This is a genomic window from Negadavirga shengliensis (genome assembly GCF_042652345.1).
Taxonomy (GTDB): Bacteria; Bacteroidota; Bacteroidia; order Cytophagales; family Cyclobacteriaceae; genus Negadavirga; species Negadavirga shengliensis.
Genome location: NZ_JBHSJJ010000003.1, coordinates 519042 through 573894 on the forward strand (window position 1 = coordinate 519042; position 54853 = coordinate 573894).

Consider the following 54853-nt stretch of genomic DNA (forward strand, 5'->3'; position numbering starts at 1 on the left):
TTACCCAAGAAACCAGTCCAATAGTGAAGTTCTTATCACGGATAACCATCATGATTCCATCGATATCGTAAACAGTTGGCAAAACAGTGTGAACTGGCTTTTCAACAAGGGTGGCGTCAACAATCCGGTTTGTATGGAAATCATCGTTAGGGCAGGAGGCATGGAGTCCGCCTTTAAGCTGGTATTGGCCCAGTTTAATGATTTAAAATACATGAACAAAAACAGGGAAATTGTCTCCATCTATTTAGTAGGAAGTGGGGCGCGACAGGACCATGTTTTCCCGTGCAGGGGCGGGCAAAATCCTTTTTCCATGAGGCTGTATGGTCATCCGAAGAGTAACCTTTGTTCAATATTTATAGAGGGCTTAGGCGGCTATAAACAGGTTGAATTTTATGTAAATGTTATTAAAGAACGGAATGTGGATGTTGGCACGTTTTATGATAAGTATTTACAGGCTGGGATGGATGGATAAAGTGCTATCCTGAATCAGTCTTTATCACGTAACCCAAGTGGGTTCATCACAGCTACCTGTCACAAAGCGCTTTCAGTTTGCCCTTGTAAAACGGGACGGGTTTTTAAAAACTTCATACTTGGACATGAAAAGGGAATCGGGATATCATACTCATTTTCAGCGCACTTGATCATCCAATAATATTTGTCAATGGACATATATAATATAATAAAATAAAGAAAATAATAAATTATTAAAATATTGTTAGGATAAAAATATTGAGTAAGCTTTTTTAAATTTCTGATTTGAATATCTTTGGAAGAGGGTTAAAATTCAATTATTTATATACTTAAAACAATTCATGTCGTATTTTATGAGATTACTTTTATTACTGCTTATCATCACCTTGGGGGCATCATGTGTTTCCAACGAGAGAATTATTTATATGCAGGACCAGGGTGAAGAAAGACCGCTGTTTGAGATTGGGGAACTGGTTCCAAGCCAAACTGAGGACTACTTTCTACAATATAACGATGTGGTGGATATTCAGATCCGAACAACGTCACCGGAACTCAACGAGATTTTCCTGCCCCCTACGGCCCCGGGTCAACGGATGAATATGGGCATGGGGATGCAGAATGGCGGGGACATCTTCTTTATGAATGGATATACCATTGACCAACACGGAAACGTGGAATTGCCCTTGCTGGGAGAGGTGAATTTAATGGGATTGACTACCCGGGAAGCCAAAGAGAAAATTGAACAAAAGCTTACTTCATATGTATATCAGGATGATTTTTTTGTAAGGGTTCGATTAGGGGGAGTGCGTTTTTCTGCCCTGGGAGAATTTCGCCAAAACGGTAACTTTACCATCCTGCAGAATCAGATTACAATTTTTCAGGCCATTGCGCATGCAGGGGATATGACAGAGATTGCGAAGCGTGATGAGGTGGTATTGATAAGACAATACCCCGAAGGGTCCCGAACCTACCGGGTGAACCTCAACGATAAAAGGATAGTGGGGTCGGAATTTTACTTCATCCGCCCCAATGATATGTTATATGCCGAACCCATGCGGATCAGGGAACTGGGAAGCGGCATCAATTTTGTACAGACCTTTCAGTTGGCTATAACCACCCTTTCGGCAGTACTATTGGTACTTAATGCCATTCAATAATCAGTGAGAATGAACAATAACCATATTATTCCTTCGCAGACTCCCCAGGAGTCTCCGTTTTCTTCTCAGCAGGACAGTGCGGTGGACGCCAGGCATATTGTCCTTCAGATTTTAAGCATTTGGCCGTACATATTGGTATCCGTGATGCTGGCTCTGGCCATCGCTTATATCAAAATCAGGTACACCGTACCGTTATATGAGGTGAAAAGTAAATTTTTTATCAAGGAAAAAGAGGCGACATTTGGGATTTTCGAGGATGTTGCCGGTTTGGACAGAAATGAAATGGGCCTTGTCAACCAGATAATCATTTTAAAATCCCGCCCCATTGCAGAAGCCACCTTATCCAAGTTGGATTTTGACGTGGAATATTACTCTCAGGGAATTTTTATCAAAAAGGAGATTTACAGAAATACTCCTATAGCTGTGGATCCGGATTGGTCCCATTCGCAGGCATGTAATGGAGATATCCGCATCAGTTGGAAAGGCCCGGACACCTTTACTCTTGAGTTTATCGAAGATAATTATACACAGGTATTCCCAGGGGAGGGAAGAGCCAGACTGGATAAGCCTGTGCTGGATAACAATGAATTCCGGTTTGGGGAATATGTGCAATTGCCTTTCGCCCGGTTCAGGGTTGGGCTTACCAGTGCAGAACAGGAAGGTGAGATGATCGTGCGCCTTCGGGACCGGGTCAGCCTGGTGAATCAATTCACAGGAGGCAATCTGATCATCGAACCGGCGGAAAAACAATCCACCATTTTGGAACTTACCCTAAGAACACCCACCCCAACCAAAGGCCGGGAGTATTTGAACAGGCTTCAGGAAGTATATCTGGAAAATGAACTGGAGGAGAAAAACACCATGGCCACCAACACCATTGATTTTATAGATGCCCAGCTCGTCGTGCTTTCCGATTCCCTGATGTATATTGAGAACCGGCTTGAAAACTTCCGCTCAAACAACAGCATTTACAATCTGACCGCCGAAGGGTCTACCATCTTCACCCAGCTTACTGAGATGGAAAGGGAGTTGGCACAGGAGCGCTTCAAAAGGGAATATTACCGGCAGCTTTCCTCATATCTTGTACGGGAGGATTACAGCGAAATCGTGGTGCCGTCGGGTCTGGGTATTCAGGATCCCATTTTGAATTCCCTGATCATGAACCTGCTGGAACTCCAGTCCGAGAAATCCATGCACCAGGCCAGATTGACTGAAAATGCCCCGATGGTCCGCGAAGTCAACCGGAAAATTTCAGATATGAACAGGGCTATCCGGGAGGTATTGATCAACGTGGATCAAAATTCCCAGATGACCATAGAAGATCTGGAAAGCAGAATCAGTCAGATTGAACGGGATTTTAACCGGTTGCCACAAACCGAACAGAACCTGCTGAGAATTCAGCGGGAGTTTTCTCTTAATGAAGGCTTGTATACTTATCTTTTGCAGAAAAGGGCAGAATCCGCCATTACGAGGGCTTCCAATACCGCGAGCAATAAGATCATCGAAAATGCGCTGATCAACTCCAGGCCCATCAGCCCTCAAAATATGCGTATTTACGCCATTGCTTTGATGTTGGGATTTATTCTGCCCGTAGGATTCGTGGTGGGCAAGACTTATCTGGATACAAAAGTGAAAGATGTGGCCGAGGTGGAAAGGCTTTCTGAGGTAACCCTTATTTCCCAAATTGCCCAGAGCCGGGACAAGCAGAGTTTAGTGGTATTGAGACATCCCAGGTCCGGAGTTACAGAAGCTTTCCGGTCTTTAAGGGCCAATATCAATTTTATTTTGCCCAAAAACCAAAAAGCAGTGATCATGGTTACTTCGAGCATTTCAGGGGAAGGTAAGACTTTCTGCTCCATCAATTTATCTTCAGTGTACTCATTGAGCGGCAAGAAGGTCATATTGGTGGGTTGCGATCTTCGCAAACCGAAGATTTTTGAGGATTTCGGATTGGAAAACAGGGTAGGATTGGCGACTTATCTGAGTGGAAATATAGATGAGCTGAACAAGATCATCCAACCCACTTCTTTTAACAATCTCCATATAATCTCCTCCGGACCAATTCCCCCTAACCCGGCGGAATTGCTTATCACGGATAGGTTCAAAGCCATGCTTCAGGAACTGAAAGAGCTGTATGACGTGGTTATTTTGGACACCCCTCCTGTGGGTTTGGTTTCGGAGTCTTTGGATTTGATGCAGTTGTCGGATTTATGCCTGTTTATTGTCCGGTATAACTATAGCCGAAAGCCATTTATTGAGCACATCAACAACCTAAAAAAGCAGAAAATCCTTAAGAATGCTTATCTCATCCTCAATGGTATTGAGAAAGGGGCGCATCAATATGGTTATGGCTATGGCTATGGTTATGGCTACGGTTACTATTCCGATGATCGCCCCTCAAAAAAATCCTGGAAAGAATGGGTGGGCTATAAATAAATAATTATTTTCGCGTCTAATATTATTTAAAATGTTATTCTTTTTCAACGTTAGTTCACATTTGTGACTGAAGTGGCGGAGCTGTATATTTTTGGATCTGTCTTTAATCCCATTTCTGGGAAATCGAAAATCAGTCAATGTCGCTGCCACCGTGCTTTGATACCGTTCACAATGATTTTTTGTGTCCGTATGCCCGCCTTCTTTCATCAATATTCAGATTTAATTGATAACTTTCGGCTTTTATAATCCGAAAATGAAATCATATTTTATGCATCATCATTTAACACCCTTATCAGAAGTAAGGATAGCAGTAGTAGGTCTCGGCTATGTGGGGCTACCCCTGGCCGTGGAGTTTGCCAAAAAATTTCCGGTCATCGGTTTTGATATTTCCACCAAACGCGTACAGGAACTGGCTGAAGGCAAAGACCTGACGCTGGAGGTGGAAGACAAGGATTTACAAAAGGTGCTGGCAAAAGACAGTAACACTTTGTGGCAACAAGGAATGGGTTTTTTACCTACCACTAAGTCCAGCGAGATGGGCTCATGCCAGGTTTACATTGTGACCGTCCCCACGCCTACCGACCGTCATAACCGGCCAGTGCTTACTCCTATGCTCAGGGCTTCTGAGGAAATCGGAAAATACTTGAAAAAAGGCGATGTTGTGATTTATGAATCTACCGTATACCCCGGAGTAACTGAGGAAGAATGTGTTCCTATTCTGGAAAAAGTGTCAGGTTTGAAATACAATGAGGATTTTTACGCAGGCTATTCCCCCGAGCGGATCAACCCGGGAGATAAGGAGCATACGGTGGCCAAAATCTTGAAGGTGACTTCCGGTAGCACGCCCGAAGTGGCGGACTATGTGGATGCGCTCTATCGTGAGGTGATCACTGCAGGGACACATAAAGCCTCCTGCATCAAGGTGGCCGAAGCGGCCAAAGTGATCGAAAACTCCCAACGGGATATCAATATCGCGTTTGTCAATGAACTTTCCAAAATCTTTTGCCTGTTGGGAATTGATACCCATGAAGTATTGCGGGCAGCGTCCACAAAATGGAATTTCCTGCCGTTCAAACCCGGTTTGGTGGGGGGACATTGTATTGGCGTAGACCCTTTTTATCTCGCTCAAAAAGCCCAGGAAGTGGGTTACCACCCTGAAATCATCCTCGCGGGCCGGAGACTGAATGACAGCATGGGCAAACATGTGGCTACGGAGGTGATCAAATTGATGATGCGAAAAGACCTTAAAGTCATTGATTCCAAAGTATTGATTTTAGGTTTCACTTTTAAGGAGGATTGTCCGGATGTAAGGAATACCCGGGTAATTGATATATACAGGGAGTTACGGACTTTTGACATGGAAGTGGATGTATACGATCCCTGGGCAAGCCCCGAGGAAGTGGCCCATGAATATGGCATCCATATACAAAACGGAAAGCAGCACCCTGATCTACAGGACTATTCTGCCATTGTTCTGGCCGTTGCCCATAAGGAATTCATGTCCATGCCCCTTGAAAAAAATGACCAGCAGGTGATTTATGATGTAAAGGCGATTTTGGATAAAGAGAAGGTGGATGCGAGGCTGTAAGAAATTGGTGGTCCGAAGTTATTGCCGTTAACACAGGAAAAAGGGAATAGGGAACAGGAAATCGGCCGGAAACCATCCATTCACTCAGTATTCAGGAAATAGAGAACCGGGAACCGGGAACAGGAAATCGGTCGAGAACCACCCAATAACTTTTCCCTATTCCCTAATCACGCAGTATTCAGGAAATAGGGAACAGGGAACAGGGAATAGGAAATCAGACGGAAACTCCTGTTCTCTTTTCCCTATTCCCTATTCACGCAGTATTCAGGAAATAGAGAACCGGGAACAGGGAACGGGAAATCGGCCGGAAATCCCCCATTCACTTTTCCCTATTCCCTATTCACGCAGTATTGAGGGAACAGAGAACAGGGGAACAGTCCAACACTTCCCCGCCCTACGCTTAGGGATTTTTATAAATTAAGCTTACATTTGCCCCGTATTAGGTAGGGGTACCTATGTTTCATTCATTTGAAATCCATCGATATGTCAGATACTCACATTCACCCCCACCGCTTTAAAGTCGGTAAAAAAGACAGGATAGAACTCCTCGGTCAGCAGCCTAAGTTGCTGTGGTTTACCGGCTTATCAGGAAGTGGAAAATCCACTTTGGCCAATGGCACCGAAAGCAAGCTACACCGGCTTGGTTTTAAAACTTACCTGCTGGATGGAGACAATGTCCGTTCGGGCTTGAATCAGGATCTGGGCTTTACCGATCTTGACCGTATCGAAAACATGCGTAGGATCGGTGAAGTGGCCAAGCTGATGCTGGATGCGGGGCTGGTAGTGGTATCGGCATTTATATCACCTTTTCAAAAGGACAGGGAAATGATCGCCGAATTGGTAGGCAGGCATAATTTTCTTGAAATATATGTCAATTGTCCTTTGGAGGTCTGTGAAAAAAGGGATGTGAAGGGCCTTTATAAAATGGCCCGTGAAGGTCAGATCAAGAACTTTACAGGAATTGATTCCCCTTACGAAATTCCTGAAGATCCCTATATGACCATCTGCTCGGCGGATCTGAATATCGATGCTGCTTTGGATGAAATTGTGGAAAAAGTACTCCCGGAAATACAGATCATAAAATAATTGTCAACAAAAGAATCTCAACAATGCAATATTACCTGTCTCATTTGAGAGAACTAGAAGCGGAGGCCATTTTTGTTATCAGAGAGGTGGTTTCCCAGTTTGAAAAGCCCGCTCTGTTGTTTTCGGGCGGAAAGGACAGTATTGTACTTACCCATCTGGCGAAAAAAGCCTTTTTCCCCGCAAAAATACCTTTTCCCCTGATCCATATAGACACAGGGCATAACTTTCCGGAAACCCTTGCTTTCAGGGACCAACTCGTAGAGCGGTTGGGCACACAGTTGATCGTAGGTTCTGTACAGGAAAGCATTGATAAAGGCAGGGTACAGGAAGAGGTCGGTGCCAATGCCAGCAGGAATGCCCTGCAGACCATTACCTTGTTGGACACCTTGGAAGATCACAAAATAGATGCAGCCATGGGCGGAGCCAGGCGGGACGAAGAAAAAGCCAGAGCCAAGGAACGGTTTTTTTCCCACAGGGACGAATTCGGACAGTGGGACCCCAAAAACCAACGCCCGGAACTCTGGAACCTTTTCAATGGCAGAAAGCATCATGGTGAGCATTTCCGGGTATTTCCTATATCCAATTGGACGGAGATGGATGTGTGGCAATATATACAAAATGAAAATATTGCCTTGCCCAGCCTTTATTTCTCCCATCAGCGTGAATGCGTGCTGAGAGACGGCGTGATTCTGGCCAATTCTGAATTCATCAAACCTCAGCCCAAGGATGTCGTGAAGACCCTTTCCGTAAGGTTTAGGACCTGTGGGGATTTGCCGATTACCGGAGCGGTGGAATCCGATGCGGATACATTGGAAAAAATCATCATGGAGGTAGCCACTACGCGGACTACAGAAAGAGGCACCCGTGCAGATGACAAAAGGGGCGAGACGGCCATGGAGGATAGAAAGAAAGCGGGGTATTTCTAGAAAAACCCCGTCATCGGTAGGAGGCACAGCCTGTCCCGGTTCATCGGGAACAAAGCAGTCTCCTAGTTTACGTTATCGTCCAGAGATCGCTTCGTCACGGAGAATTTACATAAGAGGGATGAATTACGGATTCGCTCCTCGTGACGATGTGGGAAATAAGCATAAGAATAACGAAGAAATCCATAAAAGTTAAAATGAGTATACAGGAAAGTAACCAATTGTTAAGGTTCACGACAGCCGGATCGGTGGATGATGGAAAGAGTACGCTGATCGGCAGGTTGTTGTACGATTCAAAATCTATTTTTGAGGATCAGATAGCGGCAGTTAAAGCTTCAAGTGAAAAAAAAGGATTTGACTATGTGGACCTGTCCCTGCTGACAGACGGCCTGAAATCCGAGCGGGAGCAGGGCATCACCATTGATGTGGCCTACCGTTACTTTGCCACCCCCAAACGTAAATTCATCATCGCCGACACGCCTGGCCATATCCAATATACCCGCAACATGGTGACGGGAGCTTCCACAGCCAATCTGGCCATTATTTTGGTGGATGCCCGCAAAGGACTTTTAGAGCAGACCCACAGGCACTCGTTCATTGCTTCCCTGCTGCGGATACCCCATGTAGTGGTCTGCATCAACAAGATGGACCTGGTGGATTACAGCCAGGGAGTATATGACAGAATTGTGGAGGATTATAAAGCCTTTGCCAGCAAGCTGCAGGTAAGGGACGTGCATTTTGTGCCTATTTCCGCTCTGAAAGGGGACAATGTGGTGGAGCGATCCAAGAACATGACCTGGTATGAAGGCCCCACGCTGCTGTACCTATTAGAATCCGTACATATTGCCAGCGATTATAACCACGTGGACTGCAGGTTTCCGGTGCAGATGGTGATACGTCCGCATACGCTGGAATACCAGGACTTCCGGGGCTATGCAGGGAGAATTGAAGGCGGTATTTTCAAACCCGGAGATGAAGTGAAAATCCTTCCTTCCGGCTTCACTTCCCGGGTAAAGGACATCAGCTTAAATGGAGAATCCATTCAGGAGGCCCATGCCCCTATGTCAGTGGTGATGACACTGGAAGATGATATCGACATCAGCAGGGGAGATATGATCGTGCGGCCCAACAACCAGCCTCAGACGGGACAGGACCTGGAAGTGATGGTCAGCTGGATGAACCAGCGCCCCCTTATACCCCGCACCAAATACATCGTGCGCCATACCACCAAGGAATGCCAGGCCATGGTGAAAGATATCCAATATAAAGTCAATGTAAACACCCTGCACCGTGAAGAAGGTATAGACAGGATAGAGATGAACGATATATGCAGGATCTCGCTGCGTACGGCTCAGCCTTTGTTTTTCGACAGTTATGCCAAGAACCGACAGACCGGTGCCCTGATTTTGATCGATCCCAATACCAATGAGACAATGGGAGCCGGAATGGTGATTTGAAGCTGAAAATCGAACGAAAAACTTCCCATTTACTTTTCTCTATTCACTTAATATTCAGGAAATAGGGAACGGGGAACAGGGAATAGGAAATCGGACGAAAACTCCTGTTCTCTTTTCCCTATTCACTATTAACTCAGTATTCAGGAAATAGGGAACAGGGAACCGGGAATAGGAAATCCCTATTCGCTTTTCTCTATTCACCGTTCACGGAGTATTCGGAAAACAGGGAATAGGGAACGGGGAACAGAGAATCGGGCGAAATCCTCCTATTCACTTTTCCCTGTTCACCATTCACTAAGTATTCAAACGCAGAGAATAGGGAGCAGCGAATAGAGAATCGAACGAAAACACTTTTCAAAATGCCAACAACCATCCCGATCAAAGAATTGACCCGATTGGCAAAAGCCGCGGCGCTGGAAGCCGGGCAAGCGATCATGGAAGTTTATCAGTCAGAGGATTTTGGGGTGGAGCGGAAGGGTGATGCTTCTCCGCTCACCAAAGCCGACAAAGCGGCCCATCTGGCCATCCTCAAATACCTTGAACCCTCCGGGCTGCCGGTGCTGTCCGAAGAGGGCAAGGATATCCCTTACGAAAAGCGCAAAGACTGGGATTATTTTTGGATGGTGGACCCCCTGGACGGAACGAAGGAATTTATCAAAAAAAATGGCGAGTTTACCGTCAACATCGCCTTGATCCACAAGCGGCAACCCATCATGGGGGTGGTATACGCCCCGGTACTGGATTGGCTGTATTGGGGCAACAGGGAGGATGGCGCCTGGAAACAGGAGACTGGCGGGCAACCTTTGTCACTGGAAAAACAGGATGGAAGGGAAGTATCCACCATTGTGGCCAGCCGCTCCCACCTAAGTGCCGAAACACAAGCTTTTATCGGCCAATATCCGGGAGTGCAAATTGTCAGCATGGGCTCTTCACTGAAATTCATGCTGGTGGCTGAAGGTAAGGCCCAGCTTTATCCCCGCTTTGCACCTACTATGGAGTGGGACACTGCTGCGGCACAGGCGGTGCTGGAAGCCGCCGGCGGTCAGGTACTGAAATACCCCGAAGACGAACCGATGGATTATAACCGCGAAGACATGCTGAACGGCTGGTTTGTGGCAAAGGGAGGCTGATTCGAAAAGCTTAAATCTGGCAATGACGGAGGCATACGAATCCGTCAAGGGATCGCTTCGTCGCGGGTAGCGATGCAGTAAAAATGGACGATTAAATTACCGCTCCTCGCGGCGACGGTTGCCCGGTCACTGTAATTATGTTGACGTTTTATTTTCCCTAAAGTATTTTAAGCATGAAAAGGAGATTAGTCCATATGTACATTCTGCTTTTGAAACTTTTTGGGATGAAAATGGTACATTTTATACATATTGGAAAAACCGGGGGGTCAGCCGTGAGGAATGCATTTGAGGAGAGTTCAATTGTAAATGGCAGATATTTATTGAGTTACCCCTATTTGTTTCATATGCATGGTCATGAATTTACGTTGGAGGATTGTCCCAGTGGGGAATTTGTTTTTTTTACTATCCGTGAGCCTGTTTCCAGATTTGTTTCAAGTTTTTATTCCCGGAAGCGTGAAGGCAGGCCAAAAAATTACAATCCCTGGACCGAAGATGAAAGAACAGCGTTTACTTTCTTTGGAACAGCCAACGAACTTGGTGAAGCGATAGGCTCTGCTGAGGACAAAATAAGAAAAAAAGCCATACGGGCCATGAAGAGTATCGGCCATGTAAAAAGTTCTTATTGGGACTGGTTCAAAAATGATGCATTCCTAATATCAAATAAATCAAAAATATTTCATGTGCTAAGGCAGGAACGGCTCTCGGATGATTTTGATGCATTTAAAAGAAAATATAATATTGAGGTAAAAAGCTTGACAAATGACCCGATTAAGAGTCATAAGAATGTTGTAGAATTGGATACGAAACTTTCAAGTTTAGCCATTCAAAATATCAGTAACTGGTATAAGGAAGATTTTTATTTCTTAGAACTTATGCAGGAATTGGGGCTGGTCGAAAAATGCCATATGAATTACGAATGACTATCCAATCCGATAGGGAAGCATTGAAGGCAGGTATCAAGTTAATCGTTTTATTGCGCCCCAAAACATACTTGCTGCGGGCAGGAATATCCCAACCATAATGATACGAAAATGCTGTTTCTCATAAAGAGCTGCTTTCAGAACACCTCATTGGATTGCTGCAGGTCAACATCATTCAGAGAAACTGAATTTTTGTTTCCCCTCGGGAATGACCCCGAATACCCCTCCTATCAACGATGTCCAGTTTAGGAACGTATCTCTAATGGGGGAATGGGTTAGCATGGATTTTGATTTCAAGAGCAGCCGGGAAATGGAAACAAAATCGAAAACGGAAGAGGCATCTTAAAAGAAAGATGAAATCGAGTATGACGCAAACGTCACAGAGGGATGACTATAAGACATGCGAGATTCCATGTGGCCATTAAGAAACAATTATGAACACATGAAACACATCAAGAAACTTATCGCCAGAAATTTCACCAGCTTTGCCTATTTCTACCGCTACCTGAGGTACAGGATCTTTATTGCGGTATTTTTAAGCATCGCCGTAGGGATGCTGGATGGTTTCGGCCTGTCCATGTTTTTGCCATTGTTGCAAATGGTGAACGACGCCGATGCGGTGGATGCCGAGAGTTTGGGCAACCTTTCTTTTTTGGTGGAAGGGATGGAGCATATAGGGATTTCACTGACCCTTTTTTCCGTTTTGACAGTGATGACCCTCTTCTTCGTGTTTAAGGGGATCGCGCAGTTCAGCAGCAAGTCCTACAGGATCATATTACAACAAAGGTTTATCAGGAACATGCGCCTGCAGTTGCTGGACCGGTTGAATAAAATAGGATTCAAGGATTTCGTGACTTCGGACGTAGGCAGGATCCAGAATACCATGACAGGGGAAGTGGAGAAAGTATCAGGCGCCTATGTGTATTACTTTCAGGCCTTTGAACAGTTTATTTTGGTGATGGTGTATATGGGATTCGCCTTTTTTGTGGACCTGAAGTTTGCCCTATTGGTAAGCATTGGTGGAGGCTTGACGAATTTTTTATACAAAAAGATCTATGAAAACACCAAAGGTGCATCACGCAAGCTCACCAAAGATTCCAACACCTATCAGGGTCAGGTGATCCAGCATGTGGCCAATTTTAAATACCTAAAAGCCACGGGCCTGACCGCGCTTTTTGCTAAAAAACTAAAAACTACCATAAAATTTATTGAAGCCAGCAGAAAGAAAATCGGGATTTATGGGGCCATTTTGGATTCCACCCGTGAACCCATTCTGATTGTGGTGGTATCCGCGGTGATCATTATCCAGACCAACGTGCTTGGGGGTGGGTTGGGGCCCATATTGATCAGTTTGCTCTTTTTTTACAGGGCATTGGGTTCCCTGATGAATATGCAGAATGCCTGGAACCGTTTTCTGGCCCGGTCCGGTTCCTTGGAAAACGTGCTTGATTTTCAAAATGACCTGGAGCGTAAGGTTTTCAGGGACGGTGAGATAAGACTGGAAAGGTTCCGGGAATCCATCAGCCTGAAAGATGTTTCGTTTGGCTTCGGTTCCGTCCGGATACTGAAAAATATCAATCTGGAAATTCCCAAAAATGCTTCCATTGCGTTTGTAGGCGAAAGCGGCAGCGGTAAAACAACCCTTGTCAATCTGATTACAGGCCTGTTGCAGGCAGAAGAAGGAGAAACCGCGATTGATGGTATTCCTTATCATCAACTTCAACTGACAAGCCTGCAGCAGCGAATTGGCTATATCACCCAAGAACCGGTGATTTTCAATGATACGGTTTTTAACAACATTACTTTTTGGTCAGAAAGGACCGCAGAGAATATGGAACGCTTTAAAGCCGCGTTGGAGAAAGCCTCATTGTTGGAATTTGTTGAGGGATTAGTAGCGAAGGAAGAAACCGAACTAGGCCATAACGGAATTAATTTAAGCGGAGGGCAGAAACAACGGATTTCTATTGCACGGGAGCTTTTTAAGGAGGTGGATATTTTGATTATGGACGAAGCCACTTCGGCTTTGGATTCTGAAACTGAGAAAAGCATACAGCAGAATATTGATGATCTACATGGGCAGTACACTTTACTTATTGTGGCTCATAGGTTGTCTACCATTAGGAACGTTGACCGGATTGTTTTGATGAGTAAGGGTAAGATTGAAGAGGAGGGAAATTTTGAGCAGCTGTCCCAGAGAATCCCAAAATTCAAGAGGATGGTTGATTTACAAAAAATATCCTTATAACAAATTCAATTTTAATTATTTAGAATAATACATGAAAAAACCGAACATTTTTATAGTAGGATTTCAAAAATGTGGAAGTTCGACATTGTCCGATTTAATGTCACAACATCCTGAAATCGTAGGTAGCAAACCTAAAGAGACATTCAGTTTATCTGACAGCAATTATGAACATTATGATTTTAACAAATCAGTTGTTAACCCCGAATTCAAATGGGAGAATTATTTCCCTGGATGTTCCGGTCAAAAATACTTATTGGAAGCGTCCGTGTCCAATTTTTATCAAGCCACCTACTATGGAATGGGACACTGCCGCGGCGCAGGCGGTGCTGGAAGCCGCCGGCAGCCAGGTACTGAAATACCCGGAAAACAAACCGATGGATTATAACCGCGAAGACATACTGAACGGCTGGTTTGTGGCGAAGGCAGGGTGATTCAAAAAGCTTAAACCTACCACTGACGTAGGAATACGATATCTGTCCGGAGATCGCTTCGTCGCGGACAGCGATACAGTAAAAAAGGACTATAAATTACCGCTCCTCGTGATTGACGGGGTTTCCCTTGTCTGGAATTATTGGTGATTAGGAACCGCATACATGTCGAAAATTAAACAACAGGCTATTTCCGGAATTCTTTGGAATGGCTTGCGCCTTATCATTAACGTAGGCTCATCTTTTGTAATTAAGTTGGTCCTTGCCCGGGTACTCTTCCCTGAAGAGTTTGGTGTGGTGGGGATGGCTGTGGTGTTCACCGGATTTGTCCAGGTGCTTAATGATTTGGGTATTGGATCAGCCTTGATTCAGAAAAAAGAGGAAAAGCTAAGGTCGGCCCATTTCCATACTGCTTTTTGGTTTGGGGTGGGGTGGGCGCTCTTTATGTATTTGGTGGTCAGTGTGGTGGTAGCTCCGTTTGCGGCAGTCTTTTATGGGGAACCGATTTTGAAAAGCCTCATCCCTGTATTGGGGCTCGGCATTTTATCCAGCCCGGTTAATTTGGTTCACAAGGCGCAGCTGACCAAGAGCATGAATTTTAAGAAGATAGCCATCATTGACAATACGTCCAATCTCTCTGCAGGGGTGTTGTCGCTGATTCTTGCTTTTGCGGGTGCAGGCGTATGGTCCCTGGCGTTTAATGCAGTGGCCTCCATAGTAATTGCCATGCCTCAGTACTTTCTTGCCACCGGATGGCGCCCGAAGTGTGTTGTTGAAAAGGCCGCTTTCAAGGATGTGTTTGGGTTTGGCATCTATACCACTGGCACCAATATCACCAATTATTTGATTGGCAATGTGGATTATTTATTGATCGGGAAATTGCTAAGTGCCCATGCCCTGGGGGCCTACACCTTTGCCTTTATTTTAACAAATACGTTTCGGGGCAAGCTCATGGCTGTAATAAACACCGTTTTATATCCTTTATATAGTAGGATACAGGACAATCCCGCAGCCTTAAAAAAATATTACCTCAAGACGGTGGAATATAACAGCATCGCTATCTTTCCCATAATGGTGTTTTTGATTGCCTTTGCGGATTCCATCATTCTGCCAGTCTTTGGATCCAAATGGGTGGATGCAATGAACCCGTTAAAGATACTTTCATTGTCGGTAATGGTGCACATGATGGTAAATAGCAATACCGCGCTGATCAGGGGCATGGGAAGGCCAGGCCTGGAAATGAAGTTACAATTGGTCAAGGCTGTTATTTTCTTGCCACTATTGTATTTGGGAATAAGCTACTTTGGCATAACGGGAGCTGCCTTTGCCATTTTGTTGAATAAGGTTATTGCTGTAGGAATAGCGCAGTACACTTTTAAATACTTGCTCTCCTTAAAGGTAAGTACCGGGGAATTTTTCGATGCCGTCAAATACCCGTGGCTGGCCTCTATTGTCGCTTATGCCGTGGTTAATGTGATGGTAACCTATGCTTCCATGCATTATGCCATTGCGGCCTTTTTGCTGTTTGGCACTTATGGAGCTGTCATCTATATGTTTTTAGGAGGAGAGTTGAAAGCGCAACTGAAAGAGGTAAGGGAATTAAAAAAGATGTAGACATCTATAAATTTATGTTAAACGCACTGAGAAATAAATTAGCCAAATTCAAAAAATCATTCTTGGAAGCGAAAATCCCACAATTTTGTCACCGCTCGGGATTTTTATCCTCAATATACTATTTGTTACTTAACCCATCGTTTAGAAGAGAAAATAAAGCAGTGCTTGCCGGTAAAGTAAAGCACATCAAAGAGGCTGTTAATTTAAAGTCAAATTACTTCCTGTTAGTGCGGAATATCCACCGGTTGGAGAAGGGGCTTCTAATGCGTCCGCGAAAGGAGGTCTTTGCCACTGCCTTTATTGCCGAAACGGTGGATTCCTATATCGGGGTGATTAAAAAGAGGGATACCAAAGAGAACTTGCAGATAAAGTGGTTCACGGACGTGCTTGCTGAATACTTTCACGTTTGTAAGCCCCATCCTATTATAAATGTGCAGAAAGAAAGGTTTTTAAAGGTGAATCCGGATTTTTCGATTGCTGATAACGGGAGGGAAGAGGAAGTTTCGATCCCATATTTTCGGAATAAGGCTTCATTCTCTGACATTTCCTATGAGGAATTTTATAAACTGACTAAGCAAAGACGTTCAGTGCGGTGGTTTTTAGATAGGTCTGTGGACAGGGAACTAATAGACAAGGCAATATTGGCAGCCATCCAAGCTCCTAGTGCATGTAATAGGCAACCGTTTGAATACCATATCATCGATGATAAAGAACTGCTAAAAACGGCTGTGGCGCTTCCCATGGGGACAACAGGTTATGCGCACTCCATCCAAGCCTTTGTGGTAGCTGTGGGCAACCTGGATGCCTATTTCGATGAGCGGGACCGGCATTTGATTTATATTGATGCTTCCCTGGCCAATATGTCACTGATGCTGGCATTGGAAACCCTTGGGTTGGCGAGTTGTCCTATCAATTGGCCGGATATAGAGGACAGGGAGCAAAAAATGGCTGAGTTTTTAAAATTAAAGCCCTACCAAAGACCTATAATGTGTATAGGAATAGGGTATCCGGATCCTGACGGAATGGTGGCTTATTCGGAAAAGCGGCCTTTGGAAGTAATAAGGAAATATAAATAGTAAAACTTCAAAAAAGATGATGATAGAAATCAAAGGTGTGGGAACAAAGAATAAGGGAGCCCATTTGTTGTTGCTGGCCATTCTGCACGAGTTTGCCAAACGGGGGATGAAGGCGGATTTTTGTGCGGCCCCAGGTTTTGGTATGAATGCTATTGCCGCCAGTCAGCATGGAATGCAGTTAAAAGCTGGTTTAAAATCAAAAAAAAATTCTTGGAAAAGCATATTGCAGTTGCTTACAAAAAAAAGGCGTGGAAATCAGGGATCAATCAAAGATCATGAGATTGACTTGGTACTGGATGCTTCAGGCTTTGCGTATGGGGATTTTTGGGGACACATGAAGCCACTCCAAAGGATGGATAATGTGATCAACGGAAAAGTCAGGCCAGACGTGAAAACCATCCTCCTGCCCCAAGCCTTGGGACCCTTTAATGATGCCTACGTCAGAAGCGCCTTCCAAAAAGTGGTAAATAAGGTGGACCTGATATTCGCCCGGGACGAGCAATCTCTGGACCACTTAACCAACCATTTTGAGGATAAATCCAAGTTTCTACTGGGACCGGATTTCACTAATCTCCTAGAAGTGGAAGGGAAAGAGGAGTATCCCGAAGGAAATATCGCCATCATCCCGAACTATAAAATGAATGGGGAAGGGTATGAGAATTATTTGGGATTCTTAAAAAATTCGATTGCATATTTAATTAAGAAAAAGAAAAAACGTCCCTATTTTCTAATCCACGAGGGTGTGCAAGACCGTGCTATTGCGGTAAAATTAAATCAAGATTTGCAAATCAATCTTCCCATTATTATGGAAGAGAATCCTTTGGATATAAAGCGGCGGATAAAATCTTGCGAGTTGGTGATTGTTTCCCGCTTTCATGGCCTGGTCAGCGCATTGTGTCAGGGCATCCCTGTGGTTTCCACCTCCTGGAGCCATAAGTACCGAATGCTTTTAAAGGATTATAAGCAGGAGGAATCGCTCTTCGACATCAATAATTACAAGATGGGTGACTTGGAGAAACTCATTGAGGCTAGGTTAGGAGTATCAAAGGCTGAATATTACCATCAACAAAAGGACATTATATTGACACAAAAGGAAAGGGCCACCTTAATGTGGGATAAGGTGTTTGAATTGATTCATGCAAAATGACCCCCTGTATTGATGCCTCTTAGCGTTTTAAATTTCGCCAGCTTCATCCCTGTTTCCGGTTTACCCCAGGAAAATGATATCTCCATCAAGATCTATGCGGATTTAAAAAGCCGATATGGTGTGGAAAGTGAATTTTATAAACCCGTTCCACATATCCCCAGCTGGATGGGAAAGCTTACTCCCGAACTCAAGAAAAGGCAAAGAATATTTTCCTCCAATACCTATAGGGACGTAAAATATGGCATAAAGGTAAACTTCCCCAGGTTCAATATGCCTTTTCAAAACAAATTGTCCATACAAAGCCATAAGTTGGCTAAACTCGATTATCTTTTATACGGCAGGCAAATAGAAAAAAGTATGGAGGGAAATGTGCCAGATCTGTTACATGGTCATGCCCTGTTTCCGGATGGATATATAGTTTACAGGCTGTCCAAGAAGTTTGATATCCCTTACATACTGACAGTGAGGGGGGGGTATACCGACAGGTATATCACGCCAACAGGTAAAACGGTAATGGCCAGTGCCTCCTATATTACCACGCCCAGCTATAGGCTCTATGATGCCTTGTCATCCCATTATTCCCATAAATTAAACCTACTGCCTCATGGGTTGGATGATGAATGGTTTGAGTCGCTTCCCAAGAAAATGGAACAGGGGAAACTCCGGTTGGTGACTGTTTCCAGGTTGTTGGCCATGAAAAACATCCAGACCGTCATACAAGCTCTTCCGGTCCTCAGGGCCAAGGGTTATGATGTCATTTATCACATCATTGGAGACGGGGATTATGAACGGGGATTAAAACAATTGGCGGCGGACCTGGGAGTTCAGGATGCTGTGTTGTTCCATGGGTTCAGGGATGCCAGTTATATCAGGCAGATCTATAAAGAAACCGATGTTTTTGTGATGTTGTCTTATCCTGAGACTTTTGGGAGGGTATATTTTGAAGCCGCCGCACAGGGGTTGTATGTGATAGGCGTGAAAGATACCGGGGCGCATGGCTATCTGACAGATGAAGAAGGGAATTTTATCAATATTGATAAAAATCAATTAGTGAGTGTATTGACTGATTTGACCCCGGAAATCTTCGCCCTTAAAACAAAAAAATCCAAAGAGAAAATGCTTCGGTTTAAAAATGATTTTATCATTGAAAAATATTATAGGATCATTCAAAACATAAAATCCGCATCCATTTGATTTCCCGGCTTATGGAGAAAAAAAAAATTTTAATCGTATCCCGGTCGTTTTATCCGATGAATTCTCCCCGGGCGCTGCGCACGACAGAACTCGCCAAGGAATTTGCCAGACAAGGGCACCAGGTTACCGTACTTGTCCCTAAGGTAGAGGAACATTTTGAATTTGAAAAAGAATATAACCTTCAAATAAAAGATCTTGGCCATGTCAGATGGAGTGGAGTGACTTTAAAAGGGAAAGGAATTGGTCTATTGACAAGAAGGTTTATCAGACGATTTTCAAAATTACTGTTCGAATTTCCCGATATTCAGTTGTTCGGATTGGTGACAAGGGCGTTAAAAAAAGAATCGGAATATGATATGCTGGTGTCTGTTGCGGTACCTTACCCCATCCACTGGGGGGTGGCGGCAAGCAGGAATAAATATCATCCGATAGCCAAAACCTGGGTAGCCGACTGTGGAGATCCGTACATGGGGCATAAAAATGATACTTTCAGACGACCATTTTACTTTAAATGGGTAGAGAAATGGTTTTGTCGAAAAGCAGATTTTATTTCTGTGCCTTTTCCAGGAGCTAAGGAGGCTTATTATCCTGAGTTCAGAGAGAAAATAAGAGTGATCCCACAAGGGTTCTCATTTCCTGAGATAGTTAAAAATGTCGATAAAAAAAAATCCAGAGAATGCGTAGCATTTGCATATTCTGGAAATATTGGCAGTTATAAACATTATGCGATCCCATTTTTGCAGGAACTAGAAAATGTAAATGCTGCATTTGAATTCTATATTTATACCAGAGAATTTGATTTTTGGCAACGCCATTGCTCGCCAAAGCTTCAGGAAAAATGTATCATTAGGAGTTATTTAGAAAGGGGAAAATTGCTGCATGTACTTTCTGAAATGGATTTCCTTCTACATTTTCCTTATGAATTGGATGTTCAAAAATCGTTAAAGTTAATAGACTATCAATATCTTAATATCCCTATCCTCAGTTATCGGAACACAGAAGCCGACAAAATTAAATTAAATGAATATTTGAATTGGAATTTTGATCGGCGAGGTTTGCGGGAGGATATCAGTCAATACAAGATCGAAAACGTGACGAAGCAGTTTTTAAATCTGACCCTTCATTAGACGATGTATAGAATTTCGGCTTCTTTAAGTGTGTGGATTATTTTCCTGATTTCTCCAATAATCGCCGTTTTGTATGCTTTTCGTTATCCAAAGGCATATTGGGTAAAGAATGTGATTTGGATGATGGTCGCTTTTCACGGAATGACCATGCCCATAATCAGGGAAGGACTCGATGCCAATAGATATAAAGAGGCATTGCATAAAATGGCCAAGGAGGATCTTTCATTTGAAGGGATTGTTAATGCATTATACAATGATGAGACCCGTTATGTTGATGTGATGCAGCCGATGGTGACCTACCTAGTCTCAATATTTACAGCTAATGAGACATTCCTTTTTCTCGTTTTTGGGTTGATTTTTGGATATTTTTATTCGAGAAACTTATGGTTTCTAATTCAACAGAGCCTAAAAAGAAAACTGGATTTTTATGCCTGGGTACTGCTGATTATATTTGCGTTAATAGTTGCATTTTGGCAAATCAATGCTTTTCGTTTCTGGACCGCAGCCCATATATTTTTTTTAGGGACTATACAGATATTCTATTATAAACGACAGAAGGGTTGGTTATTTATATTATTAAGCTTATTAACACATTATGCTTTTATTATACCTGTCGTTTTATTGGTATTTCATTTTTTTTATAGAATCCCTTACCAAATTTTGTTTTTCATTTTTTTAGCCACATTTTCCATAAGTGAGGTTGACTTCGGTGCACTCAACGAGCGATTAAAATCTTATACTCCTTCATTTTTGGAACACAGAGTGGATGCTTACGTTTCGGAAGAATATGCTGAAAAGAGAGCGAGTAAATCGGAGACAAGAAGTTGGCATGCGAAGTTTTATGGCAAGGCACTAAAATGGTCTATCTTTGTATTGATTGCTTTCCTATATGTGAAAAGAAAGCCTGTTTTCGGACCATACCTGTTTTTTGGGCGGTTATTTTCCTTTACATTGTTATTGTACTCCTTTGCAAATATAGCATCTATGGTACCTTCAGGGGCAAGGTATATGACCGTGACTAATCTTTTTGCGATGGGTCTTTTATTTTTGGTTTATATATCTGTTGGGAAATCACTTAAAATGAACCGGGTTTTATTGATATTAACACCCTTTTTGCTTTTTTACGGGCTTGTTTCCTTAAGGAGCGGGGCAGATTATATGGGGATAGATCTGATTTTGAGCAATCCTCTTATTGCGAGCGTCCTCAAATCTGATATTGCGCTGATTGAATTCGTTAAATAACAGGTGTATGTCTGTAAAGGGAAAAATAAGAAGGCACTTGATCAACCTACGGGGTTGGAAAACCGGGAGGAAAATTGTGGTCTTTGAAAGCGATGATTGGGGAAGCATACGCATGCCTGACAAAGCGGCCTACCGGGCCTTTTTGAAAAAAGGTTACCCGGTCGACCGTATCGCCTATGAGAAATTCGATTCCCTGGCCAGTGAAGCGGATTTGTCCCTTTTGTTCGATACCTTAAGTCAATTCAGAGACCACAAGGGCAAGCATCCTGTGATCACCGCCAACGTGATCATGGGCAACCCGGACTTTGAGAAAATCAAAGCCTCAGGATTTGAACAGTATTACTATGAGCATTTTACCGAAACCCTGAAGAAATATCCCCGGCATGGCAACAGTTTTGCCTTATGGCAGGAGGGGATGCGGAAAGGTTTGTTTTTTCCCCAATACCATGGAAGAGAGCACCTGAATGTGAGCAAATTCATGAAGGCCTTGCAGGCAAGGGACAAGGACACGCATTTTGCTTTTGAATACCAATTGCCGGGTGCCATTCCCCATGGCATGCCTCCCCGGGGCAATGCTTATGTGGAGTCCCTGCGATATGATTCCGAGCTGGACAAGTGGGAAAAACTGGCCTTCTTTTTGGAAGGTTACCGGCAGTTTGCGGAAACCTTTGGCTTTGCCTCCAAAACGGTGATCCCTCCCAATTATACCTGGTCGCCGGATTATCACCCCAAAGCGGCCCAGGCCGGGATCGGCTTTTACCAGGGCATTTGGCAAATGAAGGAGCCGTTGCCGGAAACGGGAAAAAGAAAAAACAAACTGCATAAAATTTATATGGGAAAAGTAAATGCCTACGGACAGCGCTTTTTGATCCGGAACGCGGTTTTTGAACCTTCTCTTTTCAAGCTGGGCATCAAGGATCCGGTGGGGAATTGCCTGCGGGAAATCTCCACAGCTTTCCTATGGAAAAAGCCGGCCATCATTACCAGCCATCGCCTGAATTACATCGGTTACCTGGATGAGGCCAACCGTGACAGGAATTTGAAGTTGCTGGCCGAATTGATCCGTAAAATATTGAAAAAATGGACGGATGTGGAGTTTCACCATTCCGCAGGCCTTGCCACCATGATAGAAAAACCTGACAAATGAAAACGGCGGTCAAGAAGATCATTGAGAAACACCGGTACAGCAGTGTAGTGAAGGCTTGGAAAAAACGTCACGCTCAGGTATTTCGGTTACATCCTCATTTGCTTCAAAATACTGGAAAGCAAATTTTGGCAGATCATGTGGGTTATTGGAAGCAGTTGAAAATGAAATTTTCAACTGAAACCTTTCGGATCTGTCATCAGCTTTCCGGTGTAAAGGATAAAAGGATCGTTCCCGAGGAATTGTACCAGGGATACATTGAACCCCGACTGAATCAACCCGCAGTAAGTGATTTTTTTTCGCACAAAAGCTTTTACCATCATTGGCACGGAAGCGGAATATTTCCGGCCACTTATTTCCATAAGATTGACGGGCATTACTATAATGACCAATGGGAAGTTGTCGGGATAGAAGATGTGGTGGAGTGGATTAAGACAAGCCCCCATCAATTTGTAGTAAAACCCAATTTTGGCTCCTATGGCGGAAAGGGCGTGCAGTTTGTGACCCAACAGACGGAAGGACTGGAAACTTTGCTGTCTGGAGATCCAGGGTGGGTATTGCAAGAGAGAATTCGACAACATGGTGTTTTGGCGGTCTTCCATCCGCAAAGCCTGAATACGGTGCGGGCCCACCTGTACAGGAGTTTGGAAAGCGGGGCGTTTGTCTTTTTGCACGGTGCCCTGCGCATGGGAAGAGATGGCGGACTGGATAACGTGTCGGATGGTGGGCTGGTATCATTTATCAGGAAAGACGGCAAACTTCATGGTCATGCGCTGGACAAATACGGAGACAGGCTGGAAGTACATCCCAATTCCGGAAAATCTTTTGATATGACATTGCCGAATTATGATGAACTGAAAGGGGTAGCCCTTAAAGTGGCCAGGAAGATATTTTATACCCGGGTAATCGGATTGGACATGTGTTATGATGCGGATGGCAAGTGGAGGGTGATTGAGGTCAATACCCAGGCACAGAGCATCCGTTTCGCACAATACGCGGGAATTCCTTTTTTTGGGAATTACACGGATGAAGTAAAAAATAGGGCAGGTTGCTTAGTTTGATAATAACGCATAATAAAAATACCTGTACAATCGGATCAGGCTACCTGACATAAAAATTATTGGGAACGTGAAAAAGAAGTATTTGAGCATTGTAAGAAAAATATGCAGCGGTATAGACAATCAATACGAAAAAACACATCTACTTCTTAGCTATAAAAAATCGAGGCTGAGTGCCCTTCTCAATATTTATAAAGTTCGAAAACTCAATGGAAGGAAGGCAGTTGATAAGCGGCTAAAAAGAAAAATCAAAGCCTACTGTAAAACCAAATTCGGGTCAAAAAACTATTGGCCCTGGATTGCCTTGTACACAGAAATCAGAGGTGAATTTATTCCCGGATGGATACCGAATGATTATTACAAGTTTAATTTGTTGCCAAAAATGAATTATAATAATCTAGGCAAACTTTCGGGGCTTAAAGCCTTTGATCATAAGTTGTTTCCGGATCACACGCTCCAGCCGATATTGATCAAGGTGGGGAACGCGTTTTACGATTCCGATTTGGTCCCGCTGACCTGTGCTCAGGCTTTGGAAAAATTGAAGTCGGCGGAATATGAAGTGGTACAAAAAAAAGTAATGGGAAGTGGGGGGAAGGGCGTGTATTTTTTAAACCCTAAAGAAATAGATGAATCTGTTCTCAACAAAGGATTTGATTATATCATACAACCTGTCATAGAACAGGATAAAACATTACAGAGCCTTAATAAAGATTCTTTAAATACGTTTAGGGTATATTCTTTCCTAAATAAAGAGGGGGAAGTTAGTTTGCTGAAGATTTTTCTAAAAGTGGGTAAAGCGGGTTCAAGGGTTGACAACCTAAGTTCTGGGGGAGATTTTATTCCCGTGGACAAATCGGGTTATTTGGAGAAAGTAAGGTATTCCAACTGGGGCATTGTATCGAACACGGATCAGGTATATTATACCTCCAACAAGTTGCCCTATTTTGACAAGCTTGAAGAAGTTTGTATTTCTGCGCATAGAAAATTCCCCTTCGTTCATTTCATCGGATGGGATATCGCCATCAACAAATTCCAGGAACCCGTTATCATTGAATGGAATGCAGACCATCCTCTTTTTTGGATCTATGAAGCCACCAAAGGCCCATTTTGGAAAGTCATCCCCTAAAATAAAAAAGGAAATTTAAAAAGATCATCAAATTTATGAGCGTTGATATAAGAAAGTTAATCATAAAAGGAGGGGAACGCTTTGATACTTGGCGGAAACTTGTCGCATCCAGAAAAATGGCTGTGGATATAAGGAAGAAAATCGTAAATAAGAAAGGAGGCAGTGTAATAGACAGCGGTTTGGAGCGCACCATTAAAGCCTATGCAAGGGATAAATTTGGCAGTACGGATTATTGGCTTTGGTTGGCCACCTATACAGAGTTGCGGGGTGAGTTTAAAGCGGGATGGGTACCGGACGATTATTACCAATGTACCTTGATTCCCTTCCTTAATCCAGGTGAAAAATCCCATTCGAGCACGATGAAAACCTTTGAATTCCGGCTTTTTGGTAATTATGCCATTAAACCTTTGTTTCTGCTCATCAATCAATTGTTTTATGATCCGAATTTTTGTGTGATACCTATAGATCAGGCTGAAATGATTCTGAAGGAATACAATCACGAAGTGGTCATCAAAACAGATACAGGCGCAAGTGCCTTTTCCACCCGTTTTCTGGACTGGAAAGACATTGATTTGAAGGATTATCTGAAACTCAAAAAGAATCTTGTCTTTCAGCCGTCTGTGCAGCAGCACGCTGCCATTAGTGCCGTTTATTCCCGTGCCATCAATACGTTAAGAATCACTACTTTTCTGGATCAAAATATGGGTCCCAAAGTAATGTATATCAAGTTGCGTCTAGGGGCAAATGGATCCAAGGTAGATAATGTGAAAACCGGCGGTTTATCGGTTTTCATTGATAAAGAGGGCACGCCCTTCAATCAAGCCTATGACAATTTAGGATTGCCTATTGGAGATAGCCATCCGGACACGGGGTTTAAGTATCGAGATATCCGGATTCCCAATTTTGAAAAGGCGCTGACCATCTGCCGCGAATCGCATAATGATTATCCTTATGTCCGTTTCATCGCCTGGGACGTGTATATTGATAAAGATGCCGAGCCGAAATTGATTGAATGGAATGCCCTCAAACCGGATGTTTGGATAAATGAAGCATTGATCGGTCCTATTTGGGATCCTGATTTACTGGAAAACAATCATTAAACATGAGGGACGAATTTCCTTACTTTATGAGACAGCTAAAACTCTTTTTATAACTAACCAATGCATGATGTGCGAAAAAATCAAACTGCTTTATAAAAGGTATTTATTGGAAAGTTCAGGGCCAAAAATAAAAAAACGGAAAGAAAATAATCCACGAAAACCCACTGTGAAATCCCAACTGATGGAGGAAGCGGCCATCAAAAAAGGGCTTAAAACAAAACGGATGGATTACCGGACCCTTTTGGTTGATCTGGATGGGAAAGGAAGCTGGATTGCATTTGAACAAATGATGGGGCCCACTTCTTCCTGGGCAATGAAAAGATTTTGTTTCGACAAATCACTGGCCAGAGAAATGTTGAAAAACAACGGACTCAACGTGACAGAAAGCCAATTGTTTTTTTATTATCAGAGAGAGGAAGCTTTGGATTTTGCTGAAAAATTGGATTATTCCGTTGTCGTGAAGCCGCCCAACGGGGTAAAAGGAGACGGGGTGACGCTAGGTATAAAGAATCAAAAAGATTTTAAAAAAGCATTTTTTAAAGCCGCGGCCTATTCCCCGGGTACAGAGGGGGAAGTCCTGGTCGAAAATTTTTTTAAAGGATTTGATTATAGGGTGATTATGGTCGACGGTAAAGTTTTTTCTGTGCATCATAAAATGCCGGCGAATGTGACCGGTGACGGGAAGGCGACCATACAAGAACTGATAAAAAGAAAAAATAGCGAAAGGAATAAAATGACCTATTTAACAGGCAAAGATATACCCTTAACCATGGATAAATTAGATGCTTTGGGCGAAAGCGGACTTACCTTAAAATTCCGTCCCTGCAGAAAATGAGCTGGTCATTTTAAGAAAGGAATCCTACATAGCCTTCGGGGGTGACTTTATTGATATGACAGATCAATACCATCAAGCGTACGATGGGATTTTTAACCGGGCGATTTCTGCTATACCGGACTTAAAGTATGGAGGGATTGATGTAATAGCTGAGGATATAACATTGCCGCCATCCGAGTCCAATTATATCATCAGTGAAATAGAATTTTCCCCCGGCCCCTCTGCAAATTGGCCGACACAGGGAAGTCCAAAAAATATTGCAGAGCCTATTTTGGGATATTACCTCAAAAATAAAGGACAGTTTATTAACAATCGGTTATGATGTTTTTTCCAAGAACTCGACTTATGTGTTTCAAAAAAGCAGGAGGTACAGGTAGCCATCTCCGATTTTAATTGATATTCTTATTCGGGTTTCTAAAATCTGACAATCATGTGTATGATCCAAACAAGCAAACTTTTTGCCCACTCCGAGAGCCTTGGGGCATTTAGCCCTTATTATTATAAGGACCATTCAGGTAAATTTGTTTTTCGTGAATCCTTTGAGGAGATAATAGCCCAATATCCGGAAAAACTTGAAATCGATATAAGTGCTTTACAATGTGTGTTAAGCAGAAAGTTTATCCTGGGAGACAAGACTATCGTCAATGGAATTTACCGTTCGCCCTGGATGGGAAAACCTAACAGTGAGTTAAACCAATGGGAATTTCATCATTTGCCTGAACATAAAGAGGTTATTCGCAGTCAGGAGGAAATTGCGGCAACACTATTTGAGTTGTTGTGTGAGGAAGTCAAAGACGCTGTAGGGCCGGCGAAATCCGTGGGAATACTGCTTAGCGGGGGAATGGATAGCCGGGTAGTAGCTGGCGTTTTGGACCAATTGATAAAGGACAAAAAAATACCTGCGCTTAAAGTAGTGGCCTATACTTGGGGCAACGAAGATAGCAGAGATGTTAATTATGCAAGAGCGATAGCAAAGAGATCAGGTTGGGATTGGAAACATTATGTAGTTGGCCCCGAAAAATTATGGAGAAATATTGTGCTGGCGGGAAAACGTGGATGTGAATTTTCCGGGTTGCACCTGCATGCCATGCCCGATATTGCGGTTGATGCGGTAGAAGATGTGGATATAATTTTAGCGGGAAGTTACGGGGATAGCGTTGGAAGAGCGGAATTTTCAGGTATGCATTTGACCAGCCTTAGGCCCATAGACTTTAGTGTGCGGAATTTTGCTCACTTAATCAGTAAATCTGGACAGACCAAAATAAAAAAATCCCTGCGGGATGAAGTTTCCCGTTATCGTAGACTATTCCCCCGAAAACATCTTTACCAAAAAAATGAGCTGGATTACCAGCTGCATTATATGAGAAGGATGCTCAATCCATGTATGGAGGTTATCCATGGAAAAGTACCTTTATATCAGGCTTTTACTTCGCCCAAGGTATTTGGATATATTTGGTCCATGGATGCTTCCTGCAGAGGCGATGGATTGTACGAAGAAATCCTGAGAGGTCCTTTAAAGCATTTGGCTGATATTCCCTGGGCAAGGACCGGGTTAAAATATCCCGAAAAAAAAGGAACTCCAGACGGTTTTACTAAAAGACACCATGATTACGGCCATTTCCTGCAAAATGATCTGACCGGGTATATTCATGAAACTGTCCAAAACCTCCATACAACAGCGATCAACCAGAAGCAAATTCAAGAGCTTTTTAAATTAACCAGAAAATATCAAGGGTTTAATTTTGATTACTTGGAGGCACTGGCCGTTGCGGTCTCGTTTATTATTTTTTCCAATACATATGATGTCCTGGCCGGGCCAAATACCCATGACAACCTTATCTCCAGAATAATTGACCCAGCCTATTTGACCGGGGAATATCATCTGAAACAAAAACTAAGGCAATTGCAAAAAGTCTTATAAGCAAATAAGGGGATTTTATATCTATGTATAGCCGGCTTTGAAAACAAACCACAGGTTTTAAAAGAAAGATTGATCGTGATTATATCTTTGGAAAACAGATACATTTATATAGCCGTCCCAAAAACCGGGACCACTTCTGTACAGAAATTTTTATTGGCTAATGATAAAACGGCATGCAAAAACGCCATAACTATAGATGGGAAAAAGTACAGGTTCAAAGAACATATGACCGCCCTGGAAATTAAAGAGGTGTTAGGGGAACATTATCCGAAATTCAAGACCATCGGCTTTATCCGGCATCCCTATGGCAGGATAGTTTCCAGTTATAATTTTTACCGCCAAGGGGCGAAGGGATGGGCTTGGAAAGGAAGGGAAAAGCAACGGCCTTTGACCCAGAAAATCAAAATTCTCTTTGCCAGATATTGCCCGTTCTATCTTTGGAGTGTCTTATATCCTTATAAATCCAATATTGAATACTTTGTCAACGAAAAAAATGAAACAATCGTAGACAAAATCGGGTTATTTGAAAACCTCAAAGTAGACTTTTCGGAGTTTTTCCGGAATCTGGATATTGAAATTGACAAATTACCTCATACCAATAGATCGAACCATAAGGAAGAAGCCTCTTATTTTAATAACCGTATGTTCCGATGGTTGATCAATATTAAAATAGCCAAAGATTACAGATTTTATCATCTCATACCCAATCAAAAGTGATCAGGTTGGCATTCCGGGATTAATGGAAGCACATGCAGTCATTTAAAATCACCTGTATCATCCATTCCTTGGGAATAGGAGGTATGGAGCGGGTGATGGCGGTTTTGTTGAGGCACTTTGGCCGTGAGGAGGATTTGAAGGTGGATTTGATCCTTATTGGCAAGAAGAGAGAGGTGGCGTTTGCCCTTCCGGATTCCATAAGGATTCACCGCCCTGCTTTTAAATTTGAAGCGTATGGCCGTTCGCGTGCGACCCTTAAAACCATGTATTTTCTCAGGAAGAAGGTCCGGGACATAAAGCCGGATACGGTGTTGAGCTTTGGGGAAATGTGGAACAACCTGGTCCTGTTGTCGTTAGCGGGTTTACCTTATCCGGTGTTTATCTCTGACCGGAGCCAGCCCAACAAGCATTTGGGCAGGTTCCATAATTTTTTACGCGACAGGTTGTACCCTGGCGCAAAAGGATATATCGCCCAGACCCAACAAGCTGCGCGGATTGCCAGGGATCAAAAATGGAACAGGAATATCAAAGTAATAGGAAATCCGGTCAGAAATATCAAAAAGTCAGCCTTTCAGCAAAGGGAGAAAATCGTCGTATCGGTGGGCCGGTTGATCGCCACCAAGCACTTTGACGCGTTGATCCGGATGTTTGTGGAAATAGATGAACCAGGATGGCAACTTATTATCCTCGGAGGAAACGCCAAAAACAAGGATTTACTGTCTGAACTGAACCAATTGGTGAAAACGCTGGGAGCAGAAAGCAAGGTTCATTTAGCAGGAGAAGTGAAAAATGTGGAAGCCTATTTAAACAGGGCTTCAGTTTTCGCGTTTGCCTCCAGTTCCGAGGGCTTTCCCAATGCCATTGCCGAAGCGCTGTCGGCGGGATTGCCTGTGGTCGCTTATGATTGTGTGGCTGGCCCTTCGGATCTGATTGAGGATGGTGAAAACGGGTTTTTGGTCAAGACACATGACCAGCATGATTTTAAAGCCAAACTCCAAACGTTGATGCGCGACAATGGTTTAAGGGAAAAATTTTCCAAACGGACAGGTTTGAAATTACACCCTCTAACGGCAGACCGGATTGCAGCAGATTTCTTGACTTTCATTACCTCTTGATGCGATTACTGATCAATACAGCGACAACTTTTAAGGGTGGTGGCGTACAGGTGGCCTTGTCTTTTATTCATGAGTGCGTACGGTTCCCTGAAAATGAATATCACGTTGTCCTTGGGGAAAATATTGCTGAAGTAGTAAACGAGGAAATGTTTCCGGGCAACTTCACCTTTTACTCCATAGGTTACAGGCCTGCACAAAGGGTCTTTTCTTTAAAGGACCAGGCTGTTTTTTTTAAGACATTGGAACAAAAGGTGCAGCCGGACTTTGTATTTACCACTTCGGGTCCGGCTTATTGGCGCCCAAACGTGCCCCACTTGATGGGTTTCAATCTGCCCCATTATTTGTACAAGGATTCGCCTTTTTTTGGATTATTGCCCCCCATGCAAAAACTAAAATGGTGGCTAAAGGGTAGCGTGATAAGGCATTTTACCCGAAAAGATGCAGATGCTTACGTGGTGCAGACGGATGATGTGAACCAACGCCTGCGAAAGTGGATCCGTTCGGAGGAGGTTTATACCATTTCCAATACATATGGTTCCCAGTATGACCTGGAACCGGAAGAAAGGGAAGTTCTCCCCAAAAAAGCAGCCGGGGAATTCCGGTTTTTAATTTTGTCAGGGTATTACCGGCACAAACACCTTGAAATCCTCAACCCCGTCATTGAAGGGCTGCAAGCTGCTGGAATAGATGCCATCCAATTTGTGATGACTTTGCCCGAAGAGGACTTTCATAGGACCATCAAAAAAGCAAACCGTCAACAGGTGCTCAATATAGGTCCCCAGCCTCCCCAAAAAGGACCGGATTTGTATAAGGCCTGTGATGCCGTCTTTTTGCCCACTTTGTTGGAATGCTTTTCGGCAACCTATGCGGAAGCCATGAAAATGGGTTTGCCCATTGTTACCACGGATTTGGGTTTTGCCCATACGGTTTGTGGGGATGCGGCTTTGTATTATTCGCCACTGGAAGCCAAGGATGCGGTGACCAAAATCAGACGGCTTTATGAACAGCCTAAAATATACAAGAAGTTGGTTGAAGCAGGTAAGCTGGAAATGAAAAAATTCAACTCTGCCAGGGAAAGGGCGGAAAAATACCTGGCGCTGGGCGCTCAACTTATTCAAAATTCAAATAAGTGGATAAAATAAAAGACAGGAAAATCGTCGTTATCAATCAGGCTACAAATTACTTAACCATAGGGTTTTGTAATTCATTCTACGAGAGGTTTGGCAGCGTTTCGCTGATCACAGGGAGTATTCATGTTCAGGGAGAACAATTGAATCCGGCCATAACAGTTACTAAAATCAATAAATGGGTTGAGCGGCCCTCTTGGAAAAAAATGTTTTCTTTTCTAAGAGCCATGCTCTCTATGTGGGTTTTGTTGCTGACGAGATACAGAAAACACGAAGTATTTTTTGTTTCCCTTCCGCCTATGGCTTATTTGCTCAATCTGGTACTGCCCAACCGGTTCAGCATGGTGATATGGGACGTGTATCCGGATGTCTTTAAAATCACCGGAATGCGGGAAAACCATGCGGTATACAAACTTTGGTCCCGGCTAAACCGTCGGTCGTTTCGAAAGGCTTATCGCGTTTTTACCATTAGCGATCGGATGGCAGATTTGCTGCAACAATATGTCGACCGCGCTAAAATAATTGTCCAGCCCATCTGGTCGATTTTTCAAGAGAATGAAAAGGTTATAAAAGAAGAAAATCCATTTGTTCAGATTCATTCCCTGGATACGTATTTTGTTGTTCAATATTCCGGAAATATAGGATTGACCCATAAGGTGGAAGTTTTGGTGGATCTGGCGGAAAAGATGCGGGAGTACGATCATATCCTTTTTCAAATCATAGGCAGAGGACCAAGAAAGCCTGTATTGGAAAAGTTGGTTTCCGAAAAAAGCCTTCCGAATTGTCAATTTTTGCCTTTTCAGACTGATGAAATGTTTCCCTTCTCTTTAAGCGCTGCGGATTTAGGAGTGGTGATTTTGGATGAGAAGACCAGCAGGGGCAGTGTCCCCAGTAAATCGTATAATTTAATGAGTTATGGTATTCCTTCCTTATATATTGCCTCAGAAGATAGCCAGTTAAAGGTCTATGCAGATAAGTACAACCATGCCCGTTGTTACAGTGAGCAGCAGTTGGATGAAGCGGCGGAATTTATTTTAAACCTGAGCGAAAGCAAAGCGCTTCAAAAAGAGATGGCCCTTGCGGCAGAGAGGGCCTCTTTGGATTTCAGAAGAAACAATGCGCATAAATTTGTTGAAAAATATTTGAATGAACATCCCATAATCCATACTGAGGAAAGTGTTGAATATCAAGCAAAAAATTTTTGACAATCTTAAAAACATTCCCGGTTGGCGGACAGACCGTAAACTGGTGGCATTTGCGGTGGACGATTATGGCAATGTGCGGCTGAACTCAAGAGCGGCATACGAGACAGTGAATAAGGCTCATCAGGTTAAAGGCAACCGCTTTGATCAATATGATACGTTAGAGACAAGGGAAGACTTGGAAGGATTGTACGAGGTGCTGGCGAGTGCCCGGGATGGGCGTGATCATCACGCGGTTTTTACACCTTATGCACTTCCCTGTAATATCGATTTCGAGAAAATGGGGGAAAGTGATTATTGCGATTACCATTATGAACTGCTTCCCCAGACGTATGAGAAATTGGAAGCGCAGCAACCGGGAGCTTATAGCGGTACGTGGGCATTGTGGAAGGAGGGAATACGGAAAGGGTTGATGCAGCCTCAATTTCATGGTAGGGAACATTTTAATTTAAAAGTTTTCGAGGAAAAATTGGCGTGCAAAGATCCCGTATTGATGGCTTCTTTGGAAAACCGCTCTTTAATCGGACTGGGTAAAACAAACTATCCGTCGATCAATTGGACGGCAGCGTTTTCTTTTTGGGATGCTGAAAGGGATACGGAGAGGTTCCCGGAAATTTTGCGAAGGGGTGTAGATGCCTTTGAAAGAGTATATGGCTACAGGGCTGTGGCTTTTACGCCTCCAGCCCAGCAGTTTCCGGAGTCTATGGAGAAGGACTTAACGGTATATGGGATTCAGGCATTGGATAAGCCCTTTTTTCAGCGCAGGCATATGGGGATGGGGAGGTACAAAAAACGACTGGCCTATGCGGGATACAAACCGGAAAATGGTCTGGTTCATCTGGTACGCAATGTGGTTTTTGAACCCACCCATGGCGGTTTCGACCATGTGGCAAAGGCGATACAGCAGATTGGGGCGGCGTTTAGATGGAATAGGCCCGCCCTTATATCTTCCCACCGGGTAAATTTCTGTGGACATATTGATCCGAAAAACAGAGCAAAAGGCCTGGGGGATCTTAAAAGTTTGCTGGACGCAGTTGTTAAAAAATGGCCGGAGGTGGAGTTCGTGTCGGTGTCGGAATTGGTGAAGATGATGGCACGCAGGTGACGCGGATTGAGCGGATTTCCGCGGATAGAATATTTAAAAAAATCAGTGCAAATCCGCCGCACCCGCGATTATCCGCGTTCCAATGGATAGACCACAAGTGCCACAGATTTAGCGGATTACCGCGGATAGGACATAAAAAAATCAGTGCAGATCCGCCGCACCCGCGATTATCCGCGTTCCAATGGATAGCCCACAAGTGCCACAGATTTAGCGGATTACCGCGGATAGGACATAAAAAAATCAGTGCAGATCCGCCGCACCCGCGATTATCCGCGTTCCAATGGATAGACCACAAGTGCCACGGATTTAGGGGATTACCGCGGATAGGACATAAAAAAATCAGTGCAGATCCGCTGCACCCGCGTTTATCAGCGTTCCAATGGATAGACCACAAGTGCCACGGATTTAGCGGATTACCGCGGATAGGACATAAAAAAATCAGTGCAGATCCGCTGCATCTGTGTAAATCAGCGTTCCTTAACAGACCCGGCAGTTAACCCGGATATTCTTAGAAATAAGCAAATATGGTTTTTTGAAGATAAATGATTATCATTAGAGAGATTTAACCAATTTTTTATGCATGGAAAACTTAAAATATCAAAACATTACGGAGGCTGTTATTCGGTCGTTTTATAAAGTATATAATACCCTTGGGTATGGTTTTTTGGAAAAGGTATATGAGAATTCGCTTTTTTATGAATTGGCTAAAAAGGGATTTTTGGTGGAGAAGCAAAAGCGGATCAGGGTGTTTTATGACGAGACGCCGGTAGGTAATTATTTTGCGGATCTGATTGTCGAGGATAAAGTGATCATTGAAGTTAAAGCCGCCGAAAGCCTCGTTCCAGAACATGGATACCAACTGATTAATTATTTAAAGGCCACGGAAATGGAAGTAGGCCTGCTGGTCAATTTCGGTAAAAATCCTCAGTTTGTAAGGAAGGTATTTTCGAATAAGGGGAACGCGGATGCCACGGATTATGCGGATTACCGCGGATAGGACATAAAAAAATCAGTGCAGATCCGCCGCACCCGCGTTTATCCGCGTTCCAAGGAATAGACCACAAGTGCCACGGAATATGTGGATTACCGCGGATAGGACATAAAAAAATCAGTGCAGATCCGCTGCACCCGCGTTTATCCGCGTTCCAATGGATAGACCACAAGTGCCACGGATTTAACGGATATTCGCGGATAGAATATAAAAAACATCAGCGACCATCCGCCGCACCCGCGTTTATCCGCGTTCCAAGGAATAGCCCACAAGTGCCACGGATTATGCGGATTACCGCGGATAGGACATAAAAAAATCAGTGCAGATCCGCTGCATCAGCGACTATCCGCGTTCCATAGTGAGAACGCCACGGATTATGCGGATAAGAAAAAAAAATCAGCGACCATCCGCCGCACCCGCGTTTATCCGCGTTCTATCTCAATCTCGTAAATTGTGATTTTATGAAATTAAATCGAATATTATACTTTGGATACTATCTTAAACAATTGGATAGGGAGAAGTTTTCAAGATTTCTGAATTATGTGCATCATGAAACCGGAAAATCGAGAATGGCCTTGTTGAAAGAGATCACATCTTCTGTGTTTCTCTACAATATTTCTTTGCTGGAATATTTTCAATTCGGTTTTTATGGCGACAATAAAAGCGAACGAAAAAACTGGGCGGGGACGGGGTTTATGTATGAATATCAGCGGCTGATGAACCCGCCTTCTTCGCGAAGGATTTTGGATGATAAGCGGGAATTCTATAAAGCATACCAAGAATTTTTTGTCCATAAAACACTTACTCTGGATGCCGCTGAAGCGAATCCTGAGTTGCTGGATGAGTTTCTTCATCATGCCATCGGCAAGCTGGTTCTTAAAGATGCCACCGGCAAATGCGGGTCAGGTGTAGCCGTGGTCTCCAACCGGGATTTTGACAGGCAGTCCCTGTTGAGCCATATGCACCGGCATCGGTTTGATTTGATTGAAGAGTTTTTGGTTCAGCATCCTGCTCTCCAGGAATTGGCCCCCACCGCGGTGAACACGGTGAGGATATTCACCCAGGTGAATGCCCGGAATGAAGTGGAACTGCTCGGGTGCCGGCTGCGCATCGCTGTGGATGGCCCTGTAGACAATATGGCTGCGGGGAACATGGCTGCTCCTATAGAGGAGTCTACGGGTATCATTAACGGAGCCGCTGTTTTCAGTGATATTACCAGGCAGTCTTGTGAAACCCATCCGGTCACGGGGGTTCGTATCTGGGGTTTTCAAATTCCGTTTTGGCAGGAAATACTTACTTTAGTCGAAAGGGCGGCATTGAAGCATCCCCAGAACAGGTCCATAGGATGGGATGTGGTGGTGACTGAAAATGGCCCTGGCCTGATAGAGGGCAACCACGACTGGTGCAAACTGGTATGGCAATTACCCGTGAATCAAGGTTTAAAATCCATTTTAATAAAACATCAACAAGAACTGACAAAGCGTTAATGTATCAGAAAATAGTCAAGCGCATAATTGATTTTGTGGTGGCATTGCTCGCCCTGTTGCTTTTATCCCCTCTCATTGTTTTTTTGATTGTTGCTTTGGCTATACAGAACGGCGGTCCCGCTTTTTTCTTTCAGGAAAGGCCAGGGTATAAGGAAAAACCTTTTTACATCATCAAATTCAAATCAATGAATGATAAAAGGGATGCCAGGGGACGACTTTTACCGGACATGGAGCGGATGACCCGGCTGGGCGGGTTGGTGCGGAAACTTTCTTTGGATGAGTTGCCGCAATTGATCAACGTGTTGAAAGGAGATATGAGTCTGGTGGGGCCAAGGCCCTTGTTGTTTAAGTATATTCCATTGTATTCCCCGCAGCAGCGGCGCAGGCATGAAGTGAGGCCGGGCATTACAGGCTGGGCCCAGGTAAACGGCCGCAACGCCATCTCTTGGTCGAAAAAGTTTGAATTGGACCTCTATTACGTGGATCATGTGGATTTGGCACTGGATTTGAAAATACTTTGGATGACCGTATTGAAAGTTCTTAAAAGGGAAGGGGTCAACCAAAGTGAAACCAGGCCCATGGAACCTTTTAACGGTTATAACTGAAAGGGATGAAGTGTTCCGATATTAAATAAATACCCTACCAAACTGACTACAAAATGAAGATCTTGATTACCGGCGTCGGGGGACCCACTCCCCGCAGTTTTGCCATTGCCCTGAAAAAATATTCCCCCTACCGGGAAGTGGAACTGATAGGCACAGACAGCAATGTACTTTCTGTAGGACTTTATCAGAAGGATTTATTTGATAAAAGCTACGTGGTTCCTCCTGCCGACGCCGAGGAATATTGGGAGGTAGTGGAAGACATTGTGAGGGAAAATAACATTGGTATGGCAGTGGTTCTTCCTGAACAGGAGGTGCTCGCCTGGTGTGCGCGCGATGAGACCGCCGGCCTTCCCTGTAAGAGCCTGCTCCCTCACAGCAGACTGGCGGAAGTTTTGGTGGATAAGGGCAAAATGACGGATTTGCTGGCAGCGTCCGGTTTGGTGCCGCCATCTATGGCTTTTTCAAGAAATGAAGCAGATTTTGAGCACCTCTTTGATGTGCTGGGGGATGATTTTTGGGTGAGGAGCGCTTCAGGAACAAGCGGCCTGGGATCCTTGCGGGTGGATTCGAAGGCAACGTTAAGGAATTGGATGCAGATCAATCCCGATGTGACAGATTTTCTTGCCAGCAAGTATTTGGCGGGCAGGAATCTAGCCTGTAAGTTGTTGTACTATGAAGGTGCATTACTAAGGGCCGCCACAGCGGAGAGAGTGGAGTACATTATGGCCAAAGTGGCGCCATCCGGTATCACCGGCAATACTTCTTTCGGAAGGTTATTGAATGAACCTGAGCTGGTGAGTGTGGCCGTGAGGGCCATGGATATTATTTTTGAGGCTGTAGATGTAAAAAAACATGGTTTTTTTACGGTGGATTTTAAAGAGGACCTGGATGGCAGACCCTATCTGACGGAGGTGAACGTACGCCATGTGGCATTTACCCAGTGTTTTGCCGCGGGTGGAGCCAATTTTGCGGCCGATACCATAGATTTATTACGGGGTGCCAGTGATTTTGACCGTAATTTTAAAATCTATGAGTTTGAAAAGGATTTGATTTTTTTAAGGGATGTGGATGTAATTCCGGTGCTGATGAAGGAAACAGAGTTGTTGAAGGATTATAAAAGGTTGATGCTGTAAGAGGCGGGTAGAGGTATTATTCCTTCCCTATTGGGGCTGTCTCATGGAACTACAAATTCCGTTTATAGCTGGCCATCAGGCAACGGTTTCATGCAAAGAGGGCGACGTGTATCCTCTATTGATATGCATTATATTTTTTTTAACAGGCTATTAAAAGCAAGTTAAAGCCAAGTCTAAAGCAGGATTAAAGCAAGTTACAAGCAAGGATATTTTATACCATATCCGTATCAAAGCTGATGTTCACCCACCCTTGATCCTGATCCCAGTCCGATGCCTATCCGACCTTTATCAAAGGTGACAGATTTACAATTTCGTAAGGAGATTACTTCCTCGCGGGCAGCGATACGATAAACCATATGACCTTTTACCGCTTCTCGTAATGACGAAAAAGCTTCGTCACGAGGCTTAACATTTGGAAAATGCACAAATCGGGATGACGGTTTCTTCCATGCGCAGCCGATATGGCTGTCCAAAACCGTCAAAATCAGTGTTTTTCAACCATCTGAATAACAGTGCATTGTACGACACGTCATCGGTAGGAGTTTGCGACGAAGCAGTCCTATTTTACGCAATCGTCTGGGGACCGCTTCGTCGCGGGCACCGTGTCCGTCAAATATAACGTCAGATTTCCGCTCCTTGCGATTACAGGACGGGTTCTTTGATGCAGCTTGTTAAATACTGTTCCAGTTGAATTTCCTTAGGTTTTTTATCAATCAATTTTTAATCAACCCGGCATTATGGATATTCGTGCTGCTGGTGGTGTTGGCAGGACGTGGTTGGAAAAAAGGTGTATGGGGCAAAGCTGTGGCTTTGCTTTCTTTTTTGGTGATACTGGGCCTATTCAGGCCGTTTTCCGATGCGGTTATCTACCGGATGGAAAGCCGTTATCCTGTATTGGACCTGACCATGACCGGATATCCCCAAAAGGTGCTGGTATTGGGTTCCGGCGGCTTGCCTGATCCTGATTTGCCCGCTTCCCAGCAGATGAGCAGTGCTTCCCAGGCGAGGGTGCTGGAGGCATATCGGATTTGGAAAACCTTTCCTGAAGTGACATTGGTCATGTCCAGTGCCGGACGGGAAGGTTATGTGTCCCAAGCACAAATTTATGCCAATGCACTTAGGGAGTGGGGTGTGCCTGAAAGTAGTGTGCAAGTGATCCCTACTCCCTTGACTACCATAGAAGAGGCGAGGGATTTTAAAAGAATGTATCCAGGGGAAGACCGGCTCATCCTGGTCACTTCAGCCTTGCACATGCCCAGGGCGATGGAAGTATTCAGGAAGCAGGGTTTGAAACCTGTAGCAGCACCTACTTCTTTTCTTTATAGGCCCCATCCCGGAGGGAGCAGGTATGGTTATGTGCCGAGTCTGCAGTCGCTAGCCAATTGGCAAAAGGTACTGCATGAGTGGCTGGGCATGGTGCAGCTGGCTTTTCTGGATGAAGTGTAGGTTTGAAAGATTGGAAGAGACAGGTTGCGAAAGCGAAATACTTTCCGGTAGAATTTTCGAAAAGTGGAGGAAGGAACTGATTTCTGGGAGTCAGAATGAGAGGAATGTTGGAAGCCCTTATTCTCCTTTCAGTTTACCCTTGCTTCCCTCATCTTCCCATTCCCCGCTTCCCGCCTCGGACTCCGGACTCCGGATTTCCCCATTATTCTTTATATAAACATTCCAAAATAAATTATTACTTTTAAAGTATGCGGTGTTTTCTACTCCTATTCCTGACGTTATTATCATCAGGTCTGTCAGCACAGACAGTTCCTGCGGGGCATCCGGTGCTGGAAGAGGCGCTAAGAAGGAAGCAGTTGGTCGGGGAAATATCCCCTGATGTGTCTTTTGTACAGCGGCCGATAAAGGTGAATTGGACGGGGGATGGCAAATTCCCCTCTGACTCTTGGGAATCTTTCCGGTTAGGGGTACATGGCACCGATACCATCGTGCAGGAAAAATTTTGGTGGCAGCCGTTGCCCATTCGTAACTTTTCCCGGTACAGCACAGGCAGACCTTACGGCAATGCCCCGGGCATGATGGTGCCTGCTGTGGGAATGCAGACGCTGGCGAGCGGTGGAATAGAAGGGAAATACAAGTGGATTTCTGGGTATTTTCAGCCGGAATTGCTTTTGGTGGAAAACCGCAGGTTTCCAGGATATAGGGATATTTTTGACCAGAGGGTCAATAGCGCACGTTTTCGGTATTGGAATAACGGGGATCCCAGTGAGCGCCTCGCTCCGGGAAGGTTTGCCAGATTGGGCTGGGGCAATTCTAAGTTGGCGCTTCGGGCGGGTGCTTTTGAAGCCGGGATTTCTACTGAAAATATTTGGTGGGGACCCGGGCAGTTCCATGCTTTGACGTTCAGCAATCAGGCCAGGGGTTTCCCTCATGTCAGTCTCAATACCCATAAACCTTTGGAAACCTTTATCGGCAATTTTGAAGCCCAGATGGTAGTAGGCCGTTTGGCCAATAATTATGCGCCCCCCTCCCAAATAGATGAATTGAACAATGCTTATTTTGAACCATTACCAAGGAGTTCCAGGTACTTGAATGCATTTAATATCGTGTACTCCCCCAATTTGTTGAGAGGTTTAAGTCTGGGTTTGTCCAGGACCTTTCAACAGTTTAATTCGGAACGGGGGCAAAGTTTCTGGGACTGGTTTCCGGTCTTTGAGCCCTTCCAGAAATCCAAGCTGTTTGAGGATGGCCATAGTGTGGATTACGATGATAGGGAACAGGACCAACAAGCGACCGTGTATGCCCGTTATTTTATTGCGAAGGCGAAGATGGAGGTGTATGCAGAATATGGACGCAGGGACCATGCCTATAGTTGGAGGGATTTCGCAATGAATCCGGAGCATTCCCGGGCGTATATTCTGGGATTCAATAAACTATTTCCCACAACAAATCCGGGAAGATGGTTTCAGATGAGGGGAGAAATGGTGCATGGATCGCAAAGTGCCAACACGATGGTCCGATATAGCGGCATCAGTGGCGGTATGAGCTGGCATATGCATGGTCAGGCCAGGGGATTCAGAAATCACGGGGAATATATGGGCATAGGAGCAGGAGCGGGCACCAACCTGCAGACTTTGGAACTGTCTTTGGTAGAGGGGGTCAACAAGTTTGGAATCCTTGCGGAGCGTGCCGCCAACCATATGGATTTTTATAACCGGGCTTTTCAAGGTCAGGAAAACGCCCGTCCTTGGGTGGATTTCAGTGGGGCGCTGCTGATAACCCGGGAGTGGAACAGGTTTTTGATCGATGGCAGGATACAGGGAATAACCGCTTATAATTACCAGTGGCAGATCAATGCGGATACAGAGAGCCCTCTGCCCCGGGGGCATTTTGGGAAATTCAGCATCCTCGCCCAGGTGCATATGTATTATTTGATTGACTGGAAGTGAGTGGAGGGGTTTCCGCCCGGTTCCCTGTTCTACGTTCCCGATTTTTTTTTTCTGAATACTGCGTGAATAGGGAATAGGGAAAAGAGAACAGGAGGTTTCCGCCCGGTTCCCGATTCCCGGTTCTCTGTTCCCTATTTACTGAACACTGCGTGAACGGTCAACACTAATCAGGGATACACAGAGTTTCCGCCCGGTTCCCTGTTCTACGTTCCCGATTTCCTTTTTTCTGAATACTGCGTGAATAGGGAATAGGGAAAAGAGAACAGGAGGTTTCCGCCCGGTTCCCGATTCCCGGTTCTCTGTTCCCTATTTACTGAACACTGCGTGAACGGTCAACACTAATCAGGGATACACAGAGTTTCCGCCCGATTCCCTGTTCCCTGTTCCCCGTTTCCCGAGTACCCAGTGAAAAGTGAATAGTGAAAAGTAAATAGGAAGTTTTTCATCCGATTCCCGATTTCCTGTTCCCTATTTTCTATTTTTGAATACTGCGTGAACGGTGAATAGTGAAAAAGAGGTTTCCGCCCGATTCCCTGTTCCCTATTTTTGAATAAATTCATTGAATTAAATAAAAAAGTAATGCAGCACAAAATATGGCTTTCCCCACCCCATATGGGAGGATCGGAGGAAAAGTATGTGAAAGAAGCTTTTGACAGCAACTGGATTGCCCCGCTTGGGCCCAATGTCGACGGATTTGAAGAGGATATAGCCAAATATACCCAGTGCGGACATGTGGCGGCTTTGTCCTCCGGCACGGCGGCGATCCATCTGGCTTTGGTGTTGCTGGGTGTGGAGCCTGGGGACCTGGTCATCTGTCAGTCTTTTACATTTTCAGCTTCTGCCAACCCCATTCGCTATCAGGGGGCCATTCCGGTATTTGTTGACAGTGAGGCGGAGACCTGGAACATGTGCCCTGAAGCATTGGAAAGCGCTATTAAAGCTTGCCTATCCGGTAAAGTATCCGGTACATCAAAAAAGGGCAAAAAGCCTAAAGCCATTATTCCGGTGCATCTCTATGGCATGCCGGCCAAAATGGAAGCCATCATGGATGTAGCCGCAAAGTATGGAATTCCTGTTATCGAGGATGCGGCCGAAGCCTTGGGTTCTTCTCTAAAAGGCAGGATGTGCGGGACTTTTGGTGACTTAGGAGTCTTTTCTTTTAATGGCAATAAGATCATTACTACCAGTGGGGGTGGGGCATTGGTGGGGCAGGATGTGGAACAAATAAACAAAGCGCGCTACCTGAGTACCCAGGCAAGGGACCCGGCTCCCCATTATCAACACTCGGAAATCGGCTATAACTACCGGATGAGTAATGTGTGCGCGGGCATCGGCCGCGGACAGATGAAAGTGCTGGACCAATGGGTAGAAAGAAGAAGAAACAACCATATGTTTTATAGGGAAGCGCTCCGGGGCTTGGCGGGGCTTAGCTTTTTGGAGGAGACGGAGGGTGCATACAGCAACAGATGGCTAACCACCGTGCTGGTAGATCCTGGGAAAGCCGGCGTGGACCGCATGATGATCATGGACGCTTTGGCAAAGGAGAACATAGAAAGCCGCCCACTTTGGAAACCCATGCACCTGCAGCCCGTGTTCAGGGATTATCCCTTTTTTGGGAAAAATATTTGCGGCATGATTTTTGATTCGGGGGTGTGTTTGCCTAGTGGTTCCAGTCTTAGTGAGAAAAATCTGAAAAATATTGTCCAAATATTAAAAAAAGTTATAAAAACTTGATCGTTTTTTCGAGAATAGGTTATTGTTATTTGAATTGGGCTAAAAGTATTTCGATTTAGCCACATTACGATCGTCCCTAAAAAAATACAATTCATCAAAATTTTTCGGCTGGTCTTCAGCTGTTTGAGAAGCGCCTGCATGTTGTAAAAGTAGTTGGAATCAGCTACTTTGACCCATATTTTAAAATTTACAACATGTACATATACGGTGCATCTGATCAAGGTAGAGTGGTAATCGACATGGTGGATGGTTATGAAAGAATTCACGGAGTCTTTGATGACAATCCCCATATAGCGTCGGTTTTGGATTATCCTGTTTTGGGAAGCGTACCTTTGGATTTTGTTTTTGACCATGCCGTTTTCATTGCCATAGGCGACAACAGAATCCGGAAAAAAATACACTTAAAACTTAAGAAGAAGAAAGTCAGGTTTGCCACCATTATTCATGATTCGGCGATCTTCAGCAAGCGGGCTGTGCTCGATGAAGGCAGCGTGGTGATGGAGGGCGCAATTGTTAAGGTCAACAGCCGTATCGGAAAACAGGTGATCGTGAACACGGGTGCAAGTGTGGACCACGACTGCCTCATCGGCGATTTCGTACATCTCGCGCCACAATGTACCCTGTGTGGCGGAATAGAAGTGGGGGAAGGGACTTTGGTGGGTGCCAACAGTATTATCCTTCCACGGGTTAAAGTGGGGGCTTGGTGCAAGATCGGGGCGGGAAGTGTGGTCACCAGGGATGTTCCCGACGGTAAAACGTGGATAGGCAATGGTTTGAAACAAAAAAGCCTGCTTAAGGTTTCGCAATGAAAATTCTTAGTTGTGGGGATTTAGGGAATGGTTCCGGTACAATGATCCAGGATCACATTTTCAGTTTTTTTAAATTTATTTTTTGAGGGGTGGCTTTAAAATTATAAAGCCACCCTTTTTAGTTTCACTGGTTGTCACCCGGATCATTGCCCACTTCTTTCCTGTTTTACGAGATATTAATGTGTGTTCTGTTTTGATCATTACTTTGCCCTTTTTATATTTCTAAATTGGATATTTATAGATATACATGCTTTATTATTGATGATTACAAGGGTAATAACATGGTTATATAAAAATAGTGATGAAAAATTAAGATAGGTTGAGGAAATAAAGGATAAATTTTTGCTTTTATTAAAAACGATTTGAACAGTTTGGAATGGTATTTGCCTAAATTTCTGAAATTGATACTATGATTTTTATATTTGATATATTAATAAAAAATTAATCAACTATGTGTATAATAAGATATATTATTATATATATTCGTGATATTATTTAACATTTAAGTACAAAAAAAGTTTGATGACCGGAAAAATAATTCTTGCTATAATGCGAAATACATAAAACAGCTTAAAAAGTTCTTATACTCGTATAAGATTCAATTTGAACGGTTGTAATTGTTTTTCAAAATGATTTTAATGTAATACAAACTTTTATGATTGAGTTTGCTAGAAAATTGAATATACTGCCTCGCTGGATAATCGCGAGCCTGGATGGTTTGATCCTGTTCCAAAGTGGGGTATTGGCTTATTTGTTGCGCTTGAATTTTGACTGGTCAGAGATGGAAAAACACCATGTGCTTCGGGGGGCGTGCATTTACCTGTTGCTTGGCCTTATGGTCATGTTTTTCACGAAGAGTTATGTGGGCATTGTAAGACACACCGGAAAAAGGGACGGCATGCTTTTGCTGAGGACCATATTGGTTACGGCTGTATTGGTAAGTGCGATGAACTGGGGGCTTTCTGCGTTTTCAACCCTAAACCACATTATGCCGTATTCAGTTTTGGTGATAGCCTCAGTCCTGTCCTTGTTTTTTCTGGTCCTGTACCGTTTGATGGTAAAAGATACATTCCAGATACTTAAAAACAACCAGCAGAACAAGCCTGAGAGGAGAGTATTGATTTTCGGCGCCGGGGAAGCGGGCATATTGACTTTTCAAGCGATCTGTAAAGACAACGAATATCGGTACATCACTTACGGTTTTTTGGATGACGATCCCAACAAGGTGGGCAAGTTGATTGAAGGGAAACCTGTTCTGGGTGGACTGGAGCAGTTGAGGCAGGTGACTGAGGAGAAAGATGTGCGGGAACTGATTATTTCAGTACAGGATATTTCCGCTTTGCGGAAGCGTGAAATCATAGAAGAATGCATTTCATTGGGTATCCAGGTCTATACCATCCCTCCTGTAAACTACTGGGTAAGTGGGGGGCTTCAGCCAGGAAATATCAGGGAGGTGAACATCGAGGATTTGCTGGGCAGGGATTCCATTTGTCTTGAAAACGAGCGGGTAATCCAATACCTCAAAAACAAGACCGTGTTGGTTACCGGCGCCGCCGGATCTATAGGCAGCGAGCTTTGCGTGCAAATAGGCAGGGCAGGTGCTGGCAAGCTGGTGATGGTGGATCAATCAGAATCCCCGCTTCATGATATGGAATTGAAACTACTGGAAGAGTTTGCTGATCTTGATATCAGGATGGTGTTGGCCGATGTGACGGACGCCCAGGGAATGGAACGCCTGTTTAAAAAGTATGTACCCCAAGTGGTATTTCATGCAGCAGCCTATAAGCATGTGCCTATGATGGAGATATACCCCCGTGAGGCGGTCCGTTGTAATGTATTTGGTTCTAAGCTGATAGCTGACCTTTCGGTACAATACGGTGCCGAAAAGTTTGTACTGATCAGTACGGACAAAGCCGTCAACCCCACCAACGTCATGGGAGCCACCAAGCGGATTGCTGAAATGTATGTGCAATCCTTGGACAAGGAGTTGGAAGGGCAGGAGAAAAGGAGTACCCGTTTTATTACTACCCGGTTTGGCAATGTCTTGGGATCCAATGGATCAGTCATACCGCTTTTTAGAGATCAGATAAAAAACGGCGGGCCTTTGACTGTAACCCATCCTGAGGTCACACGCTTTTTTATGACCATTCCCGAGGCCTGTGACCTGGTCCTCGAAGCTGGCGTAATGGGACATGGCGGGGAGATTTACGTTTTTGATATGGGGGAGCCGGTAAAAATCATTGACCTAGCCAAGAAAATGATCCACCTTAGCGGGAAAAAACTAGGGGTCGATATCAACATCAGCGTTACAGGACTAAGGCCAGGAGAAAAATTATATGAGGAACTTTTGAACAACAAGGAAACCTCTCTTCCCACACACCACGAGAAAATCAAAATTGCCCAGGTAAATGCCGGTAGCTATGCCCTTATCAATATGGAATTGGAGGAGTTACAGAGATTGGCGGAAAAGGGGGAGGATATGGATATCGTGTCTCAAATCAAGCGGATGGTGCCGGAATACCTCAGTCAAAGCTCCCGCTTTGAGGTGCTGGACAAGGTGGAAAAGTAAATGCGAGGTCGGTCACGGTTCCTGTTCTTTCTTCCCATTTCCCGTTTCCTGAAAATTCAGTGGATAGTGAATAGGGAAAAGAGAACAGGAGTTTCCGTCCGATTTCCTATTCCCGGTTCCCTGTTCCCTATTTCCTGAATACTGGAGTTAATAGTGAATAGGGAAAAGAGAACAGGAGTTTTCGTCTGATTTCCTATTCCCGGTTCCCTGTTCCCTCTCCTGAATACTGAGTTAATAGCGAATAGGGAAAGGAGAACAGGAGTTTCCGTCCGATTTCCTATTCCCGGTTCCCTGTTCCCCATTTCCTGAATACTGAGTTAATAGTGAATAGGGAAAAGAGAACAGGAGTTTTCGTCCGATTTCCTATTCCCGGTTCCCTGTTCCCTATTTCCTGAATACTGAGTTAATAGCGAATAGGGAAAGGAGAACAGGAGTTTCCGTCCGATTTCCTATTCCCGGTTCCCTGTTCCCTATTTCCTGAATACTGAGTTAATAGTGAATAGGGAAAAGAGAACAGGAGTTTCCGTCTGATTTCCTATTCCCGGTTCCCTGTTCCCTATTTCCTGAATACTGAGTTAATAGCGAATAGGGAAAGGAGAACAGGAGTTTCCGTCCGATTTCCTATTCCCGGTTCCCTGTTCCCCATTTCCTGAATACTGAGTTAATAGTGAATAGGGAAAAGAGAACAGGAGTTTTCGTCCGATTTCCTATTCCCGGTTCCCTGTTCCCTATTTCCTGAATACTGAGTTAATAGCGAATAGGGAAAGGAGAACAGGAGTTTCCGTCCGATTTCCTATTCCCGGTTCCCTGTTCCCTATTTCCTGAATACTGGAGTTAATAGTGAATAGGGAAAAGAGAACAGGAGTTTCCGTCTGATTTCCTATTCCCGGTTCCCTGTTCCCTATTTCCTGAATACTGAGTTAATAGTGAATAGGGAAAAGAGAACAGGAGTTTCCGTCTGATTTCCTATTCCCTGTTCCCTGTTCCCTATTTCCTGAATACTGGAGTTAATAGTGAATAGGGAAAAGAGAACTGGAAGTTTCCGCCCGGTTCGCTATTCCCTGTTCCCTGTTCCCTATTTCCTGAATACTGAGTTAATAGTGAATAGGGAAAAGAGAACAGGAGTTTCCGTCTGATTTCCTATTCCCGGTTCCCTGTTCCCTATTTCCTGAATACTGAGTTAATAGTGAATAGGGAAAAGAGAACTGGAAGTTTCCGCCCGGTTCGCTATTCCCTGTTCCCTGTTTCCTGTTTTCTGAATGCTTCGTGAATAGGGAAAAGTAAATGGGAGGTTTCCACCCGGTTCCCCATTCTCCTCAATGTGGCCAGGGTTGGGTAATGCGTTCGCGGATGTACGCTTTATAGGAATTGCCCAGACAGTATACCGCTGCTCCGAAAAGTAGAATGACATGAAAAAGGCCGTTGTTGTATATTCCCAAAAAGGAATTCAGGGCATTAAAAAAAGAATCGGTCTGGAGCAGGTTGGTCTTTACCCAATTGATTGAGAAAACAAGCCTGGTGAAAATGGAGAGGATGGCCAATACGCCGCCAACAATTCCTATTAGGGGCCTTTTGTAATGAATCAGCAGCCCAAAGGCGGCAAAGGTTTCTATAGCAGCCAATAGCACCGCCCAAAACAAACTGTAATCCAACGCCCCTATAAGGTTCAGTTTGGTAAACCCTCCAAACAGTAATAGTCCGGCAAGAGACCATCTGATAACATGTCCTCCTATAGACTCGGTTTTAAGATATTGCAAAAACTTTTCCACTTTTCAATTTAGGGATTTTTTTGGGTCGTACAAACAAATAGGCGACAAGAGATTTAAAGGGTCTTAATGACAGGTCAAGAAGCAAGCGTCCGGAGTCAGTAACAAGTGTCTGCACCGATAGGTGTGACTCATGATAACGCTGTAAAGATGCCGGACAAAAACCATTCCCTTTTTCAGTTCCAGCGTGATCTACCACAAAACAGGAACCTGAAATGGAGAACGGGGAATCAAAAAGCTGTTATCCCGATCGCCACAGGTAGGAGCCTATGGCTTTTTCTTTTTCAGGATTAGGCTGGAGAATATGGTAATTTAGGATTTTCCAGAAAACAGCAAACCATCCAGGTTTTGTTGATAATAAGCCCGTTGTTAAAATCAAGCGTGACACCTGGAAGGTTGCATCTCCATAAGAATCAACTGATCATAGAAATTTACTGCGGATTTTAGGTATTTCTGAAATGATTTACTCCCTTTAATACAGACTTAAAATTCCGCGTTGCCCGGAGTTCTTGGGAAAGGGATCACATCCCTGATATTGCCCATTCCGGTCACGAACTGCACCAGCCGTTCAAAGCCTAGCCCAAAGCCGGCATGCGGTGCGGTACCGAACCTGCGGGTATCCAGATACCACCACATTTCGTCCTGGCTGATCTGAAGTTCTTCCATGCGGGCGGAAAGCTTGTCCAGTCTTTCTTCCCGCTGTGATCCTCCGACGATCTCACCGATACCCGGGAATAAAATATCCATGGCCGCCACCGTTTTTCCATCCTCATTTTGTCTCATATAAAAGGACTTGATGGCTTTAGGATAGTCCGTGATAATCACCGGTTTGTTGAAATGTTTCTCCACCAGGTACCTTTCATGTTCAGATTGCAGGTCGGTTCCCCATTCCTCGATGGGAAAGGCAAATTTTTTCTTCTTATTGGGTTTAGAATTTCTAAGTATTTCCCAGGCTTCCGTGTAGGTAATACGTACGAACCGGTTATTAACCACAAAGGCAAGCCGGTCCAAAAGGCCCAAGTCGCTTCTTTGATCGGCTTTTTTGCTTTTCTCTTCTTCCGCAGCCCTTTTGTCCAAAAATGCCAGGTCTTCCTTGCAGTGGGTGAGCACATAGCTGATGATATATTGGAGAAAGTCCTCGGCCAGGTCCTGGTTGTCCTCGGCGTCATAAAAGGCCATTTCCGGTTCTATCATCCAGAATTCCGCAAGATGCCTGGTCGTGTTGGAATTTTCAGCCCTGAAAGTAGGGCCGAAAGTATATACGTCAGACAGGGCCATGGCCGCCAGTTCACCTTCCAGCTGACCGGATACCGTCAGGTTGGTTTCACGTTCAAAAAAATCCTGTCTGAAATCCACAAGTCCCTCTTCTGTCTTTGGAAGCTTGTTGAGATCCAAGGTAGTGACACGGAAAGTCTCACCAGCACCTTCGGCATCAGAAGCCGTGATGATGGGCGAATGGATATAGAAGAACCCCTTGTCGTGGAAGTATTTATGAATAGCATAGGCCAGATGATGCCTTATCCGGAATATGGCGGCAAAAGTGCTGGTACGCACCCGGAGATGGGCGTTTTCCCGTAGAAACTCCATCGAATGTTTTTTGGGCTGTATGGGGTATTTTTCGGGGTCCGCTTCTCCCAGGATGTCGATGCGCTCTGCCAGAAGTTCTGTACTTTGTCCGGATCCTTGCGAGGCCACCACCCTGCCCTGTGCTTTAAGGCATGCCCCGGTATTGGCTTTCTTTAAAATTTCCTCCGAAATCCTGGAGGGATCCGCCACCAGCTGGTAGTTTTGGATGCAGGAACCATCATTAAGGGCTATAAACGTTACGTTTTTGTTGCTCCTTTTTGTTCTTACCCACCCCATAAGAGTGACTTGGCTGCCTTCAGGGGCACTTTCTATTAACTTCCTGATTTTGGTCCTGTCTTTAAAAGCCATGGTGATTCATTAAAATGGTCTAAGATGATTTTTTACCACCGGGATGGTGCAGAATTAAACTGAGTGCAAAAAAACGATATAATAAGCTTTTTATCAAAATTTTGATCTTATTTCCTAAATTTGACAATCAGTAGGACAGGACAGTCCATAATTGTGTTTAACAATTGTATTAATTATTTGCCTCAAATATTTCATTGTATAAAAAATATATGCAGAAACTGAATTTAAATCAGATCCTTTCCCAGAAACTGTCGCCGCAACAGATACAGTTTATCAAATTGCTACAGGTCCCTACGGCGGAACTGGAAGCGAGGATTGAAGAGGAATTGGAAATTAACCCTGCTCTGGAGGAAGGCAAGGAAGACAACGAAACCGAAACCGATAATGCCACGGATGAATTTCAGGATAATCCGGACACCATGGAAACCAAGGAAGATAAGGACATCAACATCGAGGATTACCTGAATGACGAGTACGGCGGGTACAAAATGCAGGGTGATGGGAATTATTCTCCGGACGAGGAAGAAAAGGAAATGCCGCTTTCCAGCACGACTTCTTTGCATGAGCAACTGTTGTCCCAACTCAACTTTTTGAAGCTTGACGAACGGCAAAGGACCATTGGAAGACAATTAATCGGCAGCATTGAGAATGATGGCTATATCAGAAGAGATCTGGAGGCTATTATCAATGACCTGGCTTTCAGTCAGAATGTGGAGACGGACTTGGACGAGGTAGAGGAAATTTTGCTGAAAATACAGGGGTTTGATCCTCCGGGTATCGCTGCCAGGAACCTTCAGGAATGTTTGGTCATACAGCTGGAAAGAAAAGAGCACCATGACGATCCCATGGTACAGAAAGCCATTTACGTGATCCAAAACTGTTTTGAGGAATTCACCAAGAAACATTATGATAAAATTCTGAAAAAGTGCAACCTGGATGAAGAAAGCCTGAAGGAGGTAATCCATATGATCACGAGACTAAATCCCAAGCCAGGGGGCATTTCGGATGGCATCATGAGGACCCAGTATGTGATCCCTGATTTTATACTCAATAATGTGAACGGGAAATTTGAAATTGTGTTGAACTCAAAAAACGCTCCGGAATTGAGGGTCAGCCGCTCCTATTCAGAAATGTTCAGTGCCTATGACAAAAGTGACAAGAAAGATAAGAAGTTGAAAGAAACCGTGACGTTTGTGAAACAGAAGCTGGATGCGGCAAAATGGTTTATCGATGCCATTAAGCAGCGTCAGCAGACCCTGATGAAAACCATGCAGGCTATTTTGGATTACCAGCAGGAATTTTTTTTGGATGGGGATGAAACCAAACTCAAACCTATGATCTTGAAAGATATAGCGGAAAAAATAGATATGGACATTTCCACGGTTTCCCGCGTGGCCAATAGCAAAACTATCCAGACTGAATTCGGGGTTTTTCCCCTGAAATATTTTTTCTCGGAGGGAATATCTACCGATGCCGGGGAGGACGTGAGCAACCGCGAGGTGAAGAGTGTGCTGAGCAGGATGGTTGAGGACGAGGACAAAAGGAAACCCCTGTCGGATGATAAGCTTGTCAAACTGTTGAATCAGAAGGGGTATAATATAGCAAGAAGGACAGTGGCCAAATACAGGGAACAATTGCAGATTCCCGTGGCCAGGTTAAGAAAAGAATTGTAGTGATCAGAAAATTAGCCTTGGCGCTGTCTGTCGTGTTTCAGCCCCTGATGGTGCCTTCCGTTATCATATCGGTGTTGTTTTATGTGGTACCTGAGGCTACGGCTGTACCTTCAGGCGCCAAATGGTCCATATTGCTGCTGATCAGCCTTACCACCTTTTTTATACCCCTTTTGGGGATCATAGGAATGAGAATGACCACCACCATCCGTTGTTTTCAAATGCCGGATAAAAAGGAAAGATTGATGCCTTTTAGTCTAATATCCGTCTTTTATATCATGACATCGGTTTTCTTTTACATTAAACTCAATGTGGACAGTCTGTTGGTGGGGACCATGTTTATGGTTACTTCCTGCTTGATTCTGCTTACCCTTGTCACCGCATTTTGGAAAATCAGCGCCCATGTCACAGGGCTGTCGGGTTTATTGGCTGTGATCGTCGTTTTACATCTCAAGTTCCATTCCAGCGACTTGCTTTATCCATTGATTCTGGCTTTGTTGATTTGCGGGGCCGTGGGATCCGCAAGGCTTTATCTTAATGCCCACAAACCCTCGGAAGTATATGGTGGGTTTGTGTTAGGATTCGCTTTTTGTTTTTTGGTGTATAGTTATTTGATATAGAGGTGGGTTTTGGGTAATTAGGGGGCGAGTACATCGATCTTTTGAAGTGTTCTCTATCCATGGATTGTCCGGTTTTTCCCGTCTAAAGTCATTTTGGTTTAGGGTAAAAAAACCATATAATCGTCGATTCCGCGTTACCGAAAGGAGCCTCTGTTTTTATCCCTATCATCCCTATCAAAAAAAGCGGTTCAATTGAACCGCTTTTTTTGATATTTTGAAGATAAATTCTATCATATCAAAACAGGGCTACGGAAACACCTAAGTTGAACTGGGAAGCCCGGGTTGCAAAAGGACCTTGTCCTTCCCTGAATACTTCATTGAGTCCATAATAAGTCCAGACGTTGAATCCGGGGAATCCTATCCGGGTATAGATCCCGTATCTTACAGGGCTTAGGCCATAATTTTGCCTGTTCTTTATCTTTTGGGTAAGGCCATCCGCATCGGTTATTTCTATTTTGGTGTGTGCATTGGCGAGCAGGCCCAATTTTGCACCCACGGCAAACCGGAAGCCCTTGCTGTAATCATTTCTGTTGAGATGATATCTGAACTCCAGGGGAATGTCCACGTAATTAACGGCCATGGTGTTGGTTTCTACGATAATATTGTCACCGTAAATTTCCCTGATGGATACCAGCTGGCTCGAATTGGGTCCCAGTTCCGGGTTGTTGATCAATGTTTGATTATCCTGAAAGGCCAATTTTTCCAATCCGAACCCGATCCCGGGATTGAAGGTGAGGCCGGAGTTCTCGCCAAGGGCAATCGGCGTTTGGTAGTATACGTTGACCACCCGTGAAGCAATAAACCGGGTGTTGAGGTCTTCAGGCCGGTTATTCAGGAAATTGAACCCGAAATCTAAAAATAAGTCGCCTTTGATATCAGGTCTTCCGCCGATGGGAGTCCTTTCCTTTTCCTGAGCGGCTACCTCAAGGGCAAAAAAGAAAGCGATGAAAATTATGGTCAGTCTTTTCATTGAAAGAATAGCTTTTTAATATTAGATCGGCTAAATTATAAAATCTTACTTGATTCCGTGAGGAATTCGTCTTAATTATTCTTAAATATAAAGAGGGGCTTCGTGCTGCGGGCAATTTCTTTTTGACTGTCCTTTTGCAATATGGGCTATATGCTGTATATTTGCATTCCATTTACAGGAAATGGCCTCGTAGCTCAACTGAATAGAGCACTTGATTACGGCTCAAGAGGTTTCAGGTTTGAATCCTGACGAGGTCACTTTGGATCGTTGATTGTGTTCCTTTTTCCGGGGCAAACCAGAAGATTACACAGAAAGGGAGTGGCAACCGGTCCGCTTCCTTTCTTTTTTGTACCGTTCCTAGTATCCTTCCCATCCGTGGCTCAACTGATATAGAGCATCCCGACATCGGTCGGGAAGGTTTCAGGTTTGAATCCTGACGAGGTCACTTTGGATCGTTGATTGTGTTCCTTTTTCAGGGGGCAAACCAGAAGATTACACAGAAAGGGAGTGGCAACCGGTCCGCTTCCTTTCTTTTTTGTACCGTTCCTAGTATCCTTCCCATCCGTGGCTCAACTGATATAGAGCATCCCGACATCGGTCGGGGGGACAGCCGTTTGTTGTCCGGTACCTTTCCAGAGTATTTTCCCTTTCAGCCAAGCTGGAATATAGACGGCAGGAAAGCTGTCGTTCCTCAAGCGGACCGGCGGGCCTTCAGGATCAAGCCGGTATCCTTGTTTTCTGAACACATTCCGTGGTGTTTTGAATAGATTCCTTGGATCCGCCTTTGCGGTTAAAGCCAAAAGTGTTTATCTTTATAACCCATTTTCCCAACCGCAAGGGGAAAATCAGGGGAAAAGAAACGATGACCTCCGGCGGTGAAGCGTTGATTAGGACCTGAAAGGTACCCTAATATTGACTGACAAAGTATCCCGGAAGCAGCCGGGAAGTTTCCTGATTTGAACACGGATAAGGTCACTTGCTGGTAAAGAGGGGGTTATGAAAATGATGGGTTTGATGACCGGAAATAAATTCAAAAAAACCTTTTTGGGTTATTGTTATTCCAAAAAAACCCTTCATCTTTGTGATCCCAAACGGGGGTTACGTTCCGCGGGAAGCCGCGGGCGGAGGATTTGAAAAAAAAGATTGATATTTTCTTGCGGGTTTCGGTTTTTCTTCCGACATTTGCAGTCCTTTTCCGGGAAAACCCCGGGAGAAGGGGTCCCCGGGCACTGTCCCGGGGCGTTCGCGCCGGGAAGCGGCGCGGGAAGTTCTTTGAAGTGATGCCAAGACATACAGCCTGAAACATAAAACGGGAAGAGAAACAAAGACCGTCCCTTTGGGGGCGGCGCGAACTTTACAACGGAGAGTTTGATCCTGGCTCAGGATGAACGCTAGCGGCAGGCCTAATACATGCAAGTCGTACGGGAATCCCCTCTTCGGGGGGGATGAGAGTGGCGCACGGGTGCGTAACGCGTATG

At 44.3% G+C, this 54853-nt stretch carries 43 protein-coding genes, 1 tRNA gene and 1 rRNA gene (1 of these 45 running past the window's edge); 41 read left to right on the forward strand and 4 right to left on the reverse strand.

Annotated elements, in window-relative coordinates; translation table 11 throughout:
- From ACFPFU_RS07625 to ACFPFU_RS07805, 37 genes are all read left to right on the forward strand, one after another.
- On the forward strand, nucleotides 1-472 hold the 3' portion of the coding sequence (locus ACFPFU_RS07625; protein WP_377063120.1) for a hypothetical protein. Its footprint begins 1868 nt before the window's first position; only the last 472 of its 2340 coding nucleotides appear in the window; its start codon lies beyond the left edge, outside the window; it ends in the stop codon at nucleotides 470-472.
- A 424-nt stretch (nucleotides 473-896) separates the two neighbouring features.
- Nucleotides 897-1628: a polysaccharide biosynthesis/export family protein gene (locus ACFPFU_RS07630; RefSeq protein ID WP_377063220.1), complete on the forward strand. Its 732-nt coding sequence runs from the start codon at nucleotides 897-899 to the stop codon at nucleotides 1626-1628.
- A gap of 9 nt (nucleotides 1629-1637) precedes the next feature.
- A complete protein-coding gene (locus ACFPFU_RS07635; RefSeq protein WP_377063122.1) occupies nucleotides 1638-4064 on the forward strand; it encodes a GumC family protein in 2427 nt (808 codons plus the stop codon).
- A gap of 268 nt (nucleotides 4065-4332) precedes the next feature.
- Nucleotides 4333-5652 (forward strand): nucleotide sugar dehydrogenase, encoded by a 1320-nt coding sequence (locus tag ACFPFU_RS07640; RefSeq protein WP_377063124.1) that lies wholly within the window; start codon nucleotides 4333-4335, stop codon nucleotides 5650-5652.
- A gap of 483 nt (nucleotides 5653-6135) precedes the next feature.
- Nucleotides 6136-6738 carry an adenylyl-sulfate kinase gene (cysC, locus tag ACFPFU_RS07645; RefSeq protein WP_377063126.1) on the forward strand — a complete coding sequence of 201 codons (603 nt, stop codon included), beginning with the start codon at nucleotides 6136-6138 and terminating at the stop codon, nucleotides 6736-6738.
- Between the two features lie 23 nt (nucleotides 6739-6761).
- Entirely contained in the window at nucleotides 6762-7664 is a 903-nt protein-coding gene (gene cysD, locus ACFPFU_RS07650; RefSeq protein WP_377063127.1) for a sulfate adenylyltransferase subunit CysD, read from the forward strand.
- A 146-nt stretch (nucleotides 7665-7810) separates the two neighbouring features.
- Nucleotides 7811-9118, forward strand: coding sequence for a sulfate adenylyltransferase subunit CysN (gene cysN / locus ACFPFU_RS07655; RefSeq protein WP_377063129.1), 1308 nt, complete (start codon nucleotides 7811-7813; stop codon nucleotides 9116-9118).
- Between the two features lie 359 nt (nucleotides 9119-9477).
- Nucleotides 9478-10248 (forward strand): 3'(2'),5'-bisphosphate nucleotidase CysQ, encoded by a 771-nt coding sequence (cysQ, locus tag ACFPFU_RS07660; protein ID WP_377063131.1) that lies wholly within the window; start codon nucleotides 9478-9480, stop codon nucleotides 10246-10248.
- A gap of 173 nt (nucleotides 10249-10421) precedes the next feature.
- On the forward strand, nucleotides 10422-11168 hold the full coding sequence (locus tag ACFPFU_RS07665; RefSeq protein WP_377063133.1) for a sulfotransferase family 2 domain-containing protein: 747 nt from the start codon (nucleotides 10422-10424) through the stop codon (nucleotides 11166-11168).
- 442 nt (nucleotides 11169-11610) lie between these two features.
- A complete protein-coding gene (locus ACFPFU_RS07670) occupies nucleotides 11611-13413 on the forward strand; it encodes an ABC transporter ATP-binding protein (protein WP_377063136.1) in 1803 nt (600 codons plus the stop codon).
- Nucleotides 13414-13706: 293 nt separating this feature from the next.
- Nucleotides 13707-13844 carry a hypothetical protein gene (locus ACFPFU_RS07675; RefSeq protein WP_377063138.1) on the forward strand — a complete coding sequence of 46 codons (138 nt, stop codon included), beginning with the start codon at nucleotides 13707-13709 and terminating at the stop codon, nucleotides 13842-13844.
- 162 nt (nucleotides 13845-14006) lie between these two features.
- Nucleotides 14007-15455 (forward strand): lipopolysaccharide biosynthesis protein, encoded by a 1449-nt coding sequence (locus tag ACFPFU_RS07680; protein WP_377063140.1) that lies wholly within the window; start codon nucleotides 14007-14009, stop codon nucleotides 15453-15455.
- A 263-nt stretch (nucleotides 15456-15718) separates the two neighbouring features.
- Nucleotides 15719-16531, forward strand: coding sequence for a nitroreductase family protein (locus ACFPFU_RS07685; RefSeq protein ID WP_377063142.1), 813 nt, complete (start codon nucleotides 15719-15721; stop codon nucleotides 16529-16531).
- 16 nt (nucleotides 16532-16547) lie between these two features.
- Nucleotides 16548-17678 carry a polysaccharide pyruvyl transferase family protein gene (locus ACFPFU_RS07690; RefSeq protein ID WP_377063144.1) on the forward strand — a complete coding sequence of 377 codons (1131 nt, stop codon included), beginning with the start codon at nucleotides 16548-16550 and terminating at the stop codon, nucleotides 17676-17678.
- 12 nt (nucleotides 17679-17690) lie between these two features.
- On the forward strand, nucleotides 17691-18872 hold the full coding sequence (locus ACFPFU_RS07695) for a glycosyltransferase family 4 protein (protein ID WP_377063146.1): 1182 nt from the start codon (nucleotides 17691-17693) through the stop codon (nucleotides 18870-18872).
- Between the two features lie 56 nt (nucleotides 18873-18928).
- On the forward strand, nucleotides 18929-19999 hold the full coding sequence (locus ACFPFU_RS07700; RefSeq protein WP_377063222.1) for a glycosyltransferase: 1071 nt from the start codon (nucleotides 18929-18931) through the stop codon (nucleotides 19997-19999).
- A gap of 3 nt (nucleotides 20000-20002) precedes the next feature.
- On the forward strand, nucleotides 20003-21241 hold the full coding sequence (locus tag ACFPFU_RS07705; protein ID WP_377063148.1) for a hypothetical protein: 1239 nt from the start codon (nucleotides 20003-20005) through the stop codon (nucleotides 21239-21241).
- Nucleotides 21242-21248: 7 nt separating this feature from the next.
- On the forward strand, nucleotides 21249-22388 hold the full coding sequence (locus ACFPFU_RS07710; protein WP_377063150.1) for a hypothetical protein: 1140 nt from the start codon (nucleotides 21249-21251) through the stop codon (nucleotides 22386-22388).
- The gene (locus ACFPFU_RS07715) at nucleotides 22385-23446 is read left to right on the forward strand and encodes a sugar-transfer associated ATP-grasp domain-containing protein (RefSeq protein ID WP_377063152.1); all 1062 of its coding nucleotides are present in this window, start codon (nucleotides 22385-22387) and stop codon (nucleotides 23444-23446) included. Before ACFPFU_RS07710 ends, ACFPFU_RS07715 begins: the two co-directional genes overlap by 4 nt.
- 67 nt (nucleotides 23447-23513) lie before the next feature.
- On the forward strand, nucleotides 23514-24569 hold the full coding sequence (locus tag ACFPFU_RS07720; protein ID WP_377063154.1) for a sugar-transfer associated ATP-grasp domain-containing protein: 1056 nt from the start codon (nucleotides 23514-23516) through the stop codon (nucleotides 24567-24569).
- A 35-nt stretch (nucleotides 24570-24604) separates the two neighbouring features.
- Nucleotides 24605-25669 (forward strand): sugar-transfer associated ATP-grasp domain-containing protein, encoded by a 1065-nt coding sequence (locus ACFPFU_RS07725; protein ID WP_377063156.1) that lies wholly within the window; start codon nucleotides 24605-24607, stop codon nucleotides 25667-25669.
- 64 nt (nucleotides 25670-25733) lie between these two features.
- A complete protein-coding gene (locus tag ACFPFU_RS07730; protein WP_377063158.1) occupies nucleotides 25734-26504 on the forward strand; it encodes an ATP-binding protein in 771 nt (256 codons plus the stop codon).
- Nucleotides 26505-26940: 436 nt separating this feature from the next.
- Nucleotides 26941-28425: an asparagine synthase-related protein gene (locus ACFPFU_RS07735; protein ID WP_377063160.1), complete on the forward strand. Its 1485-nt coding sequence runs from the start codon at nucleotides 26941-26943 to the stop codon at nucleotides 28423-28425.
- Nucleotides 28426-28500: 75 nt separating this feature from the next.
- A complete protein-coding gene (locus tag ACFPFU_RS07740; RefSeq protein WP_377063162.1) occupies nucleotides 28501-29142 on the forward strand; it encodes a sulfotransferase family 2 domain-containing protein in 642 nt (213 codons plus the stop codon).
- 32 nt (nucleotides 29143-29174) lie between these two features.
- Nucleotides 29175-30257 (forward strand): glycosyltransferase, encoded by a 1083-nt coding sequence (locus ACFPFU_RS07745; RefSeq protein WP_377063164.1) that lies wholly within the window; start codon nucleotides 29175-29177, stop codon nucleotides 30255-30257.
- Entirely contained in the window at nucleotides 30257-31399 is a 1143-nt protein-coding gene (locus tag ACFPFU_RS07750) for a glycosyltransferase family 4 protein (protein WP_377063166.1), read from the forward strand. Before ACFPFU_RS07745 ends, ACFPFU_RS07750 begins: the two co-directional genes overlap by 1 nt.
- Nucleotides 31387-32589: a glycosyltransferase family 4 protein gene (locus ACFPFU_RS07755; RefSeq protein ID WP_377063168.1), complete on the forward strand. Its 1203-nt coding sequence runs from the start codon at nucleotides 31387-31389 to the stop codon at nucleotides 32587-32589. The genes ACFPFU_RS07750 and ACFPFU_RS07755 overlap by 13 nt, the downstream gene beginning before the upstream one ends.
- Nucleotides 32561-33691 (forward strand): hypothetical protein, encoded by a 1131-nt coding sequence (locus tag ACFPFU_RS07760; protein WP_377063170.1) that lies wholly within the window; start codon nucleotides 32561-32563, stop codon nucleotides 33689-33691. Before ACFPFU_RS07755 ends, ACFPFU_RS07760 begins: the two co-directional genes overlap by 29 nt.
- Before the next feature lie 580 nt (nucleotides 33692-34271).
- Nucleotides 34272-34688 carry a GxxExxY protein gene (locus ACFPFU_RS07765; protein ID WP_377063172.1) on the forward strand — a complete coding sequence of 139 codons (417 nt, stop codon included), beginning with the start codon at nucleotides 34272-34274 and terminating at the stop codon, nucleotides 34686-34688.
- A 455-nt stretch (nucleotides 34689-35143) separates the two neighbouring features.
- Nucleotides 35144-36169, forward strand: coding sequence for a sugar-transfer associated ATP-grasp domain-containing protein (locus tag ACFPFU_RS07770; protein WP_377063174.1), 1026 nt, complete (start codon nucleotides 35144-35146; stop codon nucleotides 36167-36169).
- Nucleotides 36169-36774, forward strand: a complete 606-nt coding sequence (locus ACFPFU_RS07775; RefSeq protein WP_377063176.1) for a sugar transferase — start codon at nucleotides 36169-36171, stop codon at nucleotides 36772-36774. Before ACFPFU_RS07770 ends, ACFPFU_RS07775 begins: the two co-directional genes overlap by 1 nt.
- Before the next feature lie 53 nt (nucleotides 36775-36827).
- Entirely contained in the window at nucleotides 36828-37907 is a 1080-nt protein-coding gene (locus tag ACFPFU_RS07780) for an ATP-grasp domain-containing protein (protein ID WP_377063178.1), read from the forward strand.
- Nucleotides 37908-38594: 687 nt separating this feature from the next.
- Nucleotides 38595-39353, forward strand: coding sequence for a YdcF family protein (locus ACFPFU_RS07785; RefSeq protein ID WP_377063180.1), 759 nt, complete (start codon nucleotides 38595-38597; stop codon nucleotides 39351-39353).
- 248 nt (nucleotides 39354-39601) lie between these two features.
- The gene (locus tag ACFPFU_RS07790; RefSeq protein WP_377063182.1) at nucleotides 39602-41302 is read left to right on the forward strand and encodes a capsule assembly Wzi family protein; all 1701 of its coding nucleotides are present in this window, start codon (nucleotides 39602-39604) and stop codon (nucleotides 41300-41302) included.
- 579 nt (nucleotides 41303-41881) lie between these two features.
- The gene (locus ACFPFU_RS07795) at nucleotides 41882-43036 is read left to right on the forward strand and encodes a DegT/DnrJ/EryC1/StrS family aminotransferase (RefSeq protein WP_377063184.1); all 1155 of its coding nucleotides are present in this window, start codon (nucleotides 41882-41884) and stop codon (nucleotides 43034-43036) included.
- A 194-nt stretch (nucleotides 43037-43230) separates the two neighbouring features.
- Nucleotides 43231-43845 carry an acetyltransferase gene (locus ACFPFU_RS07800; RefSeq protein WP_377063186.1) on the forward strand — a complete coding sequence of 205 codons (615 nt, stop codon included), beginning with the start codon at nucleotides 43231-43233 and terminating at the stop codon, nucleotides 43843-43845.
- A gap of 655 nt (nucleotides 43846-44500) precedes the next feature.
- Entirely contained in the window at nucleotides 44501-46414 is a 1914-nt protein-coding gene (locus ACFPFU_RS07805) for a polysaccharide biosynthesis protein (RefSeq protein ID WP_377063188.1), read from the forward strand.
- A gap of 1316 nt (nucleotides 46415-47730) precedes the next feature.
- Here ACFPFU_RS07805 and ACFPFU_RS07810 read toward each other — a convergent pair.
- Together ACFPFU_RS07810 and asnS are read right to left on the reverse strand one after the other, a co-directional pair.
- Nucleotides 47731-48183, reverse strand: a complete 453-nt coding sequence (locus ACFPFU_RS07810; protein ID WP_377063190.1) for a hypothetical protein — start codon at nucleotides 48181-48183, stop codon at nucleotides 47731-47733.
- Nucleotides 48184-48663: 480 nt separating this feature from the next.
- A complete protein-coding gene (gene asnS, locus ACFPFU_RS07815; protein ID WP_377063192.1) occupies nucleotides 48664-50115 on the reverse strand; it encodes an asparagine--tRNA ligase in 1452 nt (483 codons plus the stop codon).
- Between the two features lie 209 nt (nucleotides 50116-50324).
- Between asnS and rpoN the strand changes: the two genes are divergently transcribed.
- Entirely contained in the window at nucleotides 50325-51788 is a 1464-nt protein-coding gene (rpoN, locus tag ACFPFU_RS07820; RefSeq protein WP_377063194.1) for an RNA polymerase factor sigma-54, read from the forward strand.
- On the forward strand, nucleotides 51788-52405 hold the full coding sequence (locus ACFPFU_RS07825) for a phosphatase PAP2 family protein (RefSeq protein ID WP_377063196.1): 618 nt from the start codon (nucleotides 51788-51790) through the stop codon (nucleotides 52403-52405). Before rpoN ends, ACFPFU_RS07825 begins: the two co-directional genes overlap by 1 nt.
- Nucleotides 52406-52640: 235 nt before the next feature.
- On the opposite strand, the gene ACFPFU_RS07830 is transcribed toward ACFPFU_RS07825, so the two are convergent.
- Entirely contained in the window at nucleotides 52641-53375 is a 735-nt protein-coding gene (locus ACFPFU_RS07830) for a porin family protein (RefSeq protein ID WP_377063198.1), read from the reverse strand.
- 183 nt (nucleotides 53376-53558) lie between these two features.
- Here ACFPFU_RS07830 and ACFPFU_RS07835 point away from each other — a divergent pair.
- Nucleotides 53559-53632 (forward strand) — tRNA-Arg (locus ACFPFU_RS07835).
- A gap of 312 nt (nucleotides 53633-53944) precedes the next feature.
- On the opposite strand, the gene ACFPFU_RS07840 is transcribed toward ACFPFU_RS07835, so the two are convergent.
- Entirely contained in the window at nucleotides 53945-54121 is a 177-nt protein-coding gene (locus ACFPFU_RS07840; RefSeq protein ID WP_377063200.1) for a hypothetical protein, read from the reverse strand.
- 610 nt (nucleotides 54122-54731) lie between these two features.
- On the opposite strand from ACFPFU_RS07840, the gene ACFPFU_RS07845 reads away from it, so the two are divergent.
- A 16S ribosomal RNA gene (locus ACFPFU_RS07845) occupies nucleotides 54732-54853 on the forward strand; the annotation flags it as partial.

Coding starts and splice junctions, on each gene's coding strand:
- ACFPFU_RS07630 (WP_377063220.1), top strand. CDS start 897: ATGCAGGACCAGGGTGAAGAAAGACCGCTGTTTGAGATTGGGGAACTG.
- ACFPFU_RS07635 (WP_377063122.1), top strand. CDS start 1,638: ATGAACAATAACCATATTATTCCTTCGCAGACTCCCCAGGAGTCTCCG.
- ACFPFU_RS07640 (WP_377063124.1), top strand. CDS start 4,333: ATGCATCATCATTTAACACCCTTATCAGAAGTAAGGATAGCAGTAGTA.
- cysC (WP_377063126.1), top strand. CDS start 6,136: ATGTCAGATACTCACATTCACCCCCACCGCTTTAAAGTCGGTAAAAAA.
- cysD (WP_377063127.1), top strand. CDS start 6,762: ATGCAATATTACCTGTCTCATTTGAGAGAACTAGAAGCGGAGGCCATT.
- cysN (WP_377063129.1), top strand. CDS start 7,811: ATGTGGGAAATAAGCATAAGAATAACGAAGAAATCCATAAAAGTTAAA.
- cysQ (WP_377063131.1), top strand. CDS start 9,478: ATGCCAACAACCATCCCGATCAAAGAATTGACCCGATTGGCAAAAGCC.
- ACFPFU_RS07665 (WP_377063133.1), top strand. CDS start 10,422: ATGAAAAGGAGATTAGTCCATATGTACATTCTGCTTTTGAAACTTTTT.
- ACFPFU_RS07670 (WP_377063136.1), top strand. CDS start 11,611: ATGAAACACATCAAGAAACTTATCGCCAGAAATTTCACCAGCTTTGCC.
- ACFPFU_RS07675 (WP_377063138.1), top strand. CDS start 13,707: ATGGAATGGGACACTGCCGCGGCGCAGGCGGTGCTGGAAGCCGCCGGC.
- ACFPFU_RS07680 (WP_377063140.1), top strand. CDS start 14,007: ATGTCGAAAATTAAACAACAGGCTATTTCCGGAATTCTTTGGAATGGC.
- ACFPFU_RS07685 (WP_377063142.1), top strand. CDS start 15,719: ATGCGTCCGCGAAAGGAGGTCTTTGCCACTGCCTTTATTGCCGAAACG.
- ACFPFU_RS07690 (WP_377063144.1), top strand. CDS start 16,548: ATGATGATAGAAATCAAAGGTGTGGGAACAAAGAATAAGGGAGCCCAT.
- ACFPFU_RS07695 (WP_377063146.1), top strand. CDS start 17,691: ATGCCTCTTAGCGTTTTAAATTTCGCCAGCTTCATCCCTGTTTCCGGT.
- ACFPFU_RS07700 (WP_377063222.1), top strand. CDS start 18,929: ATGAATTCTCCCCGGGCGCTGCGCACGACAGAACTCGCCAAGGAATTT.
- ACFPFU_RS07705 (WP_377063148.1), top strand. CDS start 20,003: ATGTATAGAATTTCGGCTTCTTTAAGTGTGTGGATTATTTTCCTGATT.
- ACFPFU_RS07710 (WP_377063150.1), top strand. CDS start 21,249: ATGTCTGTAAAGGGAAAAATAAGAAGGCACTTGATCAACCTACGGGGT.
- ACFPFU_RS07715 (WP_377063152.1), top strand. CDS start 22,385: ATGAAAACGGCGGTCAAGAAGATCATTGAGAAACACCGGTACAGCAGT.
- ACFPFU_RS07725 (WP_377063156.1), top strand. CDS start 24,605: ATGAGCGTTGATATAAGAAAGTTAATCATAAAAGGAGGGGAACGCTTT.
- ACFPFU_RS07730 (WP_377063158.1), top strand. CDS start 25,734: ATGATGTGCGAAAAAATCAAACTGCTTTATAAAAGGTATTTATTGGAA.
- ACFPFU_RS07735 (WP_377063160.1), top strand. CDS start 26,941: ATGATCCAAACAAGCAAACTTTTTGCCCACTCCGAGAGCCTTGGGGCA.
- ACFPFU_RS07745 (WP_377063164.1), top strand. CDS start 29,175: ATGCAGTCATTTAAAATCACCTGTATCATCCATTCCTTGGGAATAGGA.
- ACFPFU_RS07750 (WP_377063166.1), top strand. CDS start 30,257: ATGCGATTACTGATCAATACAGCGACAACTTTTAAGGGTGGTGGCGTA.
- ACFPFU_RS07765 (WP_377063172.1), top strand. CDS start 34,272: ATGGAAAACTTAAAATATCAAAACATTACGGAGGCTGTTATTCGGTCG.
- ACFPFU_RS07770 (WP_377063174.1), top strand. CDS start 35,144: ATGAAATTAAATCGAATATTATACTTTGGATACTATCTTAAACAATTG.
- ACFPFU_RS07775 (WP_377063176.1), top strand. CDS start 36,169: ATGTATCAGAAAATAGTCAAGCGCATAATTGATTTTGTGGTGGCATTG.
- ACFPFU_RS07780 (WP_377063178.1), top strand. CDS start 36,828: ATGAAGATCTTGATTACCGGCGTCGGGGGACCCACTCCCCGCAGTTTT.
- ACFPFU_RS07790 (WP_377063182.1), top strand. CDS start 39,602: ATGCGGTGTTTTCTACTCCTATTCCTGACGTTATTATCATCAGGTCTG.
- ACFPFU_RS07795 (WP_377063184.1), top strand. CDS start 41,882: ATGCAGCACAAAATATGGCTTTCCCCACCCCATATGGGAGGATCGGAG.
- ACFPFU_RS07800 (WP_377063186.1), top strand. CDS start 43,231: ATGTACATATACGGTGCATCTGATCAAGGTAGAGTGGTAATCGACATG.
- ACFPFU_RS07805 (WP_377063188.1), top strand. CDS start 44,501: ATGATTGAGTTTGCTAGAAAATTGAATATACTGCCTCGCTGGATAATC.
- asnS (WP_377063192.1), bottom strand. CDS start 50,115: ATGGCTTTTAAAGACAGGACCAAAATCAGGAAGTTAATAGAAAGTGCC.
- rpoN (WP_377063194.1), top strand. CDS start 50,325: ATGCAGAAACTGAATTTAAATCAGATCCTTTCCCAGAAACTGTCGCCG.
- ACFPFU_RS07830 (WP_377063198.1), bottom strand. CDS start 53,375: ATGAAAAGACTGACCATAATTTTCATCGCTTTCTTTTTTGCCCTTGAG.